62 protein-coding genes (2 of these 62 only partly in view) are annotated in these 57671 nt (G+C 35.2%); 61 read left to right on the top strand and 1 reads right to left on the bottom strand.

Translation table 11 applies throughout. The annotated features are described in order from the left end of the window. The 18 genes from AXY_RS07745 to AXY_RS07660 form a co-directional block, all read left to right on the top strand. On the top strand, positions 1-845 hold the final stretch of the coding sequence (locus tag AXY_RS07745; protein ID WP_015010246.1) for a hypothetical protein. Its footprint begins 937 nt before the window's first position; the window shows 845 of its 1782 coding nt (coding positions 938-1782); its start codon lies off the left edge, out of view; its stop codon occupies positions 843-845. Next, positions 842-1117 carry an EscU/YscU/HrcU family type III secretion system export apparatus switch protein gene (locus AXY_RS07740; protein ID WP_015010245.1) on the top strand — a complete coding sequence of 92 codons (276 nt, stop codon included), beginning with the start codon at positions 842-844 and terminating at the stop codon, positions 1115-1117. The genes AXY_RS07745 and AXY_RS07740 overlap by 4 nt, the downstream gene beginning before the upstream one ends. Positions 1118-1211: 94 nt before the next feature. Then, positions 1212-2117, top strand: coding sequence for a DNA-processing protein DprA (dprA, locus tag AXY_RS07735; protein ID WP_407919027.1), 906 nt, complete (start codon positions 1212-1214; stop codon positions 2115-2117). Positions 2118-2273: 156 nt separating this feature from the next. Further along, positions 2274-4352 (top strand): type I DNA topoisomerase, encoded by a 2079-nt coding sequence (gene topA / locus AXY_RS07730; RefSeq protein ID WP_015010243.1) that lies wholly within the window; start codon positions 2274-2276, stop codon positions 4350-4352. A gap of 340 nt (positions 4353-4692) precedes the next feature. Continuing rightward, positions 4693-5598 (top strand): tyrosine recombinase XerC, encoded by a 906-nt coding sequence (gene xerC, locus AXY_RS07725; RefSeq protein WP_015010242.1) that lies wholly within the window; start codon positions 4693-4695, stop codon positions 5596-5598. A gap of 12 nt (positions 5599-5610) precedes the next feature. After that, positions 5611-6159 carry an ATP-dependent protease subunit HslV gene (gene hslV / locus AXY_RS07720; RefSeq protein WP_015010241.1) on the top strand — a complete coding sequence of 183 codons (549 nt, stop codon included), beginning with the start codon at positions 5611-5613 and terminating at the stop codon, positions 6157-6159. A 15-nt stretch (positions 6160-6174) separates the two neighbouring features. Beyond that, positions 6175-7572 carry an ATP-dependent protease ATPase subunit HslU gene (gene hslU / locus AXY_RS07715; RefSeq protein WP_015010240.1) on the top strand — a complete coding sequence of 466 codons (1398 nt, stop codon included), beginning with the start codon at positions 6175-6177 and terminating at the stop codon, positions 7570-7572. Positions 7573-7603: 31 nt separating this feature from the next. Further along, a complete protein-coding gene (gene codY / locus AXY_RS07710; RefSeq protein WP_015010239.1) occupies positions 7604-8389 on the top strand; it encodes a GTP-sensing pleiotropic transcriptional regulator CodY in 786 nt (261 codons plus the stop codon). 579 nt (positions 8390-8968) lie between these two features. Next, complete coding sequence (flgB, locus tag AXY_RS07705; RefSeq protein ID WP_015010238.1) at positions 8969-9361, top strand: flagellar basal body rod protein FlgB; 393 nt, start codon at positions 8969-8971, stop codon at positions 9359-9361. 2 nt (positions 9362-9363) lie between these two features. Beyond that, on the top strand, positions 9364-9819 hold the full coding sequence (gene flgC / locus AXY_RS07700) for a flagellar basal body rod protein FlgC (protein ID WP_015010237.1): 456 nt from the start codon (positions 9364-9366) through the stop codon (positions 9817-9819). A gap of 20 nt (positions 9820-9839) precedes the next feature. Continuing rightward, positions 9840-10145 carry a flagellar hook-basal body complex protein FliE gene (gene fliE / locus AXY_RS07695; RefSeq protein WP_015010236.1) on the top strand — a complete coding sequence of 102 codons (306 nt, stop codon included), beginning with the start codon at positions 9840-9842 and terminating at the stop codon, positions 10143-10145. 44 nt (positions 10146-10189) lie between these two features. Next, the gene (gene fliF / locus AXY_RS07690) at positions 10190-11791 is read left to right on the top strand and encodes a flagellar basal-body MS-ring/collar protein FliF (protein WP_015010235.1); all 1602 of its coding nucleotides are present in this window, start codon (positions 10190-10192) and stop codon (positions 11789-11791) included. A 12-nt stretch (positions 11792-11803) separates the two neighbouring features. Then, complete coding sequence (gene fliG / locus AXY_RS07685) at positions 11804-12820, top strand: flagellar motor switch protein FliG (protein ID WP_015010234.1); 1017 nt, start codon at positions 11804-11806, stop codon at positions 12818-12820. Further along, positions 12813-13577 (top strand): FliH/SctL family protein, encoded by a 765-nt coding sequence (locus AXY_RS07680; protein ID WP_015010233.1) that lies wholly within the window; start codon positions 12813-12815, stop codon positions 13575-13577. The genes fliG and AXY_RS07680 overlap by 8 nt, the downstream gene beginning before the upstream one ends. Next, positions 13567-14874: a flagellar protein export ATPase FliI gene (gene fliI / locus AXY_RS07675; RefSeq protein WP_015010232.1), complete on the top strand. Its 1308-nt coding sequence runs from the start codon at positions 13567-13569 to the stop codon at positions 14872-14874. The genes AXY_RS07680 and fliI overlap by 11 nt, the downstream gene beginning before the upstream one ends. 5 nt (positions 14875-14879) lie before the next feature. After that, a complete protein-coding gene (fliJ, locus tag AXY_RS07670; RefSeq protein WP_015010231.1) occupies positions 14880-15326 on the top strand; it encodes a flagellar export protein FliJ in 447 nt (148 codons plus the stop codon). A 5-nt stretch (positions 15327-15331) separates the two neighbouring features. Further along, positions 15332-15910: a MotE family protein gene (locus AXY_RS07665; protein WP_015010230.1), complete on the top strand. Its 579-nt coding sequence runs from the start codon at positions 15332-15334 to the stop codon at positions 15908-15910. Between the two features lie 30 nt (positions 15911-15940). Next, positions 15941-16855, top strand: a complete 915-nt coding sequence (locus AXY_RS07660; protein ID WP_015010229.1) for a hypothetical protein — start codon at positions 15941-15943, stop codon at positions 16853-16855. A gap of 30 nt (positions 16856-16885) precedes the next feature. Here the strand turns inward: AXY_RS07660 and AXY_RS07655 are convergent, their stop codons facing one another. After that, the gene (locus AXY_RS07655; RefSeq protein ID WP_015009875.1) at positions 16886-18229 is read right to left on the bottom strand and encodes an ISLre2 family transposase; all 1344 of its coding nucleotides are present in this window, start codon (positions 18227-18229) and stop codon (positions 16886-16888) included. Between the two features lie 200 nt (positions 18230-18429). Between AXY_RS07655 and AXY_RS07650 the strand changes: the two genes are divergently transcribed. The 43 genes from AXY_RS07650 to truB form a co-directional block, all read left to right on the top strand. Then, positions 18430-18894 (top strand): flagellar hook-length control protein FliK, encoded by a 465-nt coding sequence (locus tag AXY_RS07650; RefSeq protein ID WP_015010228.1) that lies wholly within the window; start codon positions 18430-18432, stop codon positions 18892-18894. 3 nt (positions 18895-18897) lie between these two features. After that, positions 18898-19347, top strand: a complete 450-nt coding sequence (gene flgD, locus AXY_RS07645; RefSeq protein ID WP_015010227.1) for a flagellar hook assembly protein FlgD — start codon at positions 18898-18900, stop codon at positions 19345-19347. A gap of 13 nt (positions 19348-19360) precedes the next feature. After that, positions 19361-19735 (top strand): TIGR02530 family flagellar biosynthesis protein, encoded by a 375-nt coding sequence (locus tag AXY_RS07640; protein WP_015010226.1) that lies wholly within the window; start codon positions 19361-19363, stop codon positions 19733-19735. A 77-nt stretch (positions 19736-19812) separates the two neighbouring features. Next, a complete protein-coding gene (gene flgG, locus AXY_RS07635) occupies positions 19813-20664 on the top strand; it encodes a flagellar basal body rod protein FlgG (RefSeq protein WP_015010225.1) in 852 nt (283 codons plus the stop codon). A 44-nt stretch (positions 20665-20708) separates the two neighbouring features. Then, positions 20709-20930 carry a flagellar FlbD family protein gene (locus AXY_RS07630; RefSeq protein ID WP_015010224.1) on the top strand — a complete coding sequence of 74 codons (222 nt, stop codon included), beginning with the start codon at positions 20709-20711 and terminating at the stop codon, positions 20928-20930. Then, a complete protein-coding gene (locus AXY_RS07625; RefSeq protein WP_015010223.1) occupies positions 20920-21336 on the top strand; it encodes a flagellar basal body-associated FliL family protein in 417 nt (138 codons plus the stop codon). Before AXY_RS07630 ends, AXY_RS07625 begins: the two co-directional genes overlap by 11 nt. Positions 21337-21364: 28 nt before the next feature. After that, on the top strand, positions 21365-22366 hold the full coding sequence (gene fliM / locus AXY_RS07620) for a flagellar motor switch protein FliM (protein WP_015010222.1): 1002 nt from the start codon (positions 21365-21367) through the stop codon (positions 22364-22366). Beyond that, positions 22356-23510 carry a flagellar motor switch phosphatase FliY gene (gene fliY / locus AXY_RS07615; protein WP_015010221.1) on the top strand — a complete coding sequence of 385 codons (1155 nt, stop codon included), beginning with the start codon at positions 22356-22358 and terminating at the stop codon, positions 23508-23510. The genes fliM and fliY overlap by 11 nt, the downstream gene beginning before the upstream one ends. A 22-nt stretch (positions 23511-23532) precedes the next feature. After that, positions 23533-23895 (top strand): response regulator, encoded by a 363-nt coding sequence (locus tag AXY_RS07610; protein ID WP_015010220.1) that lies wholly within the window; start codon positions 23533-23535, stop codon positions 23893-23895. Positions 23896-23938: 43 nt separating this feature from the next. After that, complete coding sequence (locus AXY_RS07605) at positions 23939-24568, top strand: flagellar biosynthetic protein FliO (RefSeq protein WP_041450139.1); 630 nt, start codon at positions 23939-23941, stop codon at positions 24566-24568. Between the two features lie 2 nt (positions 24569-24570). Further along, complete coding sequence (gene fliP / locus AXY_RS07600; protein WP_015010218.1) at positions 24571-25239, top strand: flagellar type III secretion system pore protein FliP; 669 nt, start codon at positions 24571-24573, stop codon at positions 25237-25239. 27 nt (positions 25240-25266) lie between these two features. Continuing rightward, positions 25267-25536 carry a flagellar biosynthesis protein FliQ gene (fliQ, locus tag AXY_RS07595; protein ID WP_015010217.1) on the top strand — a complete coding sequence of 90 codons (270 nt, stop codon included), beginning with the start codon at positions 25267-25269 and terminating at the stop codon, positions 25534-25536. A gap of 3 nt (positions 25537-25539) precedes the next feature. Then, on the top strand, positions 25540-26319 hold the full coding sequence (fliR, locus tag AXY_RS07590) for a flagellar biosynthetic protein FliR (protein WP_015010216.1): 780 nt from the start codon (positions 25540-25542) through the stop codon (positions 26317-26319). Further along, positions 26319-27404 carry a flagellar biosynthesis protein FlhB gene (flhB, locus tag AXY_RS07585; RefSeq protein WP_015010215.1) on the top strand — a complete coding sequence of 362 codons (1086 nt, stop codon included), beginning with the start codon at positions 26319-26321 and terminating at the stop codon, positions 27402-27404. Before fliR ends, flhB begins: the two co-directional genes overlap by 1 nt. A 24-nt stretch (positions 27405-27428) precedes the next feature. Next, complete coding sequence (gene flhA, locus AXY_RS07580) at positions 27429-29465, top strand: flagellar biosynthesis protein FlhA (RefSeq protein ID WP_015010214.1); 2037 nt, start codon at positions 27429-27431, stop codon at positions 29463-29465. Beyond that, on the top strand, positions 29462-30583 hold the full coding sequence (gene flhF, locus AXY_RS07575) for a flagellar biosynthesis protein FlhF (RefSeq protein ID WP_015010213.1): 1122 nt from the start codon (positions 29462-29464) through the stop codon (positions 30581-30583). Before flhA ends, flhF begins: the two co-directional genes overlap by 4 nt. Next, positions 30573-31439: a MinD/ParA family protein gene (locus tag AXY_RS07570; RefSeq protein WP_015010212.1), complete on the top strand. Its 867-nt coding sequence runs from the start codon at positions 30573-30575 to the stop codon at positions 31437-31439. The genes flhF and AXY_RS07570 overlap by 11 nt, the downstream gene beginning before the upstream one ends. Then, the gene (locus tag AXY_RS07565) at positions 31440-32519 is read left to right on the top strand and encodes a protein-glutamate methylesterase/protein-glutamine glutaminase (protein ID WP_015010211.1); all 1080 of its coding nucleotides are present in this window, start codon (positions 31440-31442) and stop codon (positions 32517-32519) included. 1 nt (position 32520) lies between these two features. After that, on the top strand, positions 32521-34533 hold the full coding sequence (locus AXY_RS07560) for a chemotaxis protein CheA (RefSeq protein WP_015010210.1): 2013 nt from the start codon (positions 32521-32523) through the stop codon (positions 34531-34533). Positions 34534-34546: 13 nt separating this feature from the next. Then, positions 34547-35032, top strand: coding sequence for a chemotaxis protein CheW (locus tag AXY_RS07555; RefSeq protein WP_015010209.1), 486 nt, complete (start codon positions 34547-34549; stop codon positions 35030-35032). Continuing rightward, entirely contained in the window at positions 35032-35667 is a 636-nt protein-coding gene (locus tag AXY_RS07550) for a chemotaxis protein CheC (RefSeq protein WP_015010208.1), read from the top strand. Before AXY_RS07555 ends, AXY_RS07550 begins: the two co-directional genes overlap by 1 nt. Further along, positions 35664-36164, top strand: a complete 501-nt coding sequence (locus AXY_RS07545) for a chemotaxis protein CheD (RefSeq protein ID WP_015010207.1) — start codon at positions 35664-35666, stop codon at positions 36162-36164. Before AXY_RS07550 ends, AXY_RS07545 begins: the two co-directional genes overlap by 4 nt. A gap of 71 nt (positions 36165-36235) precedes the next feature. After that, positions 36236-37000: a FliA/WhiG family RNA polymerase sigma factor gene (locus tag AXY_RS07540; protein WP_015010206.1), complete on the top strand. Its 765-nt coding sequence runs from the start codon at positions 36236-36238 to the stop codon at positions 36998-37000. 124 nt (positions 37001-37124) lie between these two features. Beyond that, entirely contained in the window at positions 37125-38495 is a 1371-nt protein-coding gene (locus AXY_RS07535; RefSeq protein ID WP_015010205.1) for a DUF342 domain-containing protein, read from the top strand. A gap of 20 nt (positions 38496-38515) precedes the next feature. Next, complete coding sequence (locus AXY_RS07530; protein WP_015010204.1) at positions 38516-38833, top strand: hypothetical protein; 318 nt, start codon at positions 38516-38518, stop codon at positions 38831-38833. Between the two features lie 13 nt (positions 38834-38846). Continuing rightward, positions 38847-39335: a DUF6115 domain-containing protein gene (locus AXY_RS07525; protein ID WP_015010203.1), complete on the top strand. Its 489-nt coding sequence runs from the start codon at positions 38847-38849 to the stop codon at positions 39333-39335. A 165-nt stretch (positions 39336-39500) separates the two neighbouring features. Beyond that, a complete protein-coding gene (rpsB, locus tag AXY_RS07520) occupies positions 39501-40283 on the top strand; it encodes a 30S ribosomal protein S2 (protein ID WP_015010202.1) in 783 nt (260 codons plus the stop codon). 84 nt (positions 40284-40367) lie between these two features. Further along, positions 40368-41252: a translation elongation factor Ts gene (tsf, locus tag AXY_RS07515; RefSeq protein WP_015010201.1), complete on the top strand. Its 885-nt coding sequence runs from the start codon at positions 40368-40370 to the stop codon at positions 41250-41252. A 137-nt stretch (positions 41253-41389) separates the two neighbouring features. Beyond that, positions 41390-42112, top strand: coding sequence for a UMP kinase (pyrH, locus tag AXY_RS07510; protein ID WP_015010200.1), 723 nt, complete (start codon positions 41390-41392; stop codon positions 42110-42112). A gap of 3 nt (positions 42113-42115) precedes the next feature. Then, the gene (gene frr / locus AXY_RS07505; protein WP_015010199.1) at positions 42116-42673 is read left to right on the top strand and encodes a ribosome recycling factor; all 558 of its coding nucleotides are present in this window, start codon (positions 42116-42118) and stop codon (positions 42671-42673) included. Between the two features lie 205 nt (positions 42674-42878). Further along, complete coding sequence (locus AXY_RS07500) at positions 42879-43646, top strand: isoprenyl transferase (RefSeq protein WP_015010198.1); 768 nt, start codon at positions 42879-42881, stop codon at positions 43644-43646. A 20-nt stretch (positions 43647-43666) separates the two neighbouring features. After that, positions 43667-44458: a phosphatidate cytidylyltransferase gene (locus AXY_RS07495; RefSeq protein WP_015010197.1), complete on the top strand. Its 792-nt coding sequence runs from the start codon at positions 43667-43669 to the stop codon at positions 44456-44458. An 18-nt stretch (positions 44459-44476) separates the two neighbouring features. Beyond that, the gene (gene rseP / locus AXY_RS07490) at positions 44477-45733 is read left to right on the top strand and encodes an RIP metalloprotease RseP (protein WP_015010196.1); all 1257 of its coding nucleotides are present in this window, start codon (positions 44477-44479) and stop codon (positions 45731-45733) included. A gap of 29 nt (positions 45734-45762) precedes the next feature. Next, positions 45763-47460, top strand: coding sequence for a proline--tRNA ligase (locus AXY_RS07485; RefSeq protein ID WP_041450138.1), 1698 nt, complete (start codon positions 45763-45765; stop codon positions 47458-47460). Between the two features lie 90 nt (positions 47461-47550). Beyond that, a complete protein-coding gene (locus AXY_RS07480) occupies positions 47551-51837 on the top strand; it encodes a PolC-type DNA polymerase III (protein ID WP_015010194.1) in 4287 nt (1428 codons plus the stop codon). A gap of 318 nt (positions 51838-52155) precedes the next feature. Next, a complete protein-coding gene (gene rimP, locus AXY_RS07475) occupies positions 52156-52632 on the top strand; it encodes a ribosome maturation factor RimP (RefSeq protein WP_015010193.1) in 477 nt (158 codons plus the stop codon). A gap of 13 nt (positions 52633-52645) precedes the next feature. Then, the gene (gene nusA / locus AXY_RS07470) at positions 52646-53758 is read left to right on the top strand and encodes a transcription termination factor NusA (protein ID WP_015010192.1); all 1113 of its coding nucleotides are present in this window, start codon (positions 52646-52648) and stop codon (positions 53756-53758) included. Positions 53759-53772: 14 nt separating this feature from the next. Beyond that, a complete protein-coding gene (gene rnpM, locus AXY_RS07465) occupies positions 53773-54054 on the top strand; it encodes an RNase P modulator RnpM (protein ID WP_015010191.1) in 282 nt (93 codons plus the stop codon). Further along, the gene (locus AXY_RS07460; protein ID WP_015010190.1) at positions 54038-54352 is read left to right on the top strand and encodes a YlxQ family RNA-binding protein; all 315 of its coding nucleotides are present in this window, start codon (positions 54038-54040) and stop codon (positions 54350-54352) included. The genes rnpM and AXY_RS07460 overlap by 17 nt, the downstream gene beginning before the upstream one ends. A gap of 20 nt (positions 54353-54372) precedes the next feature. Further along, positions 54373-56448 carry a translation initiation factor IF-2 gene (gene infB, locus AXY_RS07455; RefSeq protein WP_015010189.1) on the top strand — a complete coding sequence of 692 codons (2076 nt, stop codon included), beginning with the start codon at positions 54373-54375 and terminating at the stop codon, positions 56446-56448. Further along, a complete protein-coding gene (locus AXY_RS07450; RefSeq protein WP_407919026.1) occupies positions 56415-56726 on the top strand; it encodes a DUF503 domain-containing protein in 312 nt (103 codons plus the stop codon). Before infB ends, AXY_RS07450 begins: the two co-directional genes overlap by 34 nt. A 38-nt stretch (positions 56727-56764) precedes the next feature. After that, positions 56765-57115, top strand: coding sequence for a 30S ribosome-binding factor RbfA (rbfA, locus tag AXY_RS07445; protein WP_015010187.1), 351 nt, complete (start codon positions 56765-56767; stop codon positions 57113-57115). Positions 57116-57198: 83 nt separating this feature from the next. Further along, positions 57199-57671, top strand: partial view of a tRNA pseudouridine(55) synthase TruB gene (gene truB, locus AXY_RS07440; RefSeq protein WP_015010186.1) — the 5' portion only. Its footprint extends 427 nt past the window's final position; the window shows 473 of its 900 coding nt (coding positions 1-473); its start codon is at positions 57199-57201; its stop codon lies off the right edge, out of view.

Below are 57671 nucleotides of genomic sequence, written 5' to 3'. Positions count from 1 at the left end.
AAGTTATTTTAGAGGACACGACCATTTTAGACAAAGTAATTCAGCAGCTTCCTACTCAAGCGCAAGACGGATTAACTCGTTTTATGAATGACCCAAGTCAAGCAAATTTACTGGAATTTATTCAGCCTTTGACAGATCTAATTGAACAACAAATACCTCAAGAAAATAGTCGGCAAATTTTCAATCTGCTCACTCAAATGAATCGAAGTGAGCCAAATTTGTTCCCAATTAAAGATCAGTTCTTAATCCAGGTTAAAAATTATCTATTAAATGCAGGATTAGATTTTGAAGCTCAAATTTATCAACAGGACAAAAATACGCTAGATCAATCAAGTTCGTTAAAACAAGTGTTATTAGAATCATTAGCCCAACAGCCAGCCTTTGGTCGTGAGATTGAACAATTATTGCATCATTTAACAGGTCAACAACTATCACTAATTCATGAGGATCCAAGTTTTATTTATCTATCTACTACAATCCCCGGTTTGATCGGAGAAGACCAAGATATTAAGCTCGAGTTTTATAGTAAGAAAGATCAAAATGAAAAAATTGATACTGATTATTGTCGCATTGCTTTTTATTTAGAATTAAATCAATTAAAAACAACGATGATTGATATGAACGTACAAAATCGAGTTGTTCATTTAACCGTTTATAATGATCAGAATATCACTGAGCAATTAAATATATATAAAGATCTTTTGAAAGAAGGATTAAAGAAATATAATTATCATTTATCATCAGTAAGCTATAAACCTCTTCCTGATCGTCAAACTGATTTTAGTATTAAACCAGAATTAAATAAAGCAAATTCAACATCTAGTCGATGGGATGTGAGAATATGAATCAAGGAGAAAGATTAAAAAAAGCAGTCGCACTACAATACGATAAAGAAAAGACAAATGCACCTATCGTTACAGCTAAGGGTCAAGGATATATAGCAGATGAAATATTGAAGCGGGCAAAAGATGCGAATATCCCAATCCAAGAAGATAAGAGTTTAATTGAGTTACTGGCAAATTTAAATCTCTATGATCGTATCCCTGAAGAGCTTTACCAAGCAGTAGCAGAGGTCTTTGCCTATATATATAGAATTGATCAAGCAAAAAATAAATGACGATAAATAAAGGATTTACGCGAATTATTGTCGAATATAAACATATCTGCCCAATTCTAACAAGGGCAGGTATATTTATTTTTAGTAAAAAGGAGTGGATCGCTTGAATTTACCTCGTTTACGTCTGATATACTTAGCTCAATTCCCACAAATAACCCGATCACTTATGTACAGAATGATTAAGAAAGATGTGACCTTATCAACAATTTATCAGTATTCAATCAACGATTTAGTTGATCAATGCCACTGTCCACTTAAAACCGCAAAACAACTCCATCAATATCTCAGTGAATTTGAGCCAAATCACAATAATTTAAAGAAACTACACCATTATAAAATTTGGACGATTTTTGACGAAGATTATCCAAGATTATTAAAAAATATACCTGACCCACCTATCATTTTATACGGATTAGGTCGGTCTGATTACATCAACCATTTGCCCGCTCTTGCCGTTGTAGGTACGAGGAGACCTTCGAAATTTGCCAAGAAAAATATGTACGACCTATTAGCTCCATTAGTTAATAAAGATTGGTTATTCGTTAGTGGCATGGCAGCTGGAATTGATGGTTATGCCCATCGAATTGCTGATTATTATGGTGGAAAGACAATCGCAGTCATTGCAGGAGGTCTGAATCATCCTTACCCCTCAGAACATCTCGATCTTTTTCAACGATTATCTAAAAAACATCTAGTCATATCTGAATATCCTCCTCATACAAGACCTGAACGTTACCATTTTCCCGAACGAAATCGCATTATAAGTGGTTTAGCATTTGCGACATTAGTTATCGAAGCGCAAGAACGCAGTGGTTCATTAATAACAGCAGATCAAGCCTTAGAACAAGGCAGAGAGGTACTCGCTGTACCAAATGCCATCAGTCTAGAACAAGCTAAAGGATGTCATTATTTGATTCAAAATGGTGCAAAATTAGTCCAAAGTACCTATGATATATTACAAGAATGGGATGAATTAAAGCAAAATTGGCTCCATTTATGAATAAAAACAGCCCATTTTTGGTAAAGTTTAGTATGAATATTTTTTGAATAGTTGACAAATTGGTAGAAAGTATTTAATAATAGTGAAAGTTTATTTAATCATTTTTATTTAATTAATATGATATGAATAATAGTTCATCCCGTAGGAGGGAAATACATGTCAGATTATTTAGTAATCGTGGAGTCACCTGCAAAAGCTAAAACTATTGAACGCTATCTCGGTAAGAAATATACTGTAAAAGCTTCGATGGGGCATGTGCGTGACTTGCCAAAAAGTAAAATGGGTATTGACTTTGAAAATAATTATCAACCGAATTATATAACTATCCGTGGAAAAGGTCCTGTTTTAAAGGAATTGAGAGCAGCCGCAAAAAAAGCCAAAAAGATATATTTAGCAGCTGACCCCGATCGCGAGGGTGAAGCAATTGCTTGGCATTTAGCTCATAACTTAAATGTTGATCCGAATTCTGAATGTCGCGTCGTATTTAATGAGATTACAAAAGAAGCAGTCAAGGATTCTTTTAAATCACCTCGACCTATTAATATGAATTTAGTCGATGCACAACAAGGTCGACGAATTTTAGATCGTTTAGTTGGTTATAACATTAGTCCTTTACTATGGAAAAAAGTAAAAAAAGGCTTAAGTGCAGGACGTGTACAATCTGTAGCGGTCAAAATGATTATCGATCGAGAAAATGAAATTAAGAATTTCAAACCAGAAGAGTACTGGTCGATTAATGGTCACTTTATTACTAATAATGAAAAGTTTGAAGGGTACTTCCATCGTCTAGATGGGGCGAAGCAAGATTTACCCAATAAAGCATCAGTTGATCAAGTATTAGAGCGACTTACTGAGAACAAATTTAAAGTCACTAAGGTTACTAAGAAGGAAAGAAAACGAAATCCTGCTTTACCTTTTACAACTTCATCATTACAGCAAGAAGCGGCTAGAAAGCTAAATTTCAGAGCTCGTAAAACAATGATGCTAGCACAACAACTATATGAAGGAATTGACTTAGGCAGAAGTGAAGGTGGCATTACTGGTTTGATCACATATATGCGTACAGATTCAACCAGAATTTCAGAAACAGCGCGTTCTGAAGCAAGCAATTATATCACTGACCAATTTGGTTCTGAATATTTAGGCTCTGCCCAAAAAACGAAGAATTCACAACAAGCTCAGGATGCTCACGAAGCAATTCGTCCAACTTCAGCTTTCCGTGAACCGAGTAAGGTGAAAGATAAATTATCCAGAGATCAATATCGACTTTACAAATTAATCTGGGATCGATTTATCGCAAGTCAAATGGCACCTGCTGTTATGGATACGATGACTGTCCAACTCGAACAAAATGGCGTGCAATTCCGAGCGACAGGTTCAAAAATCAAATTTAATGGATTTATGAAGATCTATATTGAAGGTAATGACGATAATGTTAAAGAAGAACATAAATTATTACCAGCATTAGAAGAGGGCATGGAAGTCGATGTTGATAAAATTACACCAAATCAACATTTTACTCAACCACCTCCACGATATACTGAGGCTCGTTTAGTAAAAACGATGGAGGAAAACGGTATTGGTCGACCGTCGACTTATGCACCGACATTAGATACCATTCAAAGACGTGGCTATGTCACATTAGATAATAAACGTTTTGTGCCAACTGAATTAGGCGAGATCGTGATCAATTTAATTCTTGAGTTTTTCCCTAAAATTATTGATATTGATTTCACGGCGAAAATGGAAAATGATCTTGATGAAATTGAATCAGGGGCAATCGATTGGATTGCGGTAATTGATAATTTCTATCAAGATTTTGAAAAGAAATTAAAAGTTGCTGAGAAAGAAATGGAAAATGTCGAAATAAAAGATGAACCTGCTGGTGAAGACTGTGAGAAATGCGGTCATGAGATGGTCTATAAAATGGGTCGATTCGGTAAGTTCATGGCTTGTTCTAACTTCCCTGATTGTCGTAATACGAAAGCAATTTTAAAAGAGATTGGCGTAGAATGTCCAAAATGTAAAAAAGGTCAAATTGTCGAGCGTAAATCGAAAAAGAGAAGGACTTTCTATGGATGTGATCAGTTCCCAGAATGTGATTATGTATCGTGGGACAAACCAATCTCTAGACAATGTCCGACCTGTCAAGAGCAGTTAATTGAAAAGAAATCGAAAAAAGGCGTTACGGTTCAATGTAGTTCTTGTAGTTATAAGGAAGAAACACAGAATTAGTAAAAGCGATAAAAAGAAAGTTTCTAATAAGCCGTGTGAAATTAACGAAAATAATTAATTTCACACGGTTATCTATGTTGTTAATCTTTTTTAAAGCGATTATATGTGAATATTTTCACTTAACTAGCGTGTCAACTCTAACTTAAACGCAATTTACTTGAGTAAAACAAGCGTAATGATCGGGTTTAACGTTAGTAGTAATATTTGCTAGATGATAAATAAATGTGATATGATAAGAAAGAATAAACGATTCTGAACTTTATTATTATTCGGTAAATAGTTTAGCCTGAAATGAGACATGACAATATTATTTTATGAAGTAAATTCATGAGGGGTTAATATGGACAACAATCAACTTCAAGAACAATTTAGCCTGTATTTAAAAATTGAAAAAAATGTCTCACAATATACGTTGAAATATTATAATCAAGATATTGATGACTTTAATGAATTTTTAAATTTAGAACAAATCGAATATTTTTCTGATGTAGATGATCGAACTGTACGTTATTTTTTAACCCATCTTTATCAGAAGAAACTAAGTAGAAGAAGTGTTGCCCGTAAAATTTCTAGCTTAAGGACGTTTTATAAATACCTTGAGCGAGAAAAAATAACAATAAGCAACCCTTTTTTAGCGATTTCTTTACCAAAAACCCAGCAATCATTACCTCACTTTTTGTATAAAGAAGAACTTCAAGAATTGTTTAAAGTAAGTGACATCACAACGCCACTTGGCCAACGTAATCAAGCGTTGCTAGAGCTGTTGTATGCAACAGGTATACGTGTTAGTGAGTGTGTTAATTTAACAATTGATGCGATTGATTTTTCAATGCAAACAATACTTGTAATGGGAAAGGGTCGAAAGGAACGTTATATTCCATTCGGTTCATTCGCACACGATGCGTTAAAACTTTATATTAATGAAGGAAGAGAAGTTTTAGTTAAGAAAAATAAGATGGGAACTGATTATCTTTTTCTAAATTCAAATGGAAAACAAGTGACAACACGTGGTATTCGTTATATCTTGAACAAAATAGTGAGTGATGCAGCTATTTCAATCCACGTTCATCCTCATGCTTTACGCCACACATTTGCCACACATTTGTTAAACGCAGGTGCGGATTTAAGAAGTGTTCAAGAACTGTTAGGACATGATCATCTATCCTCAACGCAAGTTTATACACACGTAACAAAAGATCGTCTGAAGGATGTGTATATGAAAGCGCATCCAAGAGCGAAGTCATAAAGAGGTGAAATTATGAAGACAGAATTCCACGCGACAACGATATTTGCCATTCGACATAATGGTCAATGTGCTATGAGTGGCGATGGTCAAGTAACGATGGGAAATGCAGTTGTTATGAAACATAAAGCAAGAAAAGTCCGCAAACTTTTTAATGGACAGGTGTTAGCAGGCTTTGCTGGATCAGTAGCTGATGCCTTTACACTATATGAAAAATTCGAAGCAAAACTTGAAACTTTTAATGGCAATTTAGAGCGATCAGCTGTAGAATTAGCTAAGGAATGGCGAAGCGATAAAATGCTACGTCAACTAGAAGCATTATTAATTGTAATGAATAAGCAGACGATGCTACTAATTTCAGGTACAGGTGAAGTAATTGAGCCTGATGATGGTATACTAGCAATCGGATCTGGTGGTAATTATGCGTTAGCAGCTGGTAGAGCATTAAAACGATATAGTCCGGAAAAGTCTGCAAGTGAAATTGCTCGTTCAGCTTTAGAGATTGCTAGTGAATTATGTGTATACACAAATGATCAAATCATACTTGAAGTGTTAGAAGATTAATTAGGAGGTGGTTATTTGAGTTCTACACTTACACCTAAACAAATTGTTAATGAGTTAAACCGATATATTGTCGGTCAAAATCAAGCAAAGAAATCAGTTGCAATTGCTTTAAGAAATCGTTATCGTCGGATGAAACTTGATCCCGAAATACGAGATGAAGTTGTGCCAAAGAATATTTTAATGATTGGACCTACCGGAGTGGGTAAAACAGAGATAGCTAGACGATTAGCAAAATTAGTCGGTGCGCCCTTTGTAAAGGTCGAAGCGACTAAATTTACTGAAGTTGGTTATGTCGGGCGAGACGTTGAGTCCATGATTAGAGATTTAGTTGAAATGGCTATCCGCATGGTAAAGCAAAATAAAATGCAAGAAGTTGAATCAAGAGCAGAACAACTAGCTAATCAAGAGTTAGTTAATTTGCTTGTTCCGATTGCGAAAAAACAACAAAATCAAATGAAAAATCCGTTTGAATTTTTCTTTCAACAAACTGATGATCAATCACAGGCTGAAGACCAGCCCCAAATAAATGAAGAAAAACTAAAAAAACGCAAACAAGTCGAACACAAGCTTGCACTAGGTGAATTAGAAGATACGATTGTAACGGTAGAGGTTGAAGAACATCAGCATTCAATGTTTGATATGATGCAAGGTGCCGGAATGGAACAAATGGGATTAAACATGCAAGACATGTTTGGTCAACTCATGCCGAAACGAGTTAAGAAAAGAAAATTACCTGTTAGTGAAGCGAGAAAAATTTTAATTCAACAAGAAGCACAAAAGCTAATCGATATGGATGAAGTCATTCAATTGGCATTGAATTTAGTTGAACAGTCAGGAATTATCTTTATTGATGAAATTGATAAGGTTGCAGGTAAGAGTGAAGGACATGTTGACGTCTCAAGAGAAGGTGTTCAACGTGATATCTTACCGATTATTGAAGGATCTACAGTAACGACAAAATATGGAGCGGTTAAAACAGATCATATTCTGTTTATCGCTGCAGGTGCTTTTCATATGGCTAAACCCTCGGATCTAATCCCAGAATTGCAAGGTCGATTTCCAATTAGAGTTGAGTTAGAGAAGCTATCTGTTGAAGATTTTAAACGTATTTTATCAGAGCCTTCAAATGCTCTATTAAAACAGTATCAAGCGTTATTAAAGACTGAAGATATTGATGTCGTATTTTCAGAAGGTGCGATAACGAGAATTGCTGAAATTGCCTATGAAGTCAATCAAGAAACAGATAATATTGGTGCACGACGTCTACACACAATATTAGAAAAATTACTTGAAGATCTATTATTTGAGGCAGAAGATATTACGATGCCAACGATTGAAATTACGCCACAGTATGTCGATGAAAAGCTAAAGAGCGTCGTAAAAAACAGAGATTTAAGTCAATATATTTTATAATGATTTTCGATAAAGGAAACGGAGGAGTAATATGGAACTACTAACACGTACTAGAAAAATAAATCAAATCTTACAAGGTGCAAAAGCAAAATCTGTTAACTATAATGAGATAGCAGTTACTCTACAAGAGATCATTGGGGCAAATGTTTTCGTCGTAAGTAATAAAGGGAAATTACTAGGCTTTTCGATCAACCAAAAAATCGAGAACCCTCGAATGATTGCGATGTTAGAGGAGCGTCAATTCCCATTAGAATTCACAGAAAGTTTATTCGATATTCAAGAAACAACAGCAAACTTAGATATTGATAGTCCTTATACAGCATTTCCAGTTGAAAATAAAGATCTTTTTAAAGATGGTCTTACAACGATTGTTCCGATTATTGGAAGTGGCGAACGATTAGGTACATTAATGCTTAGTCGTTTAGACACAGAATTTAACAATGATGATTTACTATTAGCTGAATATGGCGCAACTGTTGTTGGAATGGAAATCTTACATGTAAAAACTAAAGAAATTGAGAAAGAAGCTCGATCAAAAGCCGTTGTTCAAATGGCGATTAGTTCATTATCCTACAGTGAGTTAGAGGCTATTGAACATATCTTTGCAGAATTAGATGGAAAAGAAGGATTACTTGTTGCAAGTAAAATAGCTGATCGCGTTGGTATTACAAGATCAGTAATCGTCAACGCACTTAGAAAACTAGAAAGTGCTGGAGTAATTGAATCTCGTTCGTTAGGTATGAAGGGAACATACATTAAAGTACTTAATGATAATTTCTTAGTAGAATTGCAAAAACTAAAAGCAGATGATAACTAAATTACAAAAAAAGGTGTCATTGAATTTAAAAATTCAATGACACCTTTTTTATGTGCATTAATCTGCAATAGGAAATATTATTCACTTTCAATCTTTGCCAATATATTACCTGGATTAAAGAGGGTAAATAAAGCTAATATTCATGAAGTGAGAAAGAGATATTATTTAAGAAGCATGACCAGATCACTTGAATAATCTAAAAAATAACCATCAACCTGAAATAAAATACAAGTGATAATAATAAAGCGATTTTATAACTCGAAATGTATATGAGAGCGCTATCATTAACTGTAGAATAACAACAATTATGTTGGCTTTTTTACATGATTGTGTAATAATTGAAATACGACTATTATGTATAGAAACAGTCAAAGTTCGACCTAATTATACATAGGAATATAGTTGGATGAACAAAAGAAATATCAATAACTTTAGTCGTAAAATGGTCAAAATTAATGAATTTTTATTAATAATTCAATATAATTATATTAGTTTGTCGGAATTAGGTCGTAATGTCATGATAATAGTTAATTGATAACAATTTTAGATAATTATTCAAAAATAAAAGGAGGCGGAATTATGTCGATTTTTGATCGCACGATCGACAGTTTACACCATGGTTTAAATTATGCGCATCTAAAAAACGAAACGATTGCCAATAATCTTGCTAACGTTGATACGCCAGGTTATAAAGCAAAGAGTATTGAGTTTAAGAGTTTATTAGAATTAGAACAACAGAGTCAATTTACAGCAAAGAGAACGGATCCGCGTCATATCGAGTTCGGAAATACGATTAGAGGATTTAAAGTTCATGTTAATCATAATACCCAATATAATCACAATGGAAACAATGTAGATATTGACAAGGAAATGGTTGAATTAGCCAATAACCAAATTTATCAGCAAGCTTTGGTTGATCGATTAAATGGACGTTTTAATACATTACAGAATGTTATTCGTGGGGGACGTTAATCATGAGTATTTTTAATAGTATGAATGTGAGTGGATCTGCTTTAACTGCTCAAAGATTAAGAATGGATGTTGTCTCATCAAATATTGCGAATGCAGAAACAACACGTGCTCGTGTAAGTGAAAATGGCGAGTTTGAACCATATCGCAGAAAGACCGTTCGTTTTCAAGAAAGCGGACATTCATTTGCAAATCATTTAAGTCGTGTACGAAGTCGTAATCAAACAAATTTGAACGGAGTTAAAGCAACAGCCATTACTGAAGATGATGAACCGTTTACGTTAGTGTATAATCCTGCGCATCCAGACGCAGGTGCTGATGGATATGTTCGAATGCCAAATGTTGATCCACTTCAAGAAATGGTTGATTTAATGAGTGCAACAAGATCATATGAAGCGAATGTAACAGCTCTAAATGCTACTAAAGGTATGTTAATGAAAACACTTGAAATAGGCAGATAATAAAAAAGAAGGTGAACTAAATGCGTATTGATCTTCAAACTTTACAATCTACTCAACCAAACACTTATATAAAAGCAAACGGACCAAATGGGCAAGACTCTATACACAATCAATTTTCAACTCAATTCAAGCAAGCGCTCGAACAATTAAATCAAACCCAAATTGAGTCAGCACAAAAAACAGAGATGCTTGTTAATGGTGAAATTGATCAACTACACGATGTCATGATTGCAGCACAGAAAGCATCACTATCAATGAGTTTGGCAGTTGAAGTGCAAAGTAAAGTTATCGATGCTTACAATGAAATCATGAGAATGCAAATCTAAGTTTTAGCACTTCAATTGAACTGTGATTGGTATGGAGGCACATTATGAAAGAAATATTTATTCAACAAAAAGATAAAATTATAGAATTTTGGAAGATTCGTAGTAAAAGGGAAAAAGGCATTATACTTTCTTCTATTTTAATTTTCTTAATTATTGTTGGTGGTGGAAGCTATATAGCTACACGTACAACAATGGTTCCTTTATATAGCAATCTAACTTTGCAAGAAGCAGGACAAATTAAAGCAGAATTAGATGCGAGAGGAATAGATAGTGAGATTACAGATGGCGGATCAACCATCCGTGTACCTGAAGAATTGGCAAATAATCTATTAGTCGATCTCGCTGCTCAAGGTATCCCGCAAAGCGGTGGTATTGATTACTCATTTTTCAGTCAAAATAGCTCTTGGGGCGTGACTGATAATGAATTTGACATGATGAAATTAGATGCTACTCAAACTGAATTAGCAAATTTAATTAAGAGTATTGCAGGCATTAATAATGCGAATGTCATGATCACAATGCCACAGCAACAAATATTCGTTAGTGATGATCAAGGAGAGGCCTCGGCATCAATTGTATTAGAGGTAGCACCTGGTTATCGTTTTGAGCCTAGTCAGATTAATGCACTCTATCATCTGATCTCGAAATCAGTACCGAACCTCCCTATAGAAAATATCGGCATAATTGACCAGAACTTCAATCATTATGACCTAGAAAGTTCAGGTAATTTTACGAGTGGGGATATTTACGCTTCTCAGCAAGCAATTAAGAAAGATATTGAAAAGGATATTCAACGCCGAGTTCAACAAATGCTAAGTATTATGATCGGCGCAGACAAAGTTGTTACTTCAGTTACAGCTGATATTGATTTTACGCAAGAAAATCGAATGGAGCAGCTAGTTGATCCTGTTAATGATGAAATAGATGGACTTCCTGTGAGTGTAGAAAGTATCCATGAAACATATACAGGTACTGGTCCAATTGAAGGGACAGTGGGTAGTGGTGAAAATGATGTAGCGAACTATCCAGCTGGTGATTCCGGAAATGGGGATTATGAGTTAATTCAAGACTCAGTTAACTATGAGTTTAATCGAATTCAACGTGAAATTATTGAAAGTCCATATAAAATTAGAGATTTAGGTATTCAGGTTGCTGTTGATCGTCGTAAAGATACGATAGGCGAAGATGGTCAACCAGTATTATTAACGCCTGCAGAACAAGCAAATGTTGAATCAGGTATTGCGTCAATATTAGACTCAATTATTCAAACGACAGTTGATGGGTCATATGAGACAACAACTAATACACCGAATGTATCAATTGTCTTCCAGGAGTTTGGTGGGATGAATCCTATAGAACAACCAACTAAGTTTGAAATACCTTTCTGGATAATGATTGCTGTAGGAGTTTTACTACTCTTAATAGTTATTTTGGTCATTATTTTAGCCACTAGAAAACAAAATAATTTTGAAGAAGAATTTGCATATACTGCTGAAGCTGAAGTTGGAGAAGAAATCAGCCTTCCTGAAATTGACGAAGCTGAACCAACTGAAAGCACAATGAAACGCAAGCAACTTGAAAAACTTGCTCAAGACAGACCAGACGAGTTTGCCAAGTTATTACGTTCATGGATTTCTGAGGATTAGGGGGAGAGCTGAATGACTACTAGACACAAACAAATACTTACCAGTCGACAAAAAGCGGCAATTCTACTTATTTCACTTGGTCCAGATGTATCGGCACAAATATATAAGCACCTAACTGAAGAAGAAATCGAGAAATTGACTTTAGAAATCTCATCAGTAAAGAAAGTTAATTCAGAACAAATAGAGGAAGTATTAGAGCAATTTCATCAAATTGCACTTGCTCAAGATTATATTTCACAAGGTGGAATTGGCTATGCGAGGACTGTTTTAGAAAAAGCGGTCGGTAGTGAAGAAGCACAGCGGATTATTGCCCGTCTAACTTCCTCATTACAAGTAAAGCCGTTTGACTTTGCTAGAAAGGCGGATCCAGCTCAAATACTTAACTTTATTCAATCTGAGCATCCGCAGACAATCGCATTAATATTATCCTATTTAGATAATGAGCAAGCAGGACAAATTTTGTCAGAGTTACCACAAGAAGTGCAGGCAGATGTAGCAAAACGTATTGCTTTAATGGACTCGACATCACCAGAAATTATCTATCAAGTTGAACAAATATTAGAAGAGAAATTATCAGCTACTGTGACGCAAGATTATACACAAACGGGTGGTATTCAAGCTGTTGTTGAAGTGTTAAATGGTGTTGATCGAAGCACTGAACGAACGATACTTGATGCTTTAGAAATCCAAGACCCTGAATTAGCTGAAGAAATTAAGAAGAGAATGTTTGTATTTGAAGATATTGTTACGCTTGATAATCGAGCGATTCAGCGTGTTATTAGAGAAGTTGAAAATGATGACTTACGCCTAGCACTTAAAGTTGCTAGTGAAGAAGTTCAAAGTGTTATTTTTGAAAATATGTCTAGTAGAATGGCTGAAACATTTAAAGAAGAGATGGAATATATGGGACCAGTTCGATTGCGTGATGTTGAAGAAGCTCAACAAAGAATTGTTGCTGCTATTCGCCGTTTAGAAGAGGTTGGTGAAATCGTCATTGCCCGTGGCGGAGGAGATGATATCATTGTCTGATACCCAACGTGAACAAAAAGTGAAGAAAATACAACTGAGACCAATCACAATCCAAAATCTTAAGCCAGACACGACTGAAGGCATAGAACAAAATAGTTTAAGTGAATTAAATAAGTTAAATGATCAAGTTTTAAAAGCGAAAAAAGAATTACAACGATTAAATGATGAGATGCAGTCAAAGCGATTAGCAACTGAACAAGAGATTAATGCTGCGAAAGAACAGTGGTTAATAGAAAAGGAACAATTAATCAATGAAACGAAACAAGTTGCATTTTCAGAAGGCTATGAAGAAGGTCGAAATGAAGGCCAAAAGTCGCTTACAGCTAAGCTTGAAGAGGCTGATCAGATTGTAGAATCAGCTCGAGATGAATATTTGAAAATTATTGGACAAAATGAAGCGACAATATTAGAATTGGCAACAAAAATAGCGAGCAAAATTATCAGTTATGAAATTAAAGAAAATGCTGGATTTGTAGAACTAGTTAAAACAGCTATTCAAGAAGTCCAAGAACAATCGTCGATCAAAATATATACAAGTGCAGCTGATTTTCAAATGGTTAATGAACAATATGATCAATTACTGACATTAGTCGGTTCAGACACAGTTCTTTCTATACATCCATTAGCTACTTTGGGATCGGGTGGCTGCATCATTAAGACACCTTATTCACAACTTGATGTCTCAATCGATCAGCAACTGAGCAAAATTAAAACACGTTTATTCGAAGTAATGGAGGAAATCAAACGTGAACATTAATAGTTATAAAGAAACAATTGACCGCATCGATCCATATATCCGATATGGGAAAATTGATCGAGTTGTTGGCCTAATGATTGAATCGATTGGACCAGAAGTGAAAATTGGGAATGTCTGCTACATTCATTCTGATAATGGTAAGAAAATTATGGCTGAAGTCGTAGGCTTTACCGGTGAGAAAGTGTTATTAATGCCATATTCCCAGATTAATGATATTGGCCCAGGTAGTTTAGTAGAAGCTACTGACCAATCATTAAAAATTAAAGTAGGAAAAGGATTAGCAGGCAAGGTAATCGATGCATTGGGGCAACCACTTGATCACTCATTACTACCACTAGGGTTACAAGGTGTAGATACCGATCAAATGCCACCGAACCCACTTGATCGACCTCGTATTTTAGAACCGATTGAGCTCGGAGTTAAAACGTTAGATACAATGCTAACGGTAGGAAAAGGTCAAAGGGTAGGTATCTTTGCGGGTAGTGGAGTTGGAAAGAGTACACTATTAGGGATGATCGCTCGTAATAGTGAAGCTGATATTAACGTGATTGGTTTAATTGGGGAACGTGGACGTGAGGTTAAAGAATTTATAGATAAGGATTTAGGGGAAGAAGGTCTTAAACGCTCAATCGTTGTAGTAGCAACATCAGATCAACCTGCATTAATGCGGATTAAAGGAGCATATACAGCTACAGCGATTAGTGAGTATTTTAGAGACTTAGGTTATAACGTCAACTTAATGATGGATTCCGTTACTCGTGTAGCGATGGCTCAAAGGGAAGTTGGTCTAGCTACTGGCGAACCACCGACAACCAAAGGTTATCCACCTTCAGTTTTTGCTATTTTGCCGAAATTATTAGAAAGAACTGGGACAAGCGATAAAGGAACAATTACTGCGTTTTATACTGTATTAGTTGATGGGGATGATTTAAATGATCCCATTGCTGATGCGACCCGAGGAATTCTAGATGGTCACTTTGTCTTAGATCGAAGGCTAGCTGAACAAGGACAATTCCCAGCTATAAATGTATTAAAATCAATTAGCCGTGTTATGCCTCAAATTACTACAGCTGAGGAACAGGCACTTGCTAATGAAATGCGTTTAAACATCTCAACTTATGAAGAAAACTATGAGTTAATCCAAATTGGTGCATATAAAAAAGGAACTAACCCAATCGTCGACAGAGCGATTCAGTTACATCCGAAAATCACTGCATTTTTAAAACAAGGGATTGACGAAAAGTGTACGAGAGCAGAAGCGATTGAAAAAATGAAATCTGTTTTAGATGGAGGATAATTTAGATGGCGACGATTAAAGCTTACAGTAAAATATTAAACCATCAAGAAAATTTAAAAAATAAAGCTTTACTCGACTACCAACAAGCGATGCGTGATTTTGAACAGAGTGCTGAGAAATTATATTTATTACTTAATAAAAAAGAACAAGTAGAAAAAGAGTATAATTATTACTTATCTTCATCAGGGACAGTGACTACCCTAGCAACGCATTATGCTTTTATCGAGCGAATTAAAGAGCGAATCTATGTTGTTCAGATGGAAGTCAATCAAAAAAGAGCTGTAATGGAAAAGAAACAAGAGAAACTAACAGAACAACATATTGAAGTGAAAAAATTCGAAAAAATAATTGAGAATAAACGCAAAAAAGAACGTGAACGAGAAGCGTATTTAGAAAGTCAATTGATGGATGAAATATCGACAAGACAGTTTTTTAATCGAAGAAATGGGTGATAAAGATGGCAACAGTTCAAGGTGATGAAAATAAAAAGGTCAGTTTTACACAGTGGCTATTTTTAATCATAATTCCTTTAGTCTTAGCCATCTCAATCGGGTTTATTGTCATATCATTACTAGACTTAAATCCAGGAGCGAAAATCAAAGAATTCGCCAATCAAATTCCAGTTATTAATCAATTTGTAACGACCGAGGAAGAAGCTGAAATTGAAAGACGAGAGAACCAATTAGAAAAACAAATCGCAAAACTTAAAGATGAAAAAGCGAGTATGGAAGCTGATTTATCTACTAAAGAGTTGGAAATTGATCAACTTAAACAAGAGATTGAGAGATTGAAGCACCAATTGGATCAAACTGAAGTGACATCAGCGATTGATAATAAGGACAATATGGCAGTAGCGCAGATTGTATCTACATATCAGGAGATGGCTGCAAAAAATGCTGCGCTCATTATTACAGAGATGAATAAGACAGATGCTTTACAAATACTAAGAGCACTTGATGAAACAAAACGAGCAGCGATTTTAAGTGAGATGGATCCGGAAAGCGCAGCAACCCTAACTGAACAATTACTAAAATAATCGCAAGTTAATTTGAAAGGGGGTGGAAATATGAACGTGACTGGTAATGTGATTTTCGCACAACAAATAACAGCTGTAGATCAAGGATCTTACGTTAAAACTGACAAGGATTTTACAACATCGTTTAAACAAATTGTAAATGAAAAGCAATCAGATGTAAGTATTGAAAATTCTATTGTTGATCCAATAGATGAAAAATTAGATCTTGAAACTCAATTAAATAATTGGTTAGAAGAATTATCTGAGCAAGATTTAGATTATGTAATAGGTTGGTTAGAAGCTGAACTTGAGGTCAGTAACGTAGATGAAAGCCAATTGATAGATATTCTAGCAAACTTGAATTTAGCTGAAATCGAAATAACTGATCAAAAGCTACAAACAATTCTTTCTACATTATCAAATGAGAGTGAAATTGAGAATGAATCAGATCAAACAGTATATGCATCAGAGTTTTCTAACTGGACCCATCATTTTGTATCAGTTGATTACAACGTAAGACAGCAAATGATTCAAGTTGAAACAAATCAACAGACGATTGATTCTATCAATCAATTAATGAATCAATTTGATGATTTTACCCAAAAGGATGCTAAGCAACTACTTGATCTATTAAATCGAATGCAACCAACAGAAGAACAGTTTACGATGCTGTTAGATAACTTAACAGAGCTAGACGTTGATCAAGCTAAACTCACTACTTTTTCAAAAGTGTATCAAAATTATCTGAAGAGAACTGCTTTATCTGAACAAACAAATTATCGATCAGATTCTGTCGTTACGTCTAAAGATATTATGAAGTGGGTTAAAGCAGCAGTCGATCAAATTAGTAATAATCAAGATACGTCAACAGACACTTTTGGTCAACTATTCAGTCAACAAAGTTTGAGTCAAGTATTTGTAGGCAATTTTTCTACGTTAATAATGAAAGCGGATTCATCATTTTAAGGTGACCCCTTGATAAAGTTTTTGCCTTTTTTAAAAACCAGATAACTCCTTTAACACGTTGTATATCGGAATATTTGCCTTTCCTTTTAGGTACATAAGATTGTCTCTGGTAACCTGACCAATGGTTCTTTTAACCTTTTCTTTATAATGTCTTGGTGGTTTCTTTTCCAGCTCGATTTCTGTCCATTTATCTATTCGCCCGAATAAAGTCTTTAGGGACAAATTATCCAAGAAGGCCACTAATGCAGTGCCCATGGCACTTACACCTTTATCCGACCAACTACGGCCATTTTTTAGTCTTTTGGCAAACACACTCATGGTTCCCTCTGCGCTTCCCATTGGACGCATACCAGTTGTATCAATTCCCTGTTCTTTTAACCATATTCTATAATCTCCCAATGCTTCTGGATATTTTTCTAATTGGCGGATAAACGACACAAGTCGTTCCTCCTTCTCCTCATCCTCAAGCGTTCCTACGGCACTGTTAAGCTCTGTTAAGAACGTTTTGTATTTGTATGCCGCAAGGGCTTTACGAATGGACCGATAACGAGGATGCTTGCTGAATATACTCTTAACCTCTCGTGCCACATGAAAGCGATCAAGAGAAAAGAATACACGACCTTTAAAATACTCACGACAGGATGTAATCCAGTTGGCACCATCTCCATTTATAACCAGCTTGTGAAAAGTCGGGTCATATTCGAAGTTTTCAATTAGAAAGTCCTCAAAAGCCTCCCAAAAGGGTTGCTTTCCTTTGTGAATAAAATGACGTTTGTTCTTAAGGCTAACCCGTTTTCCATTGACTTCCCATCCTTGATGGACAGCTGCTATTTTCTCTTCTTTTCCCTTTTTCCATTTACCTTGGCGTTTTACAAATAAACCATCTACTTCTACAAATAAGACGGGTTGGAGTATAGGTTCACGCTTTTTAGGTTTACACGTAACCTCTAATAGGTGTTGACGAATTGCCTCATGACTGATAACCCGGTAACCTAATAGAGTTTGTAATGTATTAGCTGCATTTCGATAGGAGCGACCCTTAACAGCTAGCTCAATGGCAGCTTCCTCAATCAATGGACTAAAAGAACCGGCCTCCTCAAACTCTAGATAACGATCAAGAAGATAGACATATTCCCCAGTTGATCGGTCAAGGTAATAATTGCGATATAATTCAATCTCACCAAAGAGACTAGCTATATTAAACTTTCTTTTATCAATAAGACGATAGCGCTTTTTATCACGTTCATCGGCAATCTGTTGGTCCATATCCTCCAAGACCTGTTTCATAACGAAACCAAAGGTTTCTTGTAATTGTCTCCAAACCAATTGCTCAATTTGTTTTAAATTTGGGTATTTTATGATATTCTTTTCCATGAGGGATTCTCCTTTCGGTAATGGTGTTTTAGTAGACTATCATTTTACCAAGGAGTGTCCCTTTTTTCATGACTTTTGCTTTGTTTCCTACCGCGCTATCGCTTGCTGGCCCCTTCACTTAGTGAAGGGGTTAATATATTTTTGCGCCCACAATAATTTTACTCATACGTCAACAAAGCACTCACTCGACTATAGAGCAAATGCAAATTCATTTAGGTCATCAAGTGGATAGCGTTGATCAGATGAGTGAGCAATTACTCTCACAATTTGAGAAAGCGATTAGTCAAAGTCGTTTTATTCAAAATCTATCAGGTGGCCATCAATTAGTATTAAAAATTGCACCTAAGTCCTTGGGAACAATTATGGTGGAATTAACAGAAATTGATGGTGAGATGCTCGTTAAGCTAACCGCAACTTCACAGATGGCAAAAGAGGCTCTAGAAGCAAACGTCAAAGAATTGAGACATATGTTTAGCCCACATAATATTGTGATTGAGAAGCAAGAGCTAGAACCGGTTTACTTAGAACAATCATCACCGTTTGAAAGCACACCTGATCAAGAAGATTCGCATGAACAGAATGATCAGACTAGAGAACGTGATCAAAATGAAATTGGGGAAGATTCAATTAGATTCGATGAACTGTTGAAGCAAGAAAGGATGTAGCAGATGACACGAATAGATCCTTCATATTATTTACGTAATATCGATAGAGGAAAACCGAGTAGTGATCTTGGTAAAGATGAGTTTTTAAAGATATTAATGACTCAAATTAAGAATCAAGACCCATTAAGTCCAATGGATGATCGAGAATTTATATCACAAATGACAACATTTTCTTCACTCGAGCAAATGATGAATATGAATGAATCGATTAATAAACTGGTTAATAATCAGATGATGTCACCAGTTATTCAGTACAGTCATTTAATCGGCAAACAAGTGAGTTATTATAAAATTGATCAAGAAACTGGTCAAATTATGGAACCAAAAGAAATTGTTAAAAGTGAAGTTGTAGCAATTAGTGAAAACAATGGCTTTGCCGTTATTGAACTAGAAAATAGTGAGAAAATCTATACGGATGAAATTTTAAGAATTAATCAACCTTCAAATGAATAAAAGGGGGGGTTAAATGCATTATCAAATTCAACATGTTCCTAAGCAAGCATTACTTCATCCAAAACAACAAAAAATAACAAAAACACATCAACAGACTAGCTCGTTCCAAGCTATTTTAGATCAGACTCAAGCGGAACTAAAGATAAGTAAACATGCTCAGGCACGTTTAAATGAACGGAAAATTGAAATTTCAAATGAAAAATGGCAAGAAATATCAAAACAAATTTTAGAAGCAAGACAAAAAGGTATCACAGATTCACTAGTTATTACGAGAGAAGCAACGCTTTTAGTAAGTGCAAAGAATCATACGGTCGTTACAGCACTTGACCGTCATGAAGCACAAAGCCGTATTTTTACAAATATAAATGGTACGATTTTAATCGATTAAGGCTGGACCTTAACAAGGAGGCCTTTACTACTGTTGACTGATTGATACAGTAGTGACTTAATAAGGAGGAATAAATAATGTTAAGATCAATGTATTCAGGAATTGCTGGTTTAAAAGGTTTTCAAACACAATTAGACGTTGTTGGAAATAATATTGCAAACGTTAATACATCAGGATATAAAAAATCACGTGTTGCATTTCAAGATATGATGAGTCAAACGATTGCTGGTGCATCAGCTCCTACTGATATTCGCGGGGGGATAAATGCACAACAAGTTGGTTTAGGTTCTCAAATTGGTGCGATTGATGTTATCCACACTCAAGGAAACCGTCAAACGACAAATAGAACCCTTGACTTAGCTTTAGAAGGAGATGGCATGTTTATCTTTGCGTCTGGTACAAATGATGTTGCGATTGATTTAGCAGATGTAAACTTATCATATACAAGAGCAGGTAACATGTATCTAGATGATGCTAACAGAATTGTAAATGCAAATGGTGAATATTTAGTTGGTGCAGATGCAGATGGTAACCCAACTGTTATTACAATCCCACCAACAGCATCTAGCTTTAGTATTCAAGGCAATGGAGTAGTTAACTATATTGATGAAAATAACCAAACACAAGTTGCTGGACAAATTATGCTAGCAAAATTCTCAAACCCTGGTGGTTTAGAGGCAATTGGAGCGAATATGTACCGCTCTACTGTTAACGACGGAATGATTGGTACAAACGGAATTCCAACATTGATAACACCGGAATCTGACGGAAGTGCTTCAATTGTATCTGGTGCGCTAGAAATGTCTAACGTCGATTTAGCTGAAGAGTTTACAGATATGATTGTCGCTCAACGAGGATTCCAAGCAAATACCCGAATTATTACAACTTCAGATGAAATACTACAAGAACTTGTAAATCTTAAACGCTAGTTAGGAGGGGGGAGCAAGTCTAAGTGACTTGCTCCTAATAAAAAATGATTCAATTAACGAGTTTTAATGGTGAAACATTTACTTTAAACGCTATTTATATCGAAAGAATTCAATCATTTCCTGACACGACAATAACTTTGTTTAATGGTAAAAAGCTAGTTGTAAAAGAACCAGAAGCAGAAGTTCGTCAAGCAATAATGAAGTTTTATCAACAAGTAGGACTTATAGGATTGCATGTAAAAGTAGGTGAGAAAAATGAGCAATAATGGTTTTAAGGTAGTTTTAGCGATACTGTCGATCATAGCTTTAGCAGGTATAGGTGGAGTAGTTTACCTATTATTGAATGACACCGATGCAGATCAAGCCTTAACTATTGAAGAACAAGTCAAGTATTCTTACACGACAGAGGAGATCAATCTAGATTTAGCAGATAATAGATATGTTCAGTTGAAATTCAATATCCTTACTAACAATGGTAAGGCTAGAGATGAAGTCGAGTTAAGAGAGTTTCAATTTAAAAACATCCTTATTAAAGAAACTGTTAATCTTACTTCAGATCAATTACAGGAAAACTTGTCAGATTTTGAAGATAGATTACGTGATGAAATGAATAAATTAATGGAAGAAGGGGAAATTACCGACGTTTATATTGTTGGTAAAATTGTACAGTAGTATAGCTCCTCGGTAGGAGGTGGAATGTATGGCAGATGAGGTTCTGTCTCAAAGTGAAATTGATGCGTTACTATCAGCTTTATCGTCAGGTGAAATGGATGCTAATCAATTAAAACAAGAAGAACAAGATCGAAAAGTTCGTGTATACGATTTTAAACGAGCACTTCGATTCTCTAAAGACCAAATTCGAAGTATCTCTCGAATTAATGAAAACTATTCAAGACTTTTAACAACTTACTTCTCAGCACAGTTACGTACATATGTACATATATCTGTCGCATCTGTTGATCAAATTCCTTATGAAGAATTTATTCGTTCAATACCCGCGATGACTGTGTTAAATATTTTTAGTATGTCACCCCTTAAAGGGAGAATTATCTTTGAAATTAACCCGAATATCGCCTATGCAATGCTTGATCGAATTTTAGGTGGTAGAGGAACGAGTTTAAATAAAATTGATAACTTAACGGAAATTGAATCAACGATTATGACAAACCTATTTGAACGTTCTCTTGATAATTTAAGAGAGGCTTGGTCTTCAGTTGAGGATATTGATCCAGTGTTGGAGGAATTTGAAGTTAACCCACAGTTCTTACAACTGGTCTCTCCAAATGAAACAGTTGTAGTTGTTTCATTAAACACAACAATTGGTGAAAGTACTGGAATGATTAATATATGTATTCCACATGTCGTATTAGAGCCAATTATGCCGAGGTTATCAGTTCACTATTGGATGCAAACTGAGACACAAAAAGAACGACAGCCTGAAGAGTACAAGAGCCTTTCAGAAAATCTAAAAACAACAAAGTTAGACTTAAATGTCTTATTAGGTAAAACAAAAATAACTGTAAATGACTTTTTAAACTTATCTAAAGGCGATGTACTTCATCTGGATCAATCGATTCATGAACCTTTAGTATTAGCTTCTGCAGATGAGGCATTATTTAAAGTACAACCTGGACACAGAAAAAATAAGGTAGCCGTACAAATTTTAGAAGAAATAAAGAAGGAGGCACCAAATGATGAATGATGGTATGCTTTCACAAGATGAAATAGATGCACTATTAAATATGGACGATACAGAAGAAGATATTGTTGAGGAAACGTCAATAGAGACGCCTGTATTAACTGATATTGAACAAGATACCTTAGGGGAAATTGGGAATATTTCATTTGGAAGTTCAGCAACAACGCTGGCAACTTTACTTAATCAAAAAGTCGAAATTACAACACCAACAGTATCATTTATTAAACGAAATCAATTAGAAGATGAGTTTCCAATTCCGCATGTAGGGGTTGAAGTGAAATATACTGAAGGATTTCAAGCGGATAATTTATTTATCTTAAAGTCAAATGATGCTTTTGTCATTGCAGATTTAATGCTTGGTGGTGATGGACAAGGCGACAATCATGAATTAAATGAAATTTACATGAGTGCGATTCAAGAAGCGATGAATCAAATGATGGGGACTGCAGCAACTAGTATGTCGACAATTTTCTCAAAACGTGTTGATATTTCACCACCATCAACGATTATGTTAGACGTAACTGAAGAATCAAGTCATCAATACATTCCGAATGAGGATATCCTTATTAAAGTTTCATTTCAATTAAAAATTGGTAATTTAGTTGATTCGAGTATCATGCAATTATTAACACCATCATTTGCTAAACAAATGGTTAATGATCTGCTAAATCCATCAACACCAGAGGTTCAGTCAAAACCAACAGCAGCAGAGCCTGTTAAACAAGAGGAAAAAGAGGTTGTATCAATGAATCAGCAAAAAGTAGAATATGACGTAAAACCTGAATCAAGACAACCACAGAACATTGGTGAACCGACTCAAGCTAATGCATCGGTACAAACGGCTCAATTCTCTAATTTTGATGAGATCGAGTTACCACAAACTGAGCGACGTAATCTGGATATGTTATTAGATATTCCGTTACAAGTAACAGTAGAACTTGGGAGAACGAGACGAGCAGTACAAGACATCCTTGAACTGTCTTCAGGATCAATTATTGAACTTGATAAATTAGCTGGTGAACCAGTTGATATTCATGTCAATAATAAATTAATTGCTCAAGGTGAAGTCGTTGTTATTGATGAAAACTTCGGTGTAAGAGTTACTGAAATTATTAGTCAATCTGATCGTCTGAAGAATTTAAAGTAAAATAGATTTGGGAGGAATAATAATGGCAAATACAGTTTTAATCGTTGATGATGCAGCATTTATGAGAATGATGATTAAAGATATATTAAATAAAAATGGTTTTGAAGTTGTTGGAGAAGCTCAAGATGGTCAACAAGCTGTAGAGAAATATGAAGAATTAAAACCAGATTTAGTTACAATGGATATTACAATGCCTGAGAAGGATGGTATTACAGCGTTAAAAGAAATTAAAGCAATCGATCCGAATGCAACTGTCATTATGTGTTCTGCTATGGGGCAACAAGCAATGGTTATCGATGCGATACAAGCTGGTGCCAAAGACTTTGTTGTTAAACCGTTTCAAGCTGACCGTGTTATCGAAGCCATTACAAAAGCATTGGACTGATTGAATGAGAAAGTGTATTTATTTATTCGTATTACTTCTTTTTATGTTTAACTCAATCCCAGTAGTTCAAGCAGAAACGGGTGATGGATCTGTAACAGATTTCTTTAATCAAACCGAATCACCTGAAGAAGATGATTCAGATTTGATTAGTGACGATAACATGACAAAAGATCCAAGTTCAAACATCAATCAAACCAATTCACCAACACTATTTAGTATTATCTTAAAATTAATTATTGTTTTAGCAATCATTATAGGATTGATCTATCTTTTATTAAGAGTCTTCAATCGATCGGGTCATTTGAATCGGCATGGTGATGCACTGGTTAATTTGGGCGGAATTTCTTTAGGAGCGAATAAATCTATCCAAACGATAAAAGTTGGAGAGAAAGTTTTTCTCGTTGGAGTAGGCGATGATATTTCGCTCCTAACCGAAATAACAGATGAACAAGTTATTGAAGCTTTAGTTGCTAAACAGGATGCATCAACTTTACCAGCACAATCTATTTTAGGTCAGTTGAAGATCTTTCAAAAACAAGCAAAATCAGCAGAACTTGAACAACAAGAGCAAAAATTTGAAAATCAAGATTTTGCCTCTTTGTTTAAAGGTGAGCTCGACACTATGAAGGAAAAAAGAGAAAAAATTAGAGTTAAATATAAGGAAGAAGATTAATTATGAATGAATTTATTGATATTTTTTCAGGCACAGATATCGAAACAGTATCTAGTGCCGTACAATTATTAATATTACTTACTATTTTCTCTTTAGCACCAGGTATTTTAATTTTATTAACAAGTTTCACTCGAACCATTATTGTTTTATCATTTACTCGGACTTCATTAGCGACACAGCAAATGCCACCAAATCAAGTTTTAATTGGAATTGCATTATTTATTACCTTCTTCGTTATGGCACCAACATTTCAACAAATTAATGAAGAAGCATTAACACCATTAATGAATGAAGAGATAGGCTTAGATGAAGCTTATGACTTGGCGAGTGGTCCTATAAAGCAGTTTATGGCAAAACATACGAGGCAGAAGGATTTACAATTGTTCTTAAATTACACAAATACAGAAGCTATTGAAACAATTGAAGACATTCCTTTAACTGCTTTGGTACCAGCTTTTGCTATTAGCGAAATCAAAACGGCTTTTACAATGGGTTTTTTAATCTTTATTCCGTTTTTAGTCATTGATATGACGGTCGCAAGTATCCTCATGTCAATGGGGATGATGATGCTTCCACCGGTGATGATCTCGTTGCCATTTAAGATTTTATTATTTGTTTTAGTCGACGGTTGGCATTTAATTATTGAGTCATTATTGTCAAGTTTCCATTAGCTATTATTATAAAAGGAGATTAGTAAAATGAGTGCAGAATCAGTCATATCACTAGCTGAACAAGGTATCATCACAATATTAATGGTTGCAGGGCCATTACTGATCCTAGCATTAGCAGTTGGTCTATTAGTGAGTATTTTCCAAGCAACAACACAAATACAGGAGCAAACATTAGCGTTTATTCCTAAAATTGTTGCAGTTTTGCTTGGAATTGTCCTATTTGGACCGTGGATGTTAAATCAACTGACGCAATTTGCTATGAATATATTTCAAAATTTAAATCAATTTATAGGATAGACGATGCTTACACTCATTGATTTTAATTATATACCTGCATTTTTACTAATCTTCTCACGTGTAGTTGCTTTTATTGCAACACTTCCAATTTTTTCATATCGGAATATCCCGAATCCATTTAAAATTGGATTTGCATTTTTCGTTAGTTTAATAACCGTATCAACGATTGAGATACCCACATTACCAATTGATTTAGCATACGTACTGTTATTATTCAAAGAAGTGATGATTGGTTTAACAATTGGTCTTGTTGCAACACTGATTTTAACTATCATTCAAATTGCAGGTGGGTTTATTGATTTCCAGATGGGTTTCGCGATAGCTAACGTGATGGATCCACAGACTGGTGCGCAAAGTCCAATTATTGGTCAATATTTTTATACTTTTGCATTATTATTTATCTTAGCTAGTGATGGTCATCACTTACTTATCAATGGTGTGATAGCTAGTTTTAAATTTATCAACCTTGACCAATTAGTGAATTTTGCTAGTCAGAATTTTATAATGTCCGTTATTATGATGCTAAGTCAGATGTTTCTAATCGCTTTCCAAATGGCAATACCAATAGTGGGAAGTTTATTTTTGGTTGATGTTGCATTAGGTATTATCGCCAGAACTGTTCCGCAACTAAATGTCTTTGTAGTCGGAATTCCGTTAAAAATTACTGTTTCATTTATTGCGATAAGCATTTATATTGTCTTTTTTATTAGTATTGTGAAACGGCTATTTGGCTACACGTTAGAAATGATGGATGGATTTATGCGGATTCTAGGAGGAATGTAATGATGGAGTGGTTAAAACTAGATTTACAATTCTTTTCTGGCGAAAAAACAGAGAAAGCAACACCAAAAAAACGTGAAGAAGCACGTGAAAAAGGACAAGTTGCCAAAAGTCAGGATCTCAATACGGCAATACTGCTCTTTTTTATGTTTATTTCATTTATAGCAATTGGTCCGTTTTGGAAAGAGCGCTTTACTGGATTGTACATTCGTGTATTTACTGAATTTATAAATTGGACAGTTACACCAGATCAAATCCATCTCATTTTTATCGATATACTGATCTATGTTGGTATTACGATTGCTCCTGTATTGGGAGTGGCTATAATAGCGGGAATTGTTTCAAATCTTATGCAGATAGGCTTTTTAAATACAACTGAACCTTTGCAAATGAAGTTAGATAAACTTAATCCGATTCAAGGAGCGAAACGAATTTTCTCAATTCGTGCAATCATTGAGCTGATTAAATCAATTTTAAAAATAACAGTTGTAGGCGCAGTTACATTCTCTATCCTTTGGGGTAGTAAAGATGAAATATTTATGCAGTCACAAGGAAGTTTAGAAAGTGCACTTTCCTTTTTTAGTTCAACAACTGTGAGAATGGGACTATCAGCTGCGATTGCATTATTAATTTTAGGTGTATTTGATTATGGTTATCAAAGGTTCGATTATGAAAAAAATCTCCGCATGTCAAAGCATGAGATTAAAGAAGAGTATAAGAATATTGAAGGTAACCCATTAATTAAATCAAAAATTAGAGAAACACAACGTCAAATGGCAATGAGACGAATGATGAGTGAGGTTCCAGAAGCAGATGTTGTTATTACCAACCCAACTCATTTCGCTGTTGCCCTTAAATATGATGAATCAAAGGCGCAAGCTCCTTATGTTGTTGCTAAAGGAGCGGATTATGTGGCTTTTAAAATCCGTGAACTTGCAGAAAAAAACCAAGTGATGATTGTTGAAAATCGTCCTTTAGCAAGAGCATTATATGCAAATGTAGAAGTTGGTCAAATGATTGATGAGTCATACTACCAAGCAGTAGCTGAAGTGTTGGCTTATGTCTATCAAGTAGAACGTAGGGCATAGTCCAACTAGTAGGGAGAGAGTACAATGTTTAAATTTAAAGATATATCAGTATTACTATTCGTTATCATTATTATGGTTATGATCATTGTTCCATTACCAGGATGGTTATTGAGTATACTGATTTTAATTAATATTTCAATGTCATTAATAATTATTCTTGTAGCAATGAATATTACAGAGCCTCTCCAATTTTCTGTCTTACCTTCGTTGCTCTTAGTCATTACAATGTTCCGTTTAGGATTAAACGTTTCAACGACAAGATCAATTTTAGCTGAAGCAGATGCAGGGAGTGTCGTTGATACGTTTGGTTCATTTGTTATCGGCGGTAACCCTTTAGTAGGTTTTGTAGTATTTGCTATTTTAGTTATTGTTCAGTTTTTAGTTATTACTAAAGGTAGTGAACGTGTATCTGAAGTTGGAGCACGATTTACTTTAGATGCTATGCCAGGTAAACAAATGAGTATTGATGCAGATTTGAATGCTGGCTTAATTAATGAACAACAGGCTAAAGAACGTAGAAGTAAAATTGAACGAGAAGCAGACTTTTATGGAGCGATGGACGGTGCCAGTAAGTTTATTAAGGGTGATGCCATTGCGGGAATTATAATTGTTTTAATTAATATTATTTTTGGAATTATCATTGGTATGCTTCAAATGGGCATGAGTATCGGTGAGGCACTTTCGACATATATGCAACTTACTGTTGGTGATGGAATTGTTACTCAACTTCCCGCTTTACTGATCTCAACAGCAACAGGTATTATCGTGACTCGAGCAGTTTCAGAAGAAAACTTAAGTAGTGATGTGACTTCACAGCTTTTACAATATCCAAAATTACTCTATATTGCTGGAGGTACGATTTTTCTATTAGGATTTACACCAATTAACTTCTGGCTAACATCGTCTATTTCTGGCGTTTTATTTGCTGGTGGTTATCTCCTAAGTCGACCTACTCAAGAATTAGAAGTCGATCAAATTGAGATTGAGGATGAAGAAGCAGCGAGACAAATTGAGTCAACTGAAAATGTTGTTGATTTAATTAGTATGGATCCAATTGAATTTGAATTTGGTTATTCGTTGATTCCATTAGTTGATTCAAGTCAAGGTGGAGACTTAATGGATCGTATCGTCATGATTAGACGTCAATTAGCAATCGAGCTTGGCGTTGTGATTCCTGTCGTAAGAATTCGTGACAATATTCAGTTAGCACCAAATGCTTATCAGCTAAAGATTAAAGGTAACGAAGTCGCTAGTGGTGAATTGATGTTAGATCACTACTTAGCAATGACACCAGGAATGGAAGAAGATGATCTATATGGGATTGACACGGTAGAACCTGCATTTGGCTTACCTGCTAAATGGATCAGTGAAGATGTAAAAGATGAAGCTGAATTGTCTGGTTACACTGTGGTTGATCCACCTTCAGTAGTATCAACTCATATTACTGAAGTGATTAAAAAGCACGCACATTTATTATTAGGTCGCCAAGAAACAAAACAATTAGTGGACCACTTAAAAGAATCGTATCCTATCTTAGTAGAAGAGGTCACACCAGACCCATTAAGTATAGGAGATATTCAAAAGGTACTGGCTAAATTATTACGTGAACAAGTGTCAATTCGTAATTTACCTGTTATATTCGAAACATTAGCTGACTTTGGAAAAATGACTAATGATCCTGAATTATTAGGTGAATATGCTCGACAATCACTAGCATCGCAAATTACCAAGCAGTATGCTGACGAATCGAAATCTTTACGTGTTATTACTGTATCTGGTGAAGTTGAACAGATGATTGCTGACCATGTTCAGCAAACAGAGCATGGAAACTATTTAGCACTTGATCCAGAAAGTCAGCAAAGAATTATTAGTTCAGTTTCTGAAAAGATTGAACAGGCGACACTGCAATCAGAAAATTCAATTATTTTATGTTCTCCAACAATTCGGATGTACGTTAAACAACTATTAGATCGATTTTTCCCTGAGGTTATCGTCTTGTCATATAATGAGTTGGAGCCAGATCTTGATGTTCAAAGTATTGGGGTGGTGAAAGCAGGATGAAAGTAAAAAAATATATTGCACCAAGCATGCCAGAGGCACTTGATAAAGTAAGAGCAGAATTTGGTACAGATGCCGTTATATTAAGTTCAAAGGTCGTCTATACCGGTGGCTTTTTAGGAATGTTTAAAAAGAGAAACATTGAGGTTGTAGCAGCAGTAGAGCCCCAACCACAACCAGCTAAACCGAGATATGATACGCCAATCATTGAAAAAGAGCTAACAAAGCAAGTATCTCCACAACCAGACAAGCAACAACAAATCGTTTTAGAAGAATTACGTTCAATTCGAAAGTGGATGGAACAAGCGTCAGAACAGACAGATCATCAATTTCCAGCTGCATTTCAATCTGTGAAGGATCATCTTATCAATCAAGAAGTAGATGAAGATGTGGTAGATGAGATTATTTTAGCTAATTTAGAGCAGGAGCAAGAGCTCACATATCATGAAGCATTACAAAAAACGAAAAATTATTTAGAATCTTTGTTTTCTAAGTATCAATGTGGAAATGTACAGTTTAAGCAGAAGTTTATTCACTTAGTAGGCCCTACTGGAGTAGGAAAAACAACAACGATTGCTAAATTAGCAGCTAAAAGCATGATTCAAGATGGTAAAAGAGTGGCTCTAATTACAACTGATACATATCGAATCGCGGCGATTGAACAGTTGAAAACTTATTCAAATATTCTAGATATACCATTAGAAATTGCTTATACGATGGAAGATTACCAAAAAGCACGATTGAAGTTTCAAGAATATGACCTTGTTTTTGTTGATACAGCTGGACGTAATTTCAGAGACCCTAAATATGTAGCTGAACTAGGTAAAATAGTAGATTTAGAACATGATATTGAAACATATTTAGTCCTTTCAGCCACGACCAAAGCAAAAGATCTTATGATGTTATTTGATCAATTTAAAGCCATTCCTTTATCAAAGTTAATTATTACGAAAATAGATGAAACCAGTACTTACGGCGCATTACTAAATTTAATTAAAGAGAATGGCATTGGCATTGCCTACCTTACACATGGTCAAAACGTCCCTGATGACATTCGATTAGCTACACCAAGTTTATTAGCAAAATTATTAACTGAATCGGATGATCAAGATGTATCATGATCAAGCTGCAAATTTACGTCAAACTATGCAAAGACTCAAAATAAAAAAACATGCTAAGACAATTGCCGTTGTTAGCGGTAAAGGCGGAGTAGGTAAGTCGAATTTTACGATTAACTTTGCGCTAAAACTTATTGAACAAAATAAAAAGGTATTAATTATTGATTTGGATATTGGTATGGGAAATGTTGATATTTTGCTAGGGCTTCAAGCCAAGCAATCAATTGTAGAAATGTACGAGAATCATTTGTCGATTCGTGATATTATAGAGATAGGTCCTAACGATATAGCCTATATTTCAGCAGGATCTGGATTATCTACTGTATTTAATATGGATGAAGCCAAACTTAATTACTTTTTAGATCAATTTAATGAGATTACAAGTGACTATGATTATATCTTTTTTGACATGGGAGCAGGAGCATCTAATGATAGTCTAGCCTATATATTAGCAGCAGACGAATGTATCCTTGTTACAACGCCTGAACCGACATCAATGATGGATGGTTATGCAATGATAAAACATATTCACTATAAAAATGAACAACTGCCTTTCTATCTTTTAATTAATCGAGCTCAATCAGTTAATGAAGGTAAGCAGATAATTAAAAAGTTACAAAGAGTAACTCAACATTTTCTAGGTAAAGAAATTACACCTCTAGGTGTGTTACCAGATGATAAAAAGGTTTCAAAAGCAGTTGTCTCACAAGTGCCATTTGTTCTATATGATTCATCCGCACATGTATCACGTGCAATTGAACAAATAGTTAAACAATATTTAACTGATACTATTAATGTAGATCAAAAAGCTCCTTCATCCTTTATTTCGAAATTAAAAAAATTCATCAAAGAAAGGTAGATGGATGTGAAAAAGATAAAAGTATTAGTAGTTGATGACTCTGCTTTTATGCGTAAAATGATTTCAAATATTTTAGAATCTCACCATCTATTAACTGTAGTAGGAACTGCTAGAAATGGACTTGACGCATTAAAAAAGATTGATGAATTAAATCCTGATGTCATTACGCTTGATATTGAAATGCCTGAAATGGATGGCTTAACAGCATTAAAAAGAATTATGGAAACAAAGCCTATGCCTGTTGTCATGCTTTCAAGCTTATCAAAGCATTCAGCTGATAAGACGTTTGAATCTATGGAATTAGGAGCAGTTGATTTTGTCACAAAGCCTTCTGGGGCAATTTCACTTAATATTAAAGAAATAGAGTCAGAAATCATCAGCAAGGTTCTAGAAGCAACAAAAGTAAAAGTTGATTTATTTACTAAAGCTAATAGAACTCCGGAATATTCAAAAGCATCAGCTCATCGTATTACGCAAAACTTTTCAAAGCAAAATCAGAATATTATCGGAATTGGTACTTCTACTGGGGGACCAAGAGCATTGCAACAAGTGATTACACGATTGCCTGAAAATATCCCAGCGCCGATTGTAATCGTTCAGCATATGCCTCCAGGCTTCACCGAATCACTAGCAAAACGTTTAGATCAATTGTCGCATGTTAAAGTACTTGAAGTTAGTGATGGTGAAAAATTAGAAAATGGTGTTGCCTATATCGCACCAGGTGGCTATCAATTTAGAGTAATAGAAACAAAAGAAGGATTAAGAGCAAAGATTACTAAAGAAGAGCCTAAGAGTGGCCATCAACCATCAGTCGACGTTTTATTTGAATCATTAGCAAATCTATTAAACTATAATTTAATTGGAACCATTATGACTGGGATGGGTGCAGACGGAGCTAATGGCATTGTTGAAATGAAAAAGAAGAAACAGAATACGGTTATCATCGCTGAAGCTGAAGAAACGTGTGTTGTCTATGGAATGCCTAAGTCTGCAGTTAAAACAGGCGTCGTTGATCACGTCGTCCAATTACCAGAAATTGCAGACATGATAATAAATTTATTGAAAATTAGAGGTGAATAGGATGGAAGTTAATGAATATCTTGACGTTTTCATTGAAGAAAGTAAGGAACACATACAATCTTTAAATGACCATTTACTCGAGCTAGAAAAAGATCCTAAAAACATTAACATTGTTAATGAAATTTTTAGATCAGCACATACTTTAAAAGGTATGTCAGCAACCATGGGCTATCAAGATTTAGCCGACTTAACTCACAATATGGAAAACGTGCTAGATGCTGTTAGAAATAATAAACTTGAGTTAAATTCCGATATTATTGATGTGATCTTTAATGCTGTAGACGCTTTAGAATCGATGGTTTATGACATTATTGATGGTGGTGAAGGTAGGTTAGATGTCACTACACTCGTCAATAAATTAGATGCAATCCAATCTGGAGAAACTTTGAGTGACCAAAAAGCATCACAAAAGACTAAAGTAACAGAGGAATCAACAACACAGAAACTAGACTTAGATGAGTTTGAATTAACTGTATTACAGCAATCTAATGAAAAAGGCTATAAAAATTATCAAGTCACTGTACAATTACAAGAAACAACATTGTTAAAAGCAGCTAGAGTATACATGGTGTTCGGTATATTTGAACAAATTGGTGAAGTGATTAAGTCAGTTCCATCCGTAACAGAATTAGAAGATGAAAACTTTGATTTTGATTTTTCTGTTGTTTTAGTTACAAAAGACTCGCCAACTGAAATTGAACAAAAAGTTATGAAAGTTTCAGAAATTAAGTCTGTTGAAGTTAGTGAATTAGACATTCAACAATTTGTTCAAGAACAGCAAGAAACCGAAGTTGTAGAAAATAATGAGCAACAAGAAGATACAGCAGCAAATGATGACAAATCACAATCGAAACGTCCATTAACGAGCAAAACTATTCGTGTAAATATTGAACGTTTAGATGCATTAATGAATTTATTTGAAGAATTAGTTACAGATCGAGGAAGACTTGAACAAATTTCTGCAGATTTACGCCATAATGATTTACAGGAAACAGTTGAAAGAATGGCTAGAGTATCAAGTGATCTTCAAAACATCATTTTAAATATGCGAATGGTACCGATTGATCAAGTATTCAATCGTTTCCCACGAATGGTAAGACAATTAGGACGAGATCTGAATAAAGATATAAAACTAGAAATTGTTGGTGCTGATACTGAGTTAGATCGTACAGTAATAGATGAAATTGGTGATCCACTTGTACACCTAATTAGAAATGCTCTAGATCACGGTATAGAGACACCAGAAGAAAGAAAAGCGAAAAACAAACCTGAACAAGGAACGTTAAGATTAAACGCCTATCACAGTGGTAACCACGTGTTTATTGAAATATCTGATGATGGTGCTGGAATCAATCGAGATGCCGTTACGAAAAAAGCGATTAAAAATGGAATAATTACAGCGGAGCAAGCCGAATCCTATAGTGATCAACAAGTATATCAATTGATTATGGAAAGTGGCTTTTCGACTGCAGAAAAAATATCTGATATCTCAGGTCGCGGTGTAGGATTAGATGTTGTGAAGAATACGATTGAGTCACTAGGTGGAAAGATTTCCATTGATTCAGAATTGAATAAGGGATCGATTTTCTCTATTCAATTACCATTAACATTGACAATCATTTCAGTTATGTTAACTGAAATTGAAGATGAAGTATATGCTATTCCATTATCATCAATTCTTGAAACAGCAATTATTCATAAAGATAAAGTTATGACTGCACACAATAAACAAGTTATCGATTTCAGAGGAAAAGTAGTACCACTTGTTTCGCTGAAGAAGGTCTTTGAAGTACCAGGTGAAGAAAAAGAAGATGACTATTATTCAATTGTCATTATTCGCCAAGGAGAAAGAATGGTCGGTTTAATTGTTGATTCATTTATTGGACAGCAAGAGGTCGTTCTAAAATCGTTAGGTAACTATTTATCAAATGTATTTGCAATTTCTGGTGCAACAATTCTTGGTGATGGAAAAGTTGCATTGATTATTGATACAAACGCACTCATCAAAAAGTAAGGAGGTTATTGCTATGACACAAGTAGATTCAGAATTTATAAAATCAATTGTTTTTCAGTTAAATGATGAAGAGTACGCAATGCCTGTACAACTCGTTGGATCGATCGAAAGAATGCTACCAATTACAAGAGTTCCGGGAACACCCGATTTTGTTAAAGGCGTATTAAACCTACGTGGTGTTGTTACACCATTAATTGACTTAAGAGCTCGATTTGGATTTGAACCAAAAGAATATAACGATATGACACGAACTATTATTATCCATCATGATGATATGGACGTCGGTTTAATCGTTGACGCTGCTCAAGATGTCATTGACATACCTAAGAAATCGATTGAACCAGCACCTGAAGTCGTTGGTTCGCTACATATCGATTATATTGATGGCGTTGCGAAGTATGAAGACCGTCTATTTATTCTATTAAATATCGAGAAAATCCTATCAAAAGAACTCTTAGAAGAAGCAACGATGGCTCAAAGAGAAAAGCTGGTGCAATAATGTCTATATTTGATCAGATAACGGAGTATCAGTTAGACGTTTTGAAGGAAGTTGGTAATATAGGTTCGGGAAATGCTGCAACTTCATTGTCGATGTTACTAGGAAGTAAAATTGACATGAAAATACCTGCTGTTCGACTAGTTGATTATAATGAAATGATGGACTTAGTTGGTGGCTCTGAAACATTAATCGCAGCAATCTTTTTGAGAATAGAAGGGGAAACACCAGGTAATATGTTTTTTGTTCTGTCATCACAAGAAGCAACCAATTTCGTTGAACAGATGACAGGCCAAACAGATTTTTCAATCGAAAATCCGCCTCATGATGAAATGGCACTATCTGCTTTACAAGAAGCAGGGAACATACTAGCAGGATCCTACTTAACAGCTTTATCTGATTTTCTTAAATTATCACTTCAACCGTCTGTACCAATTCTGACAATTGATATGGCAGGCGCTATCCTTACAGAAGGATTGATGGAACTTTCGCAAGTTAGTGATTATGCAATTATTATTGAGACAATAATTGATAATCATGAAGAAGTTAAAAAACAAATCAAAGGTCATTTCTTCTTATTGCCAGACCCAGATTCGTTTTTGAAAATTTTCAATAAATTAGGTGTGCAAGACCAGTGAAAATTGAAGAAATTAAGACTATAAAAGTAGGTATTGCAGATTTAAAGTTTGTTAAAGCGCCTGATGTCATTCGAACTTCAGGTTTGGGCTCTTGTGTTGGTGTCGTAATCTATGATCCAACAATAAAAATTGCCGGGATGGCACATGTTATGTTACCAGATTCAAAATCGGCAAAAAAAGAAGGATTGAATCAGTATAAATATGCAGATACTGCAATTCCTATATTAGTCGATACACTTTTGAAAGACGGTGCGAGAAAATATGCTCTTAAAGCTAAGATAGCTGGTGGCGCACAAATGTTTGCATTTAGTGCGAAAAACGATATGCTTCGTGTCGGTCAACGTAATGTAGAAGCGGTAAAAAAACAACTTGGAGATTACCAAATTCCGATTATCGCGGAAGATGTTCATGGAAACAGTGGACGAACGATTGAGTTTTCTCCAGAAACATCGATGCTCTACATACGCACGATAAGCCAAGGATCAAAAGAGATATAAAATCCACTCACACTTTCAAATCATTAACATAATGATAGTTAACAAATAATGATGAAAGCGAGGCGATTGGATTGGGAAATAAGGACAAGCATATTGAACAACTATGGGAAAATTACATTAAATATAAAGATGAGCATACCACCAACCAACTCGTTGAACATTATTTGTATTTGGTTGATTATCATACGCAACGAATTTCGAGTCATTTACCTAAAAACGTTCAACGAGATGAAATAAGAAGTTTAGGTTTATTTGGATTATATGATGCTCTACAAAAGTTCGATCTTAATCGTGATTTGAAATTTGACACATACGCTTCCTTCCGCATCCGTGGTGCTATAATCGATGGATTAAGGAAGGAAGACTGGTTGCCAAGATCAACTAGAGAAAAGGCGAAAAAGATTGAACAAGCATCAAGTGAATTAACACAAAAATTACAAAGAACCCCAACGTCTTCAGAAATTGCTGATTATTTAAATATGACACGCGATGAAGTTGAGACTAGTTATAAAGATGCAATGTTTGCAAATCTTCTTTCTATTGAACAGCGGGCATCAGATGACCCAGATGATGCAAAAGAGGGGATTGGATACAGTATCATTGATCATGATCAATTATCACCTGAAGAGCATTTAGTACAGGAAGAAAATTATACTGAATTAGCAGAATCAATTAAAAGCTTGAATAAAAACGAACAACTTGTGATCAGTTTGTTTTATCATGATGAATTAACACTAACAGAAATTGGCCAAGTTTTATCATTAACTACATCTAGAATCTCTCAAATTCATAAACAAGCGATTTTTAAATTGAAGCAATCCTTACGATCATCTTAGCAGTTTATAAATAGACACAGAAAATAACCTAAAGTAGTTTGAACGTAATTAAATGAGATTAATTATGAGACTAGTTTAGGTTTTTTCATCAAAATTTTGTTACGATAAAAAGGGAGAATCAGTAATGGTAGACTTAAATGATCATTTCATATTATTTGTATCAGAAGATAAAATGGCTGCAACGATTCAATTGCTTGAACCATATGATGCCGATAAGATTAACGAGAAGTTAATCAGGGAATGGTTAAGCGAGAACAAAATTGTATCCGGTATCAATAATGAAGCTATTAGTCAGATCGCAAGTCAATGTAATGAATCCGATTTTCCAGTATCAATTGCAAAGGGGAAAGCACCTGTTGATGGTATTGACGGAAAGATTACATTTCTGTCTGAACAAAATGATGAGATAGATATCGATGATAAAAGAAGTTTTAGAGATATTAAACGTATACCATCAATTGAAGTGAATGAAAAAATAGCATACATTACCGATCCAATTGATGGTGATTTTGGTTATGACATTTTCGGTAAGAAATTACCTTATCGAAAAGCAAGGCCGGTAAAAATGCGTGCCGGTAAAAATGTTGTATATAATGAAACTGATAAAGCCTTCTATTCAGAAATTAAGGGTAAACTAAGTGTGACAGGGAATAGAATTAATGTACATAATGTTTATGAAGTTAACGAAGATTTGTCAATGAAAACAGGAAATATAAGTTTTGTTGGTTCGATTGTTATTCGTGGAAATGTACCTACTGGATATCGCGTTGAAGCAGAAGGGGATATTCATGTTTATGGTTTAGTAGAAGCTAGTTACTTAAAAGCAGGCGGGAACATTACGATTAGTGAAGGTGTTGCTGGACTGAAAAAAGCAGAAATTATTGCTGGTGGCGATATCAATATCGGCTACATAAATCAAGCTACAGTTGAGGCAGGACACAATATTATCGTTAATAATTCAATTATTCATGGTGAATGTGTCGCAAAAAACCATATTTATTGTCATTCGGGAAGTATTATCGGTGGAACATGCTCTGCTGGTGTAACAATTGAGGCTAAAGAAGTGGGCAACAAGATGGATACTAAAACAGAGATTTCAATTGGGGTTAATAAGGCCGAATTTGATTTAGAAACTCAATTAGAGTCCGCCAAAAGAACATTAATGAGTGAAATAACTAAATTAAAGAAACTTGGAGATGGTCTTGAAAGAAAGGCTAGAACAGGTGGAGGATTAACGTCAAGAGAACGAATTTTATTATTAAAACAAAAAAATTCTCTTCACGTAACGAAAGATAAATTGGCCAAAATTGAACAAAAAATTGACAGTCTAAATGTTAATCTTGGCGATGAGGAGATAGCACGATTGATCGTAACAAGGGCTCTCTACCCTAATGTTGAGCTTCGATTTGGTAAATACCAAAGAACGACTGATTCGATTTATAAATATACTCAAGTCTATATTGAGGATGGAGAAATCGAAATTAAACCTCTATAGGGAAGAAAGGTGTGTTTATTGTGAGCTGGAAAGCGGTTGAGTTGCAAGTTGCTTTGCCACGAACTCAAGATGTCGGTCGGATTCAAGAACAAATTCAACAACGTGGTCAGTTTATGCAAGAAGTGATTGCGCAAAATCAATTACAATCAGAAGAATTGAAGCGACGATCCGTGACAAATCTTGAAGAAGGTCATAAGTTAAAGAATAATAAAGATAAGAGTGAACATGAAAATCAGCCGAATCAGAAAGTTAATTCAGCCAATCAACAGCCTGAACCTGAACAGAGCAAAAAAGTACCACACCCGTATTTAGGGACAAGAATAGATATTAACGGTTAAGAGAGGTTTAAAAATGGGGTATTTATTATTAATTAGTTTTATTATTCATGGGATAACATTAGTCATCATTAGGCAACTTAAAATAAAAATCGATCAACCCGCCGTGACCAAACAAACGCTCGATCAACAAAAGAAAGAAATTGAAGAGCTTTTAGCGGTGTATTTATTAGAAATACGTGAGGAAAATGACAAGTTGCTTGAAGCGATTAATCATAAAACTGAAACAAAATCAAAAGTTAATACGGGCAGTAATGATACGCAAGTTCAAAAACCAATACTTAGTTCAACTCAACAAACGACTTCAACTGCAAAGCCCGAAACGGAAAAATACCAAGATTATCAACCTTTACTGCCAAAGGATGAAGATGAGCCAGTTGAAACATCATTTGCGGCTCAAGTTCTAGCCTTAGCAGACCGAGGCTACTCAGCAGAAGCAATTGCCAAGGAATTAAATCGAGGCAAAACGGAAGTTGAACTGTTAATAAAATTTCATCAAAGATAGGAGAAATTAAGGCTTGCTTGTCAATTAGCATTATGGTATAGTTACTTGTGGTGTTAAATACACACGCTTGCGGATTATAGAAATGGTGCTAATGAGCAATCATTAGTTTTTCTATTTAAAATGAAGTAAGCCGAGGAAAAAAACCAATTAGGAGGAATAAAAAAAATGGCAGTTATTTCAATGAAACAACTACTAGAAGCAGGTGTTCATTTTGGACACCAAACACGTCGCTGGAATCCGAAAATGAAAAAATACATTTTCACGGAAAGAAACGGAATTTATATTATTGATTTACAAAAAACAGTTAAAATGGTTGATGTTGCTTACAACTTCATCAGAGAAGTTGCTGAGAACGGTGGTAGCGTACTATTTGTTGGTACGAAGAAACAAGCTCAAGAAGCAATTAAAGAAGAAGCTATCCGCTCAGGCCAATACTACATTAACCAACGTTGGTTAGGTGGTACATTAACTAACTTCGAAACAATTCGTAAAAGCATTAACCGTCTAAAAGACATTGAAAGAATGGAAGAAGACGGAACATTTGATGTTTTACCTAAGAAAGAAACAGTTAACCTATTAAAAGAAAAAGATCGTCTAGTTAAGTTTTTAGGCGGAATTAAAGATATGAAGAAACTTCCTGACGTTTTATTCGTTGTTGATCCACGTAAAGAGCGTATTGCAGTGGCAGAAGCGAAAAAACTTAACATTCCAATCGTTGGGATTGTTGATACAAACTGTGATCCAGATGAAATCGATTATGTTATCCCAGCTAACGACGATGCAATTCGTGCGGTTAAACTATTAACTTCAACAATGGCAGATGCAATTTTAGAAGCTAAACAAGGTGAAGAAACTGAAGAAGTAGCTCAAACAGAAGCAGAAGTAGCTGATGTTGAAGTTACAACTGAAGAAGTCGAAGTTGAAGAAACACCTGTTGAACAAGAATAACATGTTAAAGAGGTGATAAGGGGGGAACCTTTTATCACCTTTTTTTAAAAACGTATGCTTAACTATTATAAGGAGGAAATAGACATGAAGATTACGGCAGCTATGGTAAAAGAGTTACGCGAAAAAACTGGTGCAGGTATGATGGACTGTAAAAAAGCTTTACAAGAAACTGATGGTGATATGGAAAAAGCCATTGATTATTTACGTGAAAAAGGTATCTCTAGCGCAGCTAAAAAAGCTGATCGAATCGCAGCAGAGGGTACTGCTTATACATTAATTGAAGGTAATACAGCTGTATTATTAGAAATTAACTGTGAAACAGACTTTGTTACAAAGAATGATCAATTCCAAGCGCTTGTTAAAGAGTTAGCAGAGCACTTAATTTCTCAAAAACCAAGCAACTTAGAAGAAGCTTTAGCACAACCATTAAACGGAAATGGCGACACTGTTGAAACACACATTAACAAAGCTGTTGCAACAATTGGTGAAAAAATCACATTACGCCGCTTTGTATTAGTTGATAAAACAGATGCAGATGTATTTGGTGCATATACACACTTAAATGGTACTATTGGTACATTAGTATTATTAGAAGGTACAACAGATGCAGAATTTGCAAGAGATATCGCAATGCATATTGCTGCAGCTAATCCACAATTTATTTCACGTGACGATGTTGATGCTGAGTTAGTTGAAAGAGAAAGAGAAGTCTTAAAACAACAAGCTCTAAATGAAGGAAAACCAGAAAAGATCGTTGAGAAAATGGTTGAGGGACGTTTAGGCAAATTCTTTGAAGACATTAGCTTATTAGAGCAAAGCTTTGTTAAGGATCCAGACGTAAAAGTTAAGAAATTAGTAGCAGATAAAGGTGCTACAGTTCGTTCATTTACACGTTACCAAGTTGGTGAAGGAATTGAAAAACGCGAAGAAAACTTTGCGGAAGAAGTACTTAATCAAATGAAGAACTAATGATGACTTAATTTAAGGGAGCACTTCTTCGTGTTCCCTTTTCTTTACAATGTAATCTATCTCAAATCTATCTATCGATTGTTTCAGAGCAAGACATAGTGTAAAATATAAGTAAAATCTACATAATGGAGGTTAACATGACGAAAGCACACTATAAAAGAATTGTACTAAAATTAAGTGGCGAAGCATTAAGTGGGGATCTCGGCTACGGATTAGAGCCAAAGATTATTAAATCGATTGCTCAACAAGTGAAGGAAATTGTAGAGCTAGGAGTAGAGACTGCCATCGTAGTAGGTGGAGGAAATATTTGGCGAGGTAAAGTAGGTAGCGAGATGGGCATGGATCGAGCAAATGCTGACTATATGGGAATGTTAGCAACGGTCATGAACTCATTGGCTTTACAAGATAGTTTGGAAAATATCGGTGTGGAAACACGTGTGCAAACATCAATTGAAATGCGACAAGTCGCTGAACCATATATTAGAAGACGAGCTATGCGTCATCTTGAGAAAAAACGTGTTGTTATTTTCGCAGCTGGAACAGGAAATCCTTACTTCTCAACAGATACAACAGCTGCATTAAGAGCTGCTGAAATTGATGCTGAAGTTATTTTAATGGCTAAAAATAATGTTGATGGCGTTTATACAGCAGATCCTAAGATTGATCCAAACGCAACTAAATATGATGAACTCACTTATATGCAAGTACTCAACGAAGAACTTGGTGTGATGGACTCAACTGCATCGTCATTATGTATGGATAATGAATTACCTTTATTAGTATTCTCAATTGCTAAAGAAGGTAATATTAAAAAAGCCGTATTAGGTGAAAAAATAGGAACTATTGTAAAGGGGAAATAAAACATGTCAGAAGCAATTATTAAAGAAATTCAACAAAGAATGGATCAAGCCATTCAGTCTTTCAAAAGAAGTTTAGCTACTGTTCGTGCGGGTCGTGCAAATCCAGCCATTTTAAATCATGTAATGGTTGACTATTATGGTGCACCAACTCCTTTAAATCAATTAGCAACAATTACAGCACCTGAAGCTAGATTAATCGTTGTAACACCATTTGATAAATCATCAATTGGAGAAGTTGAAAAAGCGATTCAAAAAGCTGATCTAGGTTTGGCTCCATCAAGTGACGGAAATATTGTTCGAATTGTCATCCCAGCTTTAACAGAAGAGCGTCGTAAAGAATTAGTTAAAGTAGTAGGGAAGTTTGCTGAAGAATCTAAAGTTCAAGTTAGAAACATTAGACGTGATGCAAATGATCAACTGAAGAAAAATGAAAAAGATGGTGAAATTACAGAAGACGAATTACGCCATTATCAAAATGAAGTTCAAGCTGAAACTGATAAATTTATCAAGCAGATTGACTCACTAGTTGAAGAAAAAGAAGCAGAAATTATGGAAGTTTAATTTTCAAAAAAGGTGAGGGGTGTTACAAAAGGAAGTTCTTTTGTTACACCTTTTTCTTTTTAGTGAATAATACTAGTGATTCTTAAGCCATTACATGGTAAACTGTAACAAGGTATGAAGAGATCAACTTGGTATTTTTGCTTGTAATATAATTTAATCATAAGCATCATATTGTTGATCAATGTTTTGTAATGGAGGAAAGATAATGGCAATAAATTTTTGGCCTTTTATGAATAAAAATAAATTAATATCTAATGAAGATAATCAAATAAACATTATACCTAACCATGTGGCGATTATAATGGATGGAAATGGCCGTTGGGCAAAGCAACGAGGGTTACCAAGGATAGCAGGGCATAAACAAGGGATGGATAATGTTAAACGAATTGTTGAAGTTGCCAATGCATATCAAATTAAAGTATTGACACTATACGCATTTTCAACAGAAAACTGGAAAAGACCAGATCAAGAAGTGAAATACTTAATGAAACTTCCTCAAGAGTTTCTTAATGTATATTTACCTGACTTGATTAAAGAAAATGTAAAGATAGAAATGATCGGACAAATGGATCAATTACCACCACATACTAAAGAAGCGATTACTAAAGCTATTGATAAAACTAAGCATAATACCGGACTGATTCTCAATATAGCTATGAACTATGGTAGTCGTTCTGAAATAGTTAATATGGTAAAATCAATTGCAGAAGATGTTCATATGAATCAATTAGACCCTTCACAAATTGACGAGCAACTTGTCAATAATTATTTATATACATCTCATTTACCGGACCCTGATTTATTAATTAGAACGAGTGGTGAAATTAGACTAAGTAATTTTCTATTATGGCAACTTGCCTATACTGAGTTTTGGTTTACTGATGCTTATTGGCCAGCGTTTTCAGAAAAAGAATTTGTAGAAGCTTTAAAAGCTTTTCAAAAACGTAAAAGAAGGTATGGCGGTTTAGAATAGTAAAGAGAAGGTGTGTATTTATGTTAACAAGAACAATAACTGCAATTGTAGCCATTGCATTTTTCTTCCCTTTTGTCATTATCGGGGGATGGCCTTTATCAATTGTAATGTTATTAATTGGATCTATCGGTTTATACGAACTAATAAAAATGCGCCAACTAACGAACCATAAAATTCCATTAGGATTGGCAATGCTATTATTATGGGCATTTCTACTCCCAGAAACAGTTATTGCTGATTTACTTCCAATTACAGTTAATCGGATTGAGCTTTTATTTATAATTTCTTTACTTATCCTATCATATACTGTTTTATTGAAAAATAAATTTACTTTTGATGATGCAGGATTTTTAGTATTAGGATCGATTTATATCGGATTAGGTTTTCATTATTTTGTAGCAAGTCGATCAGTAGGATTAGAATATGTTTTCTTTGCAATTGTTGTGATCTTAATGACTGATACTGGAGCTTATTTCTCCGGTAATATGTTTGGAAAACATAAATTAATTCCTGAAATCAGTCCTAATAAAACAATTGAAGGAGCAATAGGTGGAGCGATCATTGCAGTTATTACTGGTACAATTTTCAATTTGATTTTCCCAGTTCATGACTCAGTGATAGTTGTAATGGTTGTTTCATTTTTCGCAAGTTTAGTTGGACAAATTGGCGATCTAGTCGAGTCTGGCTTAAAGCGACACTATGAAGTAAAAGATTCAGGCCGTTTGTTACCTGGACATGGTGGAATCCTTGATCGTTTTGATAGTTGGTTATTTGTTTTTCCATTTTTACACTTAATTCAATTTATCGGTTAATAAGGGAGTGAACGTTAATTGAACACGATTGTAGCCTTTATCCTAATGTTTGGTCTACTCGTATTTGTTCACGAGTTTGGTCATTTTATTTTTGCTAAAAGGGCAGGTATGCTTGTTAGAGAATTTGCAATTGGATTCGGTCCAAAGATATTTTCTGTGAAAAAAGGTGAGACATTATACACGATCCGTATCTTACCAATGGGGGGATATGTCCGTGTGGCAGGCGAGGACCCAGAGATTGTTGATTTAAAGCCAGGGCAACATATTGGGTTAATTTTCAATCAAGATAACAAAGTACAAAAAATAGTCATTAATCATAAAGCGAAGTATCCACAAGCGCATGTTATTGAAGTTGAACGAGCTGATTTAGACCATGAATTAATTATCATTGGAAGCCTAGTCGGAGAAGAGGATATTAAGACTTACCATGTAGCAGAAAATGCAGAATATATTATGGATGAAGTTGCTACGCAAATTGCACCATATAATCGTCAGTTTGCTTCCAAGACAAAGCGTCAGCGTGCTATGCAGCTTTTCGCTGGCCCACTAATGAACTTTGTCTTAACAGCAGTATTATTTTTCTTTATGGGATCTATTCAAGGTATCCCTGTTGATGAAGCTATATTAGGCGAGATTCAACCGAACTCTCCAGCGGACATTGCTGGATTTCAATCTGGTGATGAGGTGATATCCGTTCAAGGGAAATCAATCAGCCAGTGGAGTGAATTTCAACAATTTATTCGTGAAAATCCAGAGCAAGAATTATTAATGACAGTTAATCGTTCTGGTCAGCAAATCGAAATTACTGTTACGCCAGGTGCAAACGAAGAAGGTGAGCTCACGATCGGACGGATCGGTGTATTACCCTATATTGAAAAATCACCACTTCGGGCAGTCCCCTATAGTATTAAACAAACGTATGAATGGTCGAAATTGATCGTTATTAATGTTGGTATGCTCGTATCCGGACAATTTTCACTTGATATGTTAGGTGGTCCAGTTGCGATTTATGATGCGACAGATCAAATGGTTCAAAGTGGTTTTTGGACACTTATTCACTGGACAGCAGCATTAAGCGTTAATTTAGGTGTGATTAATTTGTTACCACTACCTGCATTAGATGGTGGACGTTTATTGTTTATTGGAATTGAAGCAATTCGTGGAAAGCCAATCTCAACAGAAAAAGAAGGATTAGTCCATTTTATTGGATTTGCTTTATTGATGTTATTAATGATTATTGTTACTTGGAATGATATTCAAAGATTATTTATGTAAGATGAAATGATTTAAAAGGTGGATGAATGATGAGACAGAGTAAAACATTAATTCCGACATTAAAAGAAACACCAGCAGATGCAGAAGCAGCGAGTCATAAATGGTTACTGCGAGCAGGATTTATTAGACAAAACATTTCTGGTGTCTATACTTTTTTACCTTTAGGAAAAAAAGTATTAAATAAAATTGAAGCAATTGTACGCGAAGAAATGGATGCGATTGGTGCAAATGAAACATTTATGCCTGCATTACAATCGGCTGAACTTTGGAAAGAAACAGAGCGTTGGGACGCTATGGGCGATGAATTAATTCGCTTAAAAGATAGACATAAGCGTGATTTCGTTCTAGGTCCAACTCATGAAGAAATCGCAACAAGCTTAATTCGTGATGCAGTGAGAAGTTATAAGCAATTACCTTTGACAATTTATCAAATTCAAACGAAGTTCCGTGATGAGCGTCGTCCTAGATTTGGTTTATTAAGAGGACGCGAGTTTATCATGAAAGATGCTTACTCTTTCCATACTAGCGAGGAAAGCTTAAATGAGAGCTATCAATTAATGTTCGATGCATATACGCGCATTTTTAAACGTTTAGGTTTAAATTTCCGTCCTGTTATTGCAGATGCTGGTGCAATGGGTGGTAAGGACACTCATGAATTTATGGCATTAGCAGACATTGGTGAAGATACAATTGCATTCTCTACTGATTCAGACTATGCAGCAAATATTGAAATGGCAGAGGTTCTTGATACTTATGAATTTTCAACAGAACCACAGCAACCATTAACTAAGGTAGATACACCTGGTCAAAAAACCATGCAAGAGGTTGCTGACTTCTTAAATCAAGACATTAGCCAAGGCATGAAATCACTTCTTTTTAAAGCTGATGATGATTTTGTCTTAGTTGTGACAAGAGGTGATCACGAGGTAAACGAAATTAAATTAAAACATTACCTTAAAGCAAAAACTGTTGCTTTAGTAGAAGAAGAAGAGACAATTAAATTAATGAACGTAGGGTTTGGCTCAATTGGCCCAATCGGTGTACCAGAGGGAATTAGAGTTGTTTATGATAACGCAGTAAAAGCTTTATCAAATGCAACGTGTGGTGCGAATGAAGATGGGGTTCACTATATCAATGTTAATCCAACACGAGATTTAATCGATCCTGAATATGCGGATATTCGCTTTATCCAAGAGGGAGATCCATCTCCTGATGGTAAAGGTACGATTAAATTTGCTGAAGGGATCGAAATTGGTCAAGTATTTAAATTGGGTAAATTCTATGCTGAAAAGTTAGGTGCTACTTATTTAAATCAGCAAGGTAAGTCTGAAGTTCTAACAATGGGCTGCTATGGAATTGGTGTTTCTAGAACTCTAGCAGCAATTGTTGAGCAATATCATGATGATCGAGGAATTACTTGGCCAGTTGAAATTGCACCATACCAAGTTCACTTACTTGTGTTAAACAACAAACCGGAACAGCTTGAACTTGCAGATCAGTTATATCAACAATTAACTGATGCAGGCTTTGATGTTTTATATGATGATCGAAATGAGCGTGCAGGTGTTAAGTTTGCTGATAGTGATTTAATCGGTATACCGTACCGAATCACAGTCGGCAAAAAAGCAAGTGAAGGAATTGTTGAATGTAAGGTTAGACGTACTAATGAGCAAGAAGAGCGTCACCAATCTGAACTAATTAGCTATTTGACTGAAGTATTAGGTTAATCGGTAAACCCTTGTCTTTTTCAGGACAAGGGTTTATAAATATACATATTAATACACTATTAATCAAAGCTATGATCTGGAGGGATTAAAATGGGATTATCCAGTCATGAAAAAATGAATGTATTACTAGATCAAATCAATTTAAATGTCAATGAACAAAGACAATACTTTGACCAATCAATGTTGTTAAAATTAGAAGTTTTTAAGCAAGAAAAACGTTGGAATTTTCAATTTCAATTAGAGTCTATATTACCAATAGAGCTTTTCAAACAGTTTAGGTCTAAACTACAGGAAGCTTTTAAAATGGTCGCAACAGTTACATTTACACTTAATTATAACGATCAATCGATCTCTCCAAAGGTAATGTGTGATTATTGGCAAGATTTTATTACACAAGAGCAAGAGCTTTCACCAGCTTATGCTGATCATCTAAAGGAATGTCAGCCAAAAACAGACAACGGTCAACTCCACATTCAAGCGAGAAATTCTGCAGAAGCTACTGTGATAAAAAATCGTCTAACACCATTGTTTAAACAGTATTGTCAGCAGTATGGATTACCAATTTGGCAACTCAATGTGTATGTTGAGAATGAACAAGAACAAATTGAGAAGTTTAATGAACAAAAAGCGCTAGAAGATAAATTACTCGTTAAAAAAGCAATGGAAACGAAAAAAGAACAGGAGAAATCTCAGGAAAATAAAGATGAGCTGATTCAAATTGGTTATCCAATTAAGGAACCAGCAGTCCAAATGAGCGACATTTTTGAAGAGGAAAAGCGCGTTATTTTACAAGGATACATTTTTGATGTGGAAACTAGAGATTTACGTTCAGGTCGTCAATTATTAATGATTAAAATGACAGACTATACAGACTCGTTTACGGTGAAAATGTTCTCTAGAAATGATCAAGATAAAGAGCTTTTTGCAAAAATTAAAAAAGGAATTTGGGTTAAAGTTCGTGGAAGCATTCAAACAGATAATTTTTCAAATGAATTAACGATGATGTTGAGCGACCTTAATCAAATTACTTATACGCCAAAGCAAGATCGCGCACCAGAGAATGAAAAAAGAGTTGAGCTTCATAGTCATACAATGATGAGTCAAATGGATGCGGTTGTTTCTGCTAAGGATTTAGTTGAGCGAGCGGCAAAATGGGGACACCCTGCGATTGCGATTACTGACCATGCTGTTGCACAAGCTTTCCCAGAGGCACATCTTGCCGGTTTAAAGCATGGGATTAAGGTAATTTATGGTGTAGAGGTAAACTTAGTAGATGACGGTGTTCCGATTGCTTATAATCCAGTCGATCGAGATTTAAAAGATGCAACTTATGTTGTCTTTGATGTTGAGACGACAGGACTATCTGCAGTTTATGACACCATTATTGAACTAGCGGCGGTAAAAATTAAAAATGGAGAAATTATTGATAAATTTGAACGCTTTGCAAATCCTCATCAACCGCTATCGCAAACAATTATTGATTTAACGGGGATTACCGATGACATGTTGCAAGATGCCCCTGAAGTTGAGGAAGTATTACAGGAATTTCATGATTGGATTGGTGACGGCATTCTTGTTGCGCATAATGCAGGCTTTGATATTGGTTTTATTAATCAAGGCTTTCAAAGAATTGATCTTGAAAAGGTTAAAAACCCAGTCATTGATACTTTAGAGCTATCACGTTTTATTTTGCCACAACTGAAAAGTCACCGTCTAAATATATTATGTAAGCATTACGGCATTGAACTTACTCAACATCACCGAGCGATTTATGATACTGAAGCCACTGCTTATTTACTTTGGAAGCTCGTCAAAGAAGCGGAAGAAAAAGGGATCACAAATCATAATCAGTTTAATCAACACATGGGTGAAGGAAATGCATACCAACGAGCTAGACCGTATCATGCAACACTATTAGCTAAGAATGAAATTGGTTTAAAGAATTTATATAAATTAATTTCAATGGCACATGTTGATTACTTTTATCGTGTACCACGTCTTCCGAGATCAAAGATTATCGAACATCGAGAGGGTATCTTAATTGGTTCAGCGTGTCAGCAAGGTGAAGTTTTTGAAACGATGATGCAAAAATCAATTGAAGAAGCGGAAAAAGTAGCTGATTTTTACGATTATATTGAAGTGCAACCACCTGCTAATTATTATCCTTTAATTGAACAAGAGCTAGTTCAAAATGAAGCGCAAATATATGAGATTATAAGAAATATTGTTGATCTAGCAGATACGCTTAATAAACCTTGTGTCGCAACAGGTAATGTTCACTATTTAGATAAAGAGGACAAATTTTATCGTCAAATATTAATTAAGTCACAAAAGGGAAATCCATTAAGTCGTCGATCACTACCAGATGTACCGTTTCGAACGACTGATGAAATGCTTGAATGTTTTAATTTCTTAGATGATGATAAGGCAAAAGAAATTGTTGTCACAAATACCCAAAAGCTTGCAAACGACATTGAAGCAATTAGCCCAGTCAAAAAAGATCTTTATACACCTAATATTGAAGGTGCGGATAAAGAAATTCGTGATATGAGTTATGCTTCAGCACGTAAGTTGTACGGTGAAGAATTGCCGGACATAGTTGTAGAACGAATGGAAAAAGAGTTAAAGAGTATTATTGGACATGGGTTTGCGGTTATTTATTTGATTTCCCACAAACTTGTTAAGAAATCATTAGATGATGGATATTTAGTTGGTTCTCGTGGATCTGTAGGTTCATCGTTAATCGCAACACTGACAGAGATTACAGAGGTTAACCCATTACCACCGCATTATCGTTGTCCTAATTGTTGTCACCATGAATTCTTTACAGATGGCCAGTATGCAAGTGGATATGATCTTAAAGATAAAGATTGTCCAAACTGTGGAACACTATACAAAAAAGATGGACAAGACATTCCTTTTGAGACGTTCCTAGGATTTAAAGGTGATAAAGTACCTGATATTGATTTAAACTTCTCAGGTACCTATCAACCAGTGGCCCATAACTATACAAAAGAATTATTTGGCGAAGATAAGGTCTTCCGCGCGGGAACGATTGGAACCATTGCAGAAAAGACAGCATATGGCTACGTTAAAGGCTATGCAAATGATCACAACTTACACATTAAAAATACAGAGGTTGATCGTTTAGTACTCGGATGTACTGGCGTTAAACGAACAACAGGACAACACCCAGGTGGTATTATTGTCGTTCCAGAAGATATGGATATTTATGATTTTACACCGATTCAATATCCAGCTGATGATAAGAATTCAGAGTGGTTAACGACGCACTTTGATTTCCATTCAATCGATGCTAACTTGTTAAAACTTGATATCCTTGGTCATGATGATCCGACGATGATTCGGATGCTTGAAGATCTAAGCGGTATTGACCCTAAAGATATTCCAGTTGATGATGAAAAAGTTATGAAAATCTTCTCATCCCCAGAAGTATTAGGCGTCACACCAGAGCAAATTTTATGTAAAACAGGGACACTAGGCGTACCTGAGTTTGGTACACGTTTTGTTCGTCAAATGCTTGAGGATACGAATCCATCTACATTTGGAGAACTTGTTATTATATCAGGATTATCACACGGTACCGATGTTTGGCTAGGCAATGCTCAAGAATTAATTAATCAAGGGATCTGTGAATTGTCAGATGTTATCGGTTGTCGTGATGATATTATGGTTTACCTTATGCACCAAGGTTTGGATGCTTCTTTAGCATTCCAAATCATGGAATCCGTACGTAAAGGAAAAGGACTTACAGATGAATGGGTCGTAGAAATGAAAAAGCATGATGTACCAGATTGGTATATTGACTCTTGTCGAAAAATAAAGTATATGTTCCCTAAAGCGCATGCTTCTGCTTACGTTTTAATGGCATTACGCATCGCATACTTTAAAGTGCATCACCCAATTCTATTCTACGCGGCTTATTTCACTGTAAGAGCGAGTGACTTCGAACTAGATACGATGATACAAGGATCAAGCGCGATTAGGAAACGGATTGAAGAAATTTATGCTAAAGGTAATGATGCTACACCAAAAGAAAAAAGTTTAGTAGTTGTTCTTGAATTAGCTTTAGAAATGAATGAACGAGGTTTCTCTTTTGCGAAGGTTGATCTATATCGATCAAGTGCGACAGAGTTCCTCGTTGATGGTAATCAATTAATCCCACCATTTAATGCGATAGATGGACTTGGTACTAACGCTGCATTAAACATTGTTAAAGCTAGAGAAGAAGGCGAATTCCTATCAAAAGAAGATCTGCGTGAAAGAAGTAGAATTTCTAGAACCGTATTAGATTATCTTGATAATCATGGCTGTTTAGAAGGAATGGAAGAAAAAAATCAACTTTCATTATTTTAACATTTTTGATAAAAGTCTTGATTTATGCCTAATTTAGTGATATAATTGCACTTAGTTTTAAACGGTTCGGATTGAAGAGTGGGCATGCCCACTCTTTCTTAATCATTATTAGGTTACTGATCGAATCCCTTGTCAATCCTGGCAAGGGATTTATCGTTGCTATTCCTTATTGATAACCGTGCTAGAGTTAAACAAAGTAATTGAAGTTTTAATTTTTCATTTAATCAAATACTAATTATTGAAATCTTTAAACATGAAAGAGAAATTGACAAACTTAAATTTAATTTTAGTTTTGATCGTGAAAAAGGAGGTTCTCATATGAGCAAAAGTGTCAAAGAACAAACAAAAGAAATTGTTATGCCACTTTTAACAGAAATGAACTTAGAATTAGTTGATATTGAGTATGTAAAAGAAGGAAAGGATTGGTTTTTACGAGTCTTTATCGACAAACCTGGTGGGGTCGATATTGAAGAATGTGGACAATTATCTGAACGATTAAGTGAGAAATTGGATGAGCATGATCCGATTAAAGCAGCTTATTATCTAGAAGTTTCGTCCCCAGGTGCTGAACGACCACTAAAAACTCGTGAAGATTTACAAAACCAAATTGGTCGACATGTTCACGTGTCGTTGTACCAACATATTAACAATGAAAAAAGTTATGAAGGAAAACTGATTGCTTTTGACGAATCAGATATTGTGGTTATTGAATTTAATGACAAAGGTCGAATGCGACAAGTAGAAATTCCATATGACAAAATTGCCAAAGCACGACTAGCTGTGTCGTTTAATTAGAGGAGGAGAAAAAGTGAGTAAAGATCTTTTTAATGCTATTCATCTTCTTAGTGAAGAAAAAGGTATTGATAAAGATGTTTTGATCGATGCACTCGAAGCAGCTTTAATTTCAGCTTATAAGAAAAATTTTAAATCTGCGTCAAATGTAAGAGTTGATTTAAACGAAGAGACAGGAAGCATGAAAGTCTATTCGAGAAAGGAAGTCGTCGAGGTCCTCGAAGATAAGAATCAACAGTTGACGCTAGAGGAAGCACTTGAGATTAGCCCGAATTATCAAATCGGAGATGTTATTGAAGTAGAAGTAACACCTAAAGACTTTGGTCGAATCGCAGCACAAGCAGCAAAACAAGTTGTGACACAACGAGTTAGAGAAGCTGAAAGAGGCGTGATTTATAACGAGTATATTGATCGAGAACAAGATATTATGAATGGCATTATCCAGCGTGTTGATCCGCGTTTTGTCTATATTAACTTAGGTAAAATCGAAGCAAAATTAGCAAAAAGCGATCAAATGCCAAATGAAACATACGAAGTTCATGATCGAATCAAAGTTTACATCACTAAAGTTGAGAATACGAATAAGGGTCCTCAAGTATTCGTATCACGTACAGATCCAGGTTTATTAAAGAGACTATTTGAAACAGAGGTTCCAGAAATCTATGATGGAACGGTAGAAATTCGATCAGTTGCTAGAGAAGCAGGAGATCGTTCAAAGATTTCAGTTTACGCTGAAAATCCAGAAGTTGATCCGGTTGGCTCATGTGTTGGCCCTAAAGGACAACGTGTTCAGATGGTTGTTGATGAATTAAAAGGCGAAAAAATTGATATTGTTGAATATTCAGATGACCCTGTAGTATATGTATCTAACGCATTAAGCCCATCAAAAGTAACTCATGTTATAGTTAATGAAGAAGAGAAGGCTACGACTGTTGTCGTACCAGATAATCAATTATCATTAGCAATTGGAAAACGTGGTCAAAATGCAAGACTTGCAGCTAAATTAACAGGCTGGAAAATTGATATTAAGAACGAAACAGAAGCAAAAGAGTTAGGTCTACTTACAGATGTTGATATAATAAAAGAAGATGACCACTTATTTACTGATAGTGATGATTTATTTGATTAAGGAGTTAGAAAATCATGGCTAAGAAAACGAGAAAAGTACCATTACGAAAATGTATTATTACTAATGAAATGAAACCTAAGCAATCATTAATTCGTATTGTTAAAACTAAAGAAGGTGACGTTTTCGTCGATCCAACAGGTAAGAAAAATGGACGTGGTGCATATGTGTCGGTAGATCATACAATCGTTGAAAAAGCGGAAAAGAGCCGAGCGATTGAACGTCATTTTCAAGTAGATGATATTCAACAAGTCTATCAAGATTTATTGAAAGTAGTAAAAGGTGAAAGCATTGAGTAACGAGCAAAAGGTATTAAATTTAATTGGTTTAGCAACTCGTGCTCGTAAGGTATCAATTGGTGAAGATCAAATCATTAAAGATATAAAATCTGGACGTACGAAACTTCTCTTACTAGCTAGTGATATTGGTTATCAAACACATAAAAAGATGACAGATAAATGTCAATACTATCGTGTGCCTTACCGAACGATTATGGATAGAGATAAACTATCTCATGCAATCGGTAAGTCAGGAAGAGTTGCTATCGCTATTACAGACGAAGGGTTCGCAAAAAAAATTAACTCATTGCTCGACTAAAATAATTCGGGGGTGACTGTATGGCTAGAATTAGAATTTATGAATATGCCAAAATGCAGAATGTATCAAGTAAGGAAGTAATTAATAAGTTAGCGGAGTTGGGTGTGGAAGTATCAAATCACATGTCAACGATCTCGCAGAAAGAAGTTGATCTATTGGATCAAGCATATCAAAAAGCTGATAATAAAAAGGAAACACCAAAGAACGATAAGCAACAAGAACAAGTGGCTGAACAACCGAAAAAACAACCACAAGCTAAACAAAATAAGCAAGATGAAAAAGTAAAAGTAGTAAAAGAAACAAAACAAGAGCAACCTAAGAAAGCTAGCCCAGCTAAAGAAGAATCGAATGTTCTTAAGTATACGGGCTCACTAACAGTCGATGAGTTAGCAGAAAAGTTAGGTAAGAAAACTAATGAAATCATTAAAAACCTGATGCTACTTGGTGTAATGGCAGCGAAAAACCAGGCTTTAGATGATGATACAATTGAGTTAATTGCTGCTGAATATAATGTAGAAGTACAAAAAGTAGCTGAAATTGATGAAACAAACTTAGCTCAATTTATTGAAGAAGATGATGAAGATCAATTAGTTGAACGCCCAGCAGTTGTAACGATTATGGGTCACGTTGACCACGGTAAGACAACGTTACTTGACTCAATTCGTCACACTAAAGTAACGGCAGGAGAAGCGGGCGGTATCACGCAACATATTGGTGCGTATCAAATTCGATTTGAAGATAAGAAGATTACATTCTTAGATACTCCAGGTCACGCAGCTTTTACAAGTATGCGTTCACGTGGTGCACAAATTACTGATATTGCAATTTTAGTAGTAGCTGCAGATGACGGTGTTATGCCTCAAACTGTTGAAGCTATCAACCACGCTAAAGCAGCAGAAGTACCAATCATTGTTGCAGTTAACAAGATTGATAAAGAAACAGCAAACCCAGAACGAGTTATGCAAGAATTAACAGAGTATCAACTAATTGCAGAAGACTGGGGTGGCGATACAATTTTCGTACCAATCTCAGCTCTGAAAAATGAAGGTATTGATGATTTACTCGAAATGGTTCTATTAGTTGCAGAAGTAGAAGAACTTAAAGCAAATCCTAATAAACGTGCTCACGGTACAGTCATTGAAGCTGAATTAGATAAAGGCCGTGGTTCAGTTGCATCATTACTCGTTCAAGGGGGAACGTTAAGAGTTGGTGATCCGATCGTTGTTGGAAATACTTATGGTCGAGTTCGCGCAATGGTTAACGATACAGGTAGACGAGTGAAAAAAGCTGGCCCATCAACTCCTGTAGAAATTACTGGATTAAGCGATGTACCACAAGCTGGAGATCAATTTGTAGTTTTTGAAGATGAGAAAACTGCTAGACAAATTGGTGAACTTCGCGCTCAAAAACAAATAGAAGAACGTCGCGGTGGACAAACTAAAGTTAGCTTAGAAGATCTATTTGAGCAAATTAAACAAGGTGAAATTAAAGAAATTAACCTTATCATTAAAGCAGACGTACAAGGTTCTGCTGAAGCATTGGCGTCTTCACTACAGAAAATTGAAGTTGAAGGTGTAAAGGTTAATATCATTCATACTGGTGTAGGTGGTATTACTGAATCAGACGTTATTCTAGCAAGTGCATCAAATGCTGTTGTAATTGGTTTTAACGTTCGTCCAGATAATAACGCTAAAAAGACAGCTGAAGCTGAAAACGTAGATATTCGTCTACATCGAGTAATCTATAAAGCAATTGAAGAAATTGAGGACGCAATGAAAGGTATGCTTGATCCAGAATATAAAGAGAAAGTTATTGGTCAAGCAGAAGTACGTGAAACGTTTAAAGTTTCTAGAATTGGTACAATTGCTGGAAGCTATGTTACTGATGGTAAAATTACAAGAGATGCTGGTGTTCGAGTGATTCGCGAAGGTGTCGTTATATTCGAAGGTGAAATTGACTCACTAAAACGTTTTAAAGATGACGTTAGAGAAGTCGCTCAAAACTATGAGTGTGGAATTACTTTACAAAACTTCCATGATATCAAAGTTGGCGATATTTTCGAATGCTTTATTATGGAGGAAATAGCTCGCTCATGATTTTGTATGTCGAAATAGAATGCCATATCTATGAAGCACAATCGTTGAAAGATAAGCGTGCTGTCATTAAAAAGGTGATTCACCGACTGCAGAATAGTTTTAATATAACGATTAGTGAACTTGATTATCAAAACCTTTGGCAACGCTCTTTAATAGGAATTGCAACTTTATCGCAAGATAGACAACATGCTGAGCAAGTGATTGACGCTTGCTTAGCGAGAATCGATTCCTTTACAGAACTAGAGTATCGAACGATTGAACGGCAATGGTATGGATAAATAATTGTTATTTTCGATAAAAATAGAGGTGAGAGCTCATGAGTCAAATTCGTGCGAATCGAGTCGCTGAAGAAATTAAGAAAGTAATGGGTGAAGTTATTTCACATAAGTTGAAAGACCCACGTGTAGGGTTTGTTACCATTACTGATGTAGAGGTTACAGGTGACCTGCAGCAAGCAAAAGTGTTCTTAACTGTTTTTGGAGATACTAAAAAGGAAGAAGAAACTTTAGCTGGTCTGGAAAAAGCAAAAGGTTTTATTCGTTCAGAAGTGGGTAAACAAATTCGATTACGTAAAACACCTGAATTAATCTTTGAAATCGATCGAGCGATCGAAACAGGTAATCGAATTGAACGACTTATTTATGAATTAAATCAGTCAGAAGAATAAGCAAAGTAAAACCCTTGTTTCTTATGATTCAAGGGTTTTTCAGTGCTTGGTTTACTAATCACTAAAGATTTGGAGGATGACCGATGAATGGAATTGTTCCTTTGTGGAAGCCACGTGGTATGACGTCGCATGATTGTGTGATGGCATTACGACGACTCTTTAAAACTAAAAAAGTTGGACATACAGGGACATTAGACCCTGAAGTATCTGGGATTTTACCAATCTGTATTGGAGAGGCCACTAAAATTGTGCCATATTTGACTGATACTAAGAAAACATATCATGCAGAGATCACACTCGGTAAGTCAACAGATACTGAAGATCAAACAGGTAATATGATTGAACAAGTCACGCTAGAACATCCGATCCCAGAAGAGAAAATTATAGAAGTTTTGCAACAATTCATTGGTGAGATTGAACAAGTGACACCACTTTATTCTGCGGTAAAAGTAAATGGGAAGAAGTTGTATGAATACGCTAGAGAAAATATACCAGTTGAACGTCCTATACGACGTGTAACAATTGATTCAATAAAACTTGTACCAAATACGCTTAC

This window comes from Amphibacillus xylanus NBRC 15112, assembly GCF_000307165.1.
Lineage (GTDB): Bacteria > Bacillota > Bacilli > Bacillales > Amphibacillaceae > Amphibacillus > Amphibacillus xylanus.
Note: the sequence above shows the minus strand (reverse complement) of the source record. Positions and strands in the feature narration are given on the sequence as shown.

Excerpts from the sequence above, each read along its gene's own strand:
- AXY_RS07740 (WP_015010245.1), top strand. The coding sequence starts at position 842 with ATGAATCAAGGAGAAAGATTAAAAAAAGCAGTCGCACTACAATACGAT.
- topA (WP_015010243.1), top strand. The coding sequence starts at position 2,274 with ATGTCAGATTATTTAGTAATCGTGGAGTCACCTGCAAAAGCTAAAACT.
- xerC (WP_015010242.1), top strand. The coding sequence starts at position 4,693 with ATGGACAACAATCAACTTCAAGAACAATTTAGCCTGTATTTAAAAATT.
- hslV (WP_015010241.1), top strand. The coding sequence starts at position 5,611 with ATGAAGACAGAATTCCACGCGACAACGATATTTGCCATTCGACATAAT.
- codY (WP_015010239.1), top strand. The coding sequence starts at position 7,604 with ATGGAACTACTAACACGTACTAGAAAAATAAATCAAATCTTACAAGGT.
- flgB (WP_015010238.1), top strand. The coding sequence starts at position 8,969 with ATGTCGATTTTTGATCGCACGATCGACAGTTTACACCATGGTTTAAAT.
- flgC (WP_015010237.1), top strand. The coding sequence starts at position 9,364 with ATGAGTATTTTTAATAGTATGAATGTGAGTGGATCTGCTTTAACTGCT.
- fliE (WP_015010236.1), top strand. The coding sequence starts at position 9,840 with ATGCGTATTGATCTTCAAACTTTACAATCTACTCAACCAAACACTTAT.
- fliF (WP_015010235.1), top strand. The coding sequence starts at position 10,190 with ATGAAAGAAATATTTATTCAACAAAAAGATAAAATTATAGAATTTTGG.
- fliG (WP_015010234.1), top strand. The coding sequence starts at position 11,804 with ATGACTACTAGACACAAACAAATACTTACCAGTCGACAAAAAGCGGCA.
- fliJ (WP_015010231.1), top strand. The coding sequence starts at position 14,880 with ATGGCGACGATTAAAGCTTACAGTAAAATATTAAACCATCAAGAAAAT.
- AXY_RS07665 (WP_015010230.1), top strand. The coding sequence starts at position 15,332 with ATGGCAACAGTTCAAGGTGATGAAAATAAAAAGGTCAGTTTTACACAG.
- AXY_RS07660 (WP_015010229.1), top strand. The coding sequence starts at position 15,941 with ATGAACGTGACTGGTAATGTGATTTTCGCACAACAAATAACAGCTGTA.
- AXY_RS07655 (WP_015009875.1), bottom strand. The coding sequence starts at position 18,229 with ATGGAAAAGAATATCATAAAATACCCAAATTTAAAACAAATTGAGCAA.
- AXY_RS07650 (WP_015010228.1), top strand. The coding sequence starts at position 18,430 with ATGCAAATTCATTTAGGTCATCAAGTGGATAGCGTTGATCAGATGAGT.
- flgD (WP_015010227.1), top strand. The coding sequence starts at position 18,898 with ATGACACGAATAGATCCTTCATATTATTTACGTAATATCGATAGAGGA.
- AXY_RS07640 (WP_015010226.1), top strand. The coding sequence starts at position 19,361 with ATGCATTATCAAATTCAACATGTTCCTAAGCAAGCATTACTTCATCCA.
- flgG (WP_015010225.1), top strand. The coding sequence starts at position 19,813 with ATGTTAAGATCAATGTATTCAGGAATTGCTGGTTTAAAAGGTTTTCAA.
- AXY_RS07630 (WP_015010224.1), top strand. The coding sequence starts at position 20,709 with ATGATTCAATTAACGAGTTTTAATGGTGAAACATTTACTTTAAACGCT.
- AXY_RS07625 (WP_015010223.1), top strand. The coding sequence starts at position 20,920 with ATGAGCAATAATGGTTTTAAGGTAGTTTTAGCGATACTGTCGATCATA.
- fliM (WP_015010222.1), top strand. The coding sequence starts at position 21,365 with ATGGCAGATGAGGTTCTGTCTCAAAGTGAAATTGATGCGTTACTATCA.
- fliY (WP_015010221.1), top strand. The coding sequence starts at position 22,356 with ATGATGAATGATGGTATGCTTTCACAAGATGAAATAGATGCACTATTA.
- AXY_RS07610 (WP_015010220.1), top strand. The coding sequence starts at position 23,533 with ATGGCAAATACAGTTTTAATCGTTGATGATGCAGCATTTATGAGAATG.
- AXY_RS07605 (WP_041450139.1), top strand. The coding sequence starts at position 23,939 with ATGTTTAACTCAATCCCAGTAGTTCAAGCAGAAACGGGTGATGGATCT.
- fliP (WP_015010218.1), top strand. The coding sequence starts at position 24,571 with ATGAATGAATTTATTGATATTTTTTCAGGCACAGATATCGAAACAGTA.
- fliQ (WP_015010217.1), top strand. The coding sequence starts at position 25,267 with ATGAGTGCAGAATCAGTCATATCACTAGCTGAACAAGGTATCATCACA.
- fliR (WP_015010216.1), top strand. The coding sequence starts at position 25,540 with ATGCTTACACTCATTGATTTTAATTATATACCTGCATTTTTACTAATC.
- flhB (WP_015010215.1), top strand. The coding sequence starts at position 26,319 with ATGATGGAGTGGTTAAAACTAGATTTACAATTCTTTTCTGGCGAAAAA.
- flhA (WP_015010214.1), top strand. The coding sequence starts at position 27,429 with ATGTTTAAATTTAAAGATATATCAGTATTACTATTCGTTATCATTATT.
- flhF (WP_015010213.1), top strand. The coding sequence starts at position 29,462 with ATGAAAGTAAAAAAATATATTGCACCAAGCATGCCAGAGGCACTTGAT.
- AXY_RS07570 (WP_015010212.1), top strand. The coding sequence starts at position 30,573 with ATGTATCATGATCAAGCTGCAAATTTACGTCAAACTATGCAAAGACTC.
- AXY_RS07565 (WP_015010211.1), top strand. The coding sequence starts at position 31,440 with ATGGATGTGAAAAAGATAAAAGTATTAGTAGTTGATGACTCTGCTTTT.
- AXY_RS07560 (WP_015010210.1), top strand. The coding sequence starts at position 32,521 with ATGGAAGTTAATGAATATCTTGACGTTTTCATTGAAGAAAGTAAGGAA.
- AXY_RS07555 (WP_015010209.1), top strand. The coding sequence starts at position 34,547 with ATGACACAAGTAGATTCAGAATTTATAAAATCAATTGTTTTTCAGTTA.
- AXY_RS07550 (WP_015010208.1), top strand. The coding sequence starts at position 35,032 with ATGTCTATATTTGATCAGATAACGGAGTATCAGTTAGACGTTTTGAAG.
- AXY_RS07535 (WP_015010205.1), top strand. The coding sequence starts at position 37,125 with ATGGTAGACTTAAATGATCATTTCATATTATTTGTATCAGAAGATAAA.
- AXY_RS07525 (WP_015010203.1), top strand. The coding sequence starts at position 38,847 with ATGGGGTATTTATTATTAATTAGTTTTATTATTCATGGGATAACATTA.
- rpsB (WP_015010202.1), top strand. The coding sequence starts at position 39,501 with ATGGCAGTTATTTCAATGAAACAACTACTAGAAGCAGGTGTTCATTTT.
- tsf (WP_015010201.1), top strand. The coding sequence starts at position 40,368 with ATGAAGATTACGGCAGCTATGGTAAAAGAGTTACGCGAAAAAACTGGT.
- pyrH (WP_015010200.1), top strand. The coding sequence starts at position 41,390 with ATGACGAAAGCACACTATAAAAGAATTGTACTAAAATTAAGTGGCGAA.
- frr (WP_015010199.1), top strand. The coding sequence starts at position 42,116 with ATGTCAGAAGCAATTATTAAAGAAATTCAACAAAGAATGGATCAAGCC.
- AXY_RS07500 (WP_015010198.1), top strand. The coding sequence starts at position 42,879 with ATGGCAATAAATTTTTGGCCTTTTATGAATAAAAATAAATTAATATCT.
- AXY_RS07495 (WP_015010197.1), top strand. The coding sequence starts at position 43,667 with ATGTTAACAAGAACAATAACTGCAATTGTAGCCATTGCATTTTTCTTC.
- AXY_RS07485 (WP_041450138.1), top strand. The coding sequence starts at position 45,763 with ATGAGACAGAGTAAAACATTAATTCCGACATTAAAAGAAACACCAGCA.
- AXY_RS07480 (WP_015010194.1), top strand. The coding sequence starts at position 47,551 with ATGGGATTATCCAGTCATGAAAAAATGAATGTATTACTAGATCAAATC.
- rimP (WP_015010193.1), top strand. The coding sequence starts at position 52,156 with ATGAGCAAAAGTGTCAAAGAACAAACAAAAGAAATTGTTATGCCACTT.
- rnpM (WP_015010191.1), top strand. The coding sequence starts at position 53,773 with ATGGCTAAGAAAACGAGAAAAGTACCATTACGAAAATGTATTATTACT.
- infB (WP_015010189.1), top strand. The coding sequence starts at position 54,373 with ATGGCTAGAATTAGAATTTATGAATATGCCAAAATGCAGAATGTATCA.
- AXY_RS07450 (WP_407919026.1), top strand. The coding sequence starts at position 56,415 with ATGCTTTATTATGGAGGAAATAGCTCGCTCATGATTTTGTATGTCGAA.
- rbfA (WP_015010187.1), top strand. The coding sequence starts at position 56,765 with ATGAGTCAAATTCGTGCGAATCGAGTCGCTGAAGAAATTAAGAAAGTA.